At 39.9% G+C, this 57,671-nt stretch carries 36 protein-coding genes (1 of these 36 running past the window's edge); 24 read left to right on the top strand and 12 right to left on the bottom strand.

Features of this window, described 5'->3' with window-relative positions; genetic code table 11:
- Positions 1–322, top strand: the 3' portion of a protein-coding gene (locus L6471_RS00265) for a hypothetical protein (RefSeq protein ID WP_027453821.1). 50 nt of this gene lie to the left of the window's left edge; 322 of the gene's 372 nt are visible here — the last part of the coding sequence; its start codon lies off the left edge, out of view; the stop codon is at positions 320–322.
- Here the strand turns inward: L6471_RS00265 and thiD are convergent.
- The 5 genes from thiD to L6471_RS00290 all read right to left on the bottom strand — a co-directional run bounded on the left by thiD (position 319) and on the right by L6471_RS00290 (position 4,542).
- On the bottom strand, positions 319–1,140 hold the full coding sequence (gene thiD, locus L6471_RS00270) for a bifunctional hydroxymethylpyrimidine kinase/phosphomethylpyrimidine kinase (RefSeq protein WP_027453822.1): 822 nt from the start codon (positions 1,138–1,140) through the stop codon (positions 319–321). The two genes, L6471_RS00265 and thiD, sit on opposite strands and share 4 nt — an antisense overlap.
- A gap of 93 nt (positions 1,141–1,233) precedes the next feature.
- Entirely contained in the window at positions 1,234–1,728 is a 495-nt protein-coding gene (locus L6471_RS00275) for an outer membrane beta-barrel protein (RefSeq protein ID WP_006281638.1), read from the bottom strand.
- A gap of 3 nt (positions 1,729–1,731) precedes the next feature.
- Entirely contained in the window at positions 1,732–2,208 is a 477-nt protein-coding gene (locus L6471_RS00280) for a MarR family winged helix-turn-helix transcriptional regulator (RefSeq protein ID WP_173652251.1), read from the bottom strand.
- A gap of 74 nt (positions 2,209–2,282) precedes the next feature.
- Positions 2,283–3,218 carry a thioredoxin-disulfide reductase gene (trxB, locus tag L6471_RS00285; protein WP_006281636.1) on the bottom strand — a complete coding sequence of 312 codons (936 nt, stop codon included), beginning with the start codon at positions 3,216–3,218 and terminating at the stop codon, positions 2,283–2,285.
- A 109-nt stretch (positions 3,219–3,327) separates the two neighbouring features.
- Positions 3,328–4,542 carry an L-serine ammonia-lyase gene (locus L6471_RS00290; protein ID WP_074614794.1) on the bottom strand — a complete coding sequence of 405 codons (1,215 nt, stop codon included), beginning with the start codon at positions 4,540–4,542 and terminating at the stop codon, positions 3,328–3,330.
- Between the two features lie 245 nt (positions 4,543–4,787).
- Between L6471_RS00290 and L6471_RS00295 the strand changes: the two genes are divergently transcribed.
- From L6471_RS00295 to L6471_RS00305, 3 genes are all read left to right on the top strand, one after another.
- Positions 4,788–5,213, top strand: coding sequence for an Hsp20/alpha crystallin family protein (locus L6471_RS00295; protein WP_027453825.1), 426 nt, complete (start codon positions 4,788–4,790; stop codon positions 5,211–5,213).
- 354 nt (positions 5,214–5,567) lie between these two features.
- On the top strand, positions 5,568–8,321 hold the full coding sequence (locus L6471_RS00300; protein WP_237796978.1) for a sugar-binding domain-containing protein: 2,754 nt from the start codon (positions 5,568–5,570) through the stop codon (positions 8,319–8,321).
- A 277-nt stretch (positions 8,322–8,598) separates the two neighbouring features.
- Positions 8,599–8,820 (top strand): hypothetical protein, encoded by a 222-nt coding sequence (locus tag L6471_RS00305; RefSeq protein ID WP_237796979.1) that lies wholly within the window; start codon positions 8,599–8,601, stop codon positions 8,818–8,820.
- Positions 8,821–8,984: 164 nt separating this feature from the next.
- Here the strand turns inward: L6471_RS00305 and xyl3A are convergent, their stop codons facing one another.
- From xyl3A to L6471_RS00330, 5 genes are all read right to left on the bottom strand, one after another.
- On the bottom strand, positions 8,985–11,642 hold the full coding sequence (gene xyl3A / locus L6471_RS00310; protein ID WP_237796980.1) for a xylan 1,4-beta-xylosidase: 2,658 nt from the start codon (positions 11,640–11,642) through the stop codon (positions 8,985–8,987).
- A 218-nt stretch (positions 11,643–11,860) separates the two neighbouring features.
- The gene (locus L6471_RS00315; RefSeq protein WP_237796981.1) at positions 11,861–16,780 is read right to left on the bottom strand and encodes a beta strand repeat-containing protein; all 4,920 of its coding nucleotides are present in this window, start codon (positions 16,778–16,780) and stop codon (positions 11,861–11,863) included.
- A 405-nt stretch (positions 16,781–17,185) separates the two neighbouring features.
- Positions 17,186–18,556, bottom strand: coding sequence for a protoporphyrinogen oxidase (gene hemG / locus L6471_RS00320; RefSeq protein WP_027453830.1), 1,371 nt, complete (start codon positions 18,554–18,556; stop codon positions 17,186–17,188).
- On the bottom strand, positions 18,557–19,918 hold the full coding sequence (gene hemN / locus L6471_RS00325; RefSeq protein ID WP_027453831.1) for an oxygen-independent coproporphyrinogen III oxidase: 1,362 nt from the start codon (positions 19,916–19,918) through the stop codon (positions 18,557–18,559).
- A gap of 912 nt (positions 19,919–20,830) precedes the next feature.
- Positions 20,831–22,720: an alpha-glucuronidase gene (locus L6471_RS00330; RefSeq protein WP_237796982.1), complete on the bottom strand. Its 1,890-nt coding sequence runs from the start codon at positions 22,718–22,720 to the stop codon at positions 20,831–20,833.
- Between the two features lie 264 nt (positions 22,721–22,984).
- On the opposite strand from L6471_RS00330, the gene L6471_RS00335 reads away from it, so the two are divergent.
- From L6471_RS00335 to L6471_RS00350, 4 genes are all read left to right on the top strand, one after another.
- On the top strand, positions 22,985–24,169 hold the full coding sequence (locus tag L6471_RS00335) for an SGNH/GDSL hydrolase family protein (protein WP_237796983.1): 1,185 nt from the start codon (positions 22,985–22,987) through the stop codon (positions 24,167–24,169).
- Positions 24,170–24,171: 2 nt separating this feature from the next.
- Positions 24,172–25,569, top strand: coding sequence for an MFS transporter (locus tag L6471_RS00340; RefSeq protein WP_006281623.1), 1,398 nt, complete (start codon positions 24,172–24,174; stop codon positions 25,567–25,569).
- 31 nt (positions 25,570–25,600) lie between these two features.
- Positions 25,601–26,710: an endo-1,4-beta-xylanase gene (locus L6471_RS00345; RefSeq protein ID WP_404830151.1), complete on the top strand. Its 1,110-nt coding sequence runs from the start codon at positions 25,601–25,603 to the stop codon at positions 26,708–26,710.
- An 82-nt stretch (positions 26,711–26,792) separates the two neighbouring features.
- Entirely contained in the window at positions 26,793–27,752 is a 960-nt protein-coding gene (locus L6471_RS00350; RefSeq protein ID WP_237796984.1) for a glycoside hydrolase family 43 protein, read from the top strand.
- A gap of 146 nt (positions 27,753–27,898) precedes the next feature.
- On the opposite strand, the gene L6471_RS00355 is transcribed toward L6471_RS00350, so the two are convergent.
- Positions 27,899–32,005 carry a hybrid sensor histidine kinase/response regulator transcription factor gene (locus L6471_RS00355; protein ID WP_237796985.1) on the bottom strand — a complete coding sequence of 1,369 codons (4,107 nt, stop codon included), beginning with the start codon at positions 32,003–32,005 and terminating at the stop codon, positions 27,899–27,901.
- Between the two features lie 271 nt (positions 32,006–32,276).
- Here L6471_RS00355 and L6471_RS00360 point away from each other — a divergent pair, with 271 nt between their 5' ends.
- The 16 genes from L6471_RS00360 (at position 32,277) to L6471_RS00435 (ending at position 56,570) form a co-directional block, all read left to right on the top strand.
- Positions 32,277–34,628, top strand: a complete 2,352-nt coding sequence (locus L6471_RS00360; RefSeq protein ID WP_237796986.1) for a family 43 glycosylhydrolase — start codon at positions 32,277–32,279, stop codon at positions 34,626–34,628.
- Positions 34,629–35,231: 603 nt separating this feature from the next.
- Positions 35,232–38,366 carry a SusC/RagA family TonB-linked outer membrane protein gene (locus tag L6471_RS00365; RefSeq protein ID WP_094448656.1) on the top strand — a complete coding sequence of 1,045 codons (3,135 nt, stop codon included), beginning with the start codon at positions 35,232–35,234 and terminating at the stop codon, positions 38,364–38,366.
- 11 nt (positions 38,367–38,377) lie between these two features.
- On the top strand, positions 38,378–40,306 hold the full coding sequence (locus L6471_RS00370; RefSeq protein ID WP_173652146.1) for a RagB/SusD family nutrient uptake outer membrane protein: 1,929 nt from the start codon (positions 38,378–38,380) through the stop codon (positions 40,304–40,306).
- Between the two features lie 43 nt (positions 40,307–40,349).
- Positions 40,350–43,151 (top strand): SusC/RagA family TonB-linked outer membrane protein, encoded by a 2,802-nt coding sequence (locus tag L6471_RS00375; protein WP_237796987.1) that lies wholly within the window; start codon positions 40,350–40,352, stop codon positions 43,149–43,151.
- Between the two features lie 11 nt (positions 43,152–43,162).
- Entirely contained in the window at positions 43,163–44,944 is a 1,782-nt protein-coding gene (locus tag L6471_RS00380; protein ID WP_027453842.1) for a RagB/SusD family nutrient uptake outer membrane protein, read from the top strand.
- Positions 44,945–44,983: 39 nt separating this feature from the next.
- Positions 44,984–46,021: a DUF5627 domain-containing protein gene (locus L6471_RS00385; RefSeq protein WP_237796988.1), complete on the top strand. Its 1,038-nt coding sequence runs from the start codon at positions 44,984–44,986 to the stop codon at positions 46,019–46,021.
- An 8-nt stretch (positions 46,022–46,029) separates the two neighbouring features.
- Positions 46,030–47,712, top strand: coding sequence for an endo-1,4-beta-xylanase (locus tag L6471_RS00390; protein ID WP_237796989.1), 1,683 nt, complete (start codon positions 46,030–46,032; stop codon positions 47,710–47,712).
- Positions 47,713–48,399: 687 nt separating this feature from the next.
- Positions 48,400–48,972, top strand: coding sequence for an SH3 domain-containing protein (locus L6471_RS00395; protein ID WP_237796990.1), 573 nt, complete (start codon positions 48,400–48,402; stop codon positions 48,970–48,972).
- Positions 48,973–49,065: 93 nt separating this feature from the next.
- Complete coding sequence (locus tag L6471_RS00400; protein WP_237796991.1) at positions 49,066–50,313, top strand: RHS repeat-associated core domain-containing protein; 1,248 nt, start codon at positions 49,066–49,068, stop codon at positions 50,311–50,313.
- A gap of 184 nt (positions 50,314–50,497) precedes the next feature.
- Complete coding sequence (locus L6471_RS00405; protein ID WP_143031392.1) at positions 50,498–50,911, top strand: hypothetical protein; 414 nt, start codon at positions 50,498–50,500, stop codon at positions 50,909–50,911.
- A 29-nt stretch (positions 50,912–50,940) separates the two neighbouring features.
- On the top strand, positions 50,941–52,191 hold the full coding sequence (locus L6471_RS00410) for a hypothetical protein (protein WP_237796992.1): 1,251 nt from the start codon (positions 50,941–50,943) through the stop codon (positions 52,189–52,191).
- Positions 52,192–52,352: 161 nt separating this feature from the next.
- The gene (locus L6471_RS00415; protein WP_036929582.1) at positions 52,353–52,619 is read left to right on the top strand and encodes a hypothetical protein; all 267 of its coding nucleotides are present in this window, start codon (positions 52,353–52,355) and stop codon (positions 52,617–52,619) included.
- Positions 52,620–53,383: 764 nt separating this feature from the next.
- A complete protein-coding gene (locus tag L6471_RS00420) occupies positions 53,384–53,587 on the top strand; it encodes an RHS repeat-associated core domain-containing protein (RefSeq protein WP_081456325.1) in 204 nt (67 codons plus the stop codon).
- An 89-nt stretch (positions 53,588–53,676) separates the two neighbouring features.
- Positions 53,677–54,255 carry a hypothetical protein gene (locus L6471_RS00425; RefSeq protein ID WP_237796993.1) on the top strand — a complete coding sequence of 193 codons (579 nt, stop codon included), beginning with the start codon at positions 53,677–53,679 and terminating at the stop codon, positions 54,253–54,255.
- Between the two features lie 232 nt (positions 54,256–54,487).
- Positions 54,488–55,021: a hypothetical protein gene (locus L6471_RS00430; protein ID WP_237796994.1), complete on the top strand. Its 534-nt coding sequence runs from the start codon at positions 54,488–54,490 to the stop codon at positions 55,019–55,021.
- Between the two features lie 139 nt (positions 55,022–55,160).
- Positions 55,161–56,570 carry a WG repeat-containing protein gene (locus tag L6471_RS00435; RefSeq protein WP_237796995.1) on the top strand — a complete coding sequence of 470 codons (1,410 nt, stop codon included), beginning with the start codon at positions 55,161–55,163 and terminating at the stop codon, positions 56,568–56,570.
- Between the two features lie 196 nt (positions 56,571–56,766).
- On the opposite strand, the gene L6471_RS00440 is transcribed toward L6471_RS00435, so the two are convergent.
- Positions 56,767–57,384: a porin family protein gene (locus tag L6471_RS00440; RefSeq protein ID WP_237796996.1), complete on the bottom strand. Its 618-nt coding sequence runs from the start codon at positions 57,382–57,384 to the stop codon at positions 56,767–56,769.
- Positions 57,385–57,671: the final 287 nt, after the last annotated feature.

Here is a 57,671-nt window from a genome sequence, read left to right on the forward strand (position 1 = left end):
GCTCAAATTAAAAAATTCGGTCAATCGTGGGAAGCAGAAACTTATTCGACATGATTTGCGTGTAGATTATGAATTCAATATTTCAGACTTCAATGAGCCAGGGAAAGCTTTTGGTGAAGAAGAACTCATGCAAGCTATTGAACGTGGTGCGATTCAGATATTGGATGATGCAACTATTGAAGCAATGAAAGCAAAGCGTGCACGCGACAAAGCTCGTGACGAAGCGGCACGAGAGCAAGCTGCTATCGATAATGGTGAAGCTACTGACTGGAAAGAAGCTATGAAGGAATGGGAAAATTGGGAAAAATCAGAGAAAGCTTAATCTTGTTTATTTTCAGACCATAGATTCCAAAAGTGATGAACTGGTCCTTGTCCTAGACCGATCTCGAAATCGGCGCCATGGCGTATCGCTTGATTCATGTATTCTTTGGCTTTTCTTGCGCTATCTTCAAGTGATAAACCTTTGGCTAGCATGGATGCTAAAGCTGATGATAAAGTACAGCCTGTACCATGTGTGTTTTTTGTTCGTATACGAACTCCAGGGAGTTCGTATATTTTTTTTGTTTCTACATCATAGCATATATCTACAAGAACATCTGCATGGAGATGTCCTGCTTTCAACCACACACTTGTATGATACTTATTGGCGAGTTTTTTAGCAGCTATTGCAATATCCTCCTGTTGTTGAATTTTTTGTCCTAATAGGACTTCTGCTTCTGGAATATTTGGTGTTATCACTCTAACAAGAGGAAATAAATTCTGTGTCATTGATATTATAGCATTCTCATCCAATAATCTATGTCCAGAAGTTGATACCATTACAGGATCTAATACTATATTCGTACAAGGATGATCTTTTAACCATGCAGCCAACATGTTTACAACTTCTGCTGAATGTAGCATACCAATCTTAATCGCATTGATTTCGATATCTTCAGACACGCATTTTATCTGTTGATATATGATATCAGCAGGAATTGCTTGTACAGCTTGTACTCCTTGAGTATTTTGTATGGTAATGGCCGTTATAGCAGAAGTCGCATAACAACCACAAGCTGAAATCGTTTTGATATCCGCCTGTATTCCGGCCCCCCCTGAAGGGTCACTGCCAGCTATAGTTAAAACAGTTTGGTATTTCATGGATACAAAGGTACGTTTTTTTTGTGATATAAGGTGTAACTCGTGAGAGTTACACCTTATATTTTCTAACATACCTTATTGAACTTTGTAATCTTAATCGTTAGGATCGAGATAAATACCGATACCAATCTTTAAACCAACTTTAGAATAGTCACTATTTTTAAATGATGGGTTGTAATATACAGAAGGTTCGATAGTTACAGATTTGTTTATGAAGAAAGCATAACCAACTTCTGCACCTGGTTTGAAATCATCGAAGTGATTAGCATGTTCGTATGTTGCGTTAACACCCAGGAATAAACCGTTCTGGATAATATAATAACGTCCGCCAACACCAATGTTAAAGCTGTTAGCGCCTATTTCACTATCTCCGATATGCTGATAACCTATCTGTGCAAGAGCCATCAAGTTATCTCTGAAAAGGTAACCCGCTTTAGCTTCTACACCGAGTTTAAATTTGTCAGCGCCACTATAGCTCAAGTCGAGTCCTGTAAGTGAACCACCTACATAAAATTTTCCCTCCTCAAATTGTGCTTTAGCTACCATTACAGAAAGTAGCATCAGCGTCATACACAAAAACTTTTTCATTACTTATTCTTTTTTAGCTGATTCTATTTGTTGATACATGGAACAGATCATTTTGTCGAGTGTTGGTACCATACCCAGCATTTCCTCAGGTAAAAGATTACATTCGCCAAGTTTGTTGACCATGCATGAAGGTATTTTAGCAGCTTCTTCGCGCATAGCAAGTCCCTTCGGGGTAAGGAAAACGATTTGCTGTCGCTTGTCGCTTTCACTTCCACGTCGTGATACTAACTCAAGTTTCTCCATTCTTTTAATGAGTGGTGAAGTAGTATTGATACCCAACATTAAACGTTTGCCGATGTCATTAATCGGTTGTTCATCTTGTTCCCAAAGTACGAGCAAAACCAAGTACTGGGTATAAGTTATACCCAGTTTCTTGAGGTATGGCTCATATTCTTGTACAATCAATCGACTTGCCGTATAAAGGCGGAAGCATAATTGATTGCTTAATTTTAATGATTTATACTTATCCTCTTTAACCATATCCATGTCCTTTTTATACTTTTATATATTTATTCTTTTATTTATTGCGTGAATTACGAACTTAAACAGTGGAATTATCCTTTAGTTTGTAGATATCGATCAGCTTCGATAGCAGCTTTTGCACCAGCACCAGCAGCTACGATACCTTGGCGATAAATAGGGTCTGCGCAGTCACCTGCTGCAAATACGCCTTCGATATTAGTCTTAGGTGAATTACCTTGAGTAATAATGAATCCTTTTTCGTCCATATCGATAGCGCCTTTAAAGATTTCGGTGTTTGGGTTATGGCCAATTGCGAGAAAGAAACCATCGATAGGAAGATCATACTCTTTCTCGTCAGCTTCACCCTTACGATATACTAAATGTGCACCTTGAACACCATCGTCACCGAAAAGGCCAAGAGTATTTGTTTCGTAGAGAATTTCGATATTTTCTTTGTTAGATACGCGTTCCTTCATGATTTCTGTAGCACGAAGATAAGGCTTACGGACAATCATATACACTTTTTTGGCGAGTGAAGCCAAATACATAGCTTCTTCGCAAGCTGTATCACCACCACCTACTACTGCTACAGTACGTTTGCGATAAAAGAAACCATCGCACGTAGCGCAGGCAGAAACACCCTGACCACGATACTTCTCTTCATCAGGCAATCCAAGGTACTTCGCAGAAGCTCCAGTTGCAATAATACATGTATCAGCTGCGATAACATTACCACGATCGTCTGTAAACTGATATGGTTGACTGCTAAAATCAGCTTTTACAATAGCTCCGTCACGAATATCTGCACCGAAACGAGAAGCTTGATCGCGAAGATCCATCATCATCTGATTACCATCTACACCCTGTGGATAGCCTGGGAAATTCTCAACATCTGTTGTTGTTGTCAATTGGCCACCTGGTTGCATACCAGAATATAAAATTGGCTTTAGGTCTGCTCTACCAGCGTAAATAGCAGCTGTGTAACCAGCAGGACCGCTACCTATAATAATTGTTTTTGTTGCTTCCATAATTTTTTCTATTAAGTGTTTATATATATTTTGGTTGCAAATATACTATTTTTATTTTATTATCGCATGCGATGAAGCTTAATATTAACAGCTTTTATGAAACTTAGCATTAATCTTCTTGCCGATAGTTTTTGGCAAGTCCTCCGGCAGATGTTTCTTTGTAAAGCGAAGGTATGTCGTGGCCCGTTTGTTTCATAACCTCAATAACTCGATCAAAGGATACGCGGTGTTTACCATCGCCCATCATGGCGTAGAGCTGTGAATCTAATGCACGACAAGCTGCGAAAGCATTGCGTTCGATACATGGTATCTGAACGAGTCCACAAACCGGGTCGCATGTCATGCCTAGGTGATGTTCGAGTCCCATTTCTGCAGCATACTCTATTTGGGATGGACTTCCCCCAAAAAGCTGACATCCAGCGGCTGAAGCCATAGCGCATGCTACGCCTACTTCTCCCTGGCAACCGACATCTGCGCCCGAAATACTAGCATTCTGCTTGACCACGTTACCAAATAAGCCCGCAGTGGCCAAAGCATGCAATATTTTCTCATCATTGAAACCGTGGTGCTTAGCCAGAAAATAAAGAACTCCTGGAACGACACCACAGGCTCCACAAGTGGGAGCTGTTACGATAGTACCTCCTGCTGCATTTTCCTCACTCACGGCTAGGGTATAGGCATAGACCAATGAACGGCTTTGGATGGATGATCGATAGCTTGTGGCCCTAATATAATAATTAGACGCTTTGCGCTGCAAATTAAGTGGACCAGGGAGTCTTCCTTCGGTATCAATACCTCTTTCTATAGAATCTTGCATAGCTTTCCACACTTCTGTAAGGTAATCCCAAATTTTAGGTCCTTCACATTGCTCTACATATTCCCAATAGGTGCACCCTGTACGTTCGCACCATTTTTTTATCTCTGAGATTGTACTGAGCGGATAAATCTGAGGGGTAAGAAAAGGATCTTTCGACCCCTTTCCTTCTGACAGAGCACCACCACCGATACTATAAACAATCCAAGGAGTTGTGGCATTATCGTTTTCGTCGAAGGCCTTAAACTCCATACCGTTAGGATGGATCGTAAGGAATATATCTGGACGCCAAATAATCTTAACCGGTGCAATCTCTTGAAGTATCTCTTCGATAGCCTGGTCGGTCATATGTCCTTTTCCGGTTGCAGCCAGTGAGCCATATAGAGTAACTTCAAATCGGCTAGCTTTAGGATAACGCTTGGCAAAAACTTTTGCTGCACGTTGTGGCCCCATCGTGTGGGAAGAAGACGGACCTTTACCTATTCTAAATATTTCTTTGATGGATTCCATGTCTATGTTGTCCTATTCAATAATATATATGTGTAAAGTTACTCAAAAAGTTTGGTTCATTGGTAAAATTTATGATTATAATACGTGTTTTTTATTCTTTTTGCCAATATGGCGTACAAATTTGTCATTATGGCAGTGTTTTTATTGTGGAATAAGAATTGCAATAGGATTGTCGAGTTTGATACGCTATTTAAGCGAAACTCACATAAATAACGATAATAATAAAAATAAATAGGAGGAGAAAAATGATGTTTCCAGTAAATGCATATAATTGGTTAGATAGTGCTTATGATGCTATGGTAGAAAATGAAAAACGTATACAGCATCGTGCACAACAGCGTCGCAATTCTGTTGCACCTGTTAATGTGATTGCAAATCATCAGGGGTACGAGATGAAAATGGCTGTACCTGGTTTTTCAAAGGATGATTTTGATATTACTTTGACAGAAGAAGGCAATTTGCGTATCAAATCTGTCAAGAATTTCAAAGCTCATGAGAAAGAGCATTATTTGCGCCGCGAGTTTGGTTCTGGAAACTTTGAACAAACTTACGCCCTGCCAGAAGATGTTGATACCGAAAAAATCACAGCTCGTGTAGCTGATGGTATTTTGAGCGTGTCTCTGCCAAGAGCTCAACATCAGCAGGTAAATCGTGTCATTGATGTAGCTTAATAAGGCTTTGTTGATGAAAATTTTTACAGGAGATTAATTCATTCGTGATAAGTTTTGGTTTATATTGTTAGGTTAGTGTTATTATAAGAATAGGTTAGTATTATCAGATTAGGTTAATAATAGTAATTACGTTTTTCATAAGGTATGAATTGATGAGTATGTTAGTGATTGGATAATAATCATGTTAGATTAAATGTTTATTCATGCGATAAGGAGACTTAGGAAGAGCGATTCCGGAGTCCCCTTATTTTTTGATAAATAGCTTTGTATTTTGTCCCTTTTTTTGTATTCTTGTATGAAAGTGTTAACTTTGTAAAATAATAATAAATATAGAGTACATTTTAATCTAATCTTATGATGAGAAACAAATTATTCTCGCTTGTTTTTCTAGCAACTACCAGTTTGGTTTTTTCGTCTGCTCATGCTCAAGACCGTACCTCGTTGGCAGGGCATTGGCATTCTACGCTAGGTACTGTAAAGTTGCCCGGCTCGCTATTAACTAATCGTTTGGGGGATGACGTGGATGTTCATACCCGTTGGACAGGTTCCCTTTACGATTCAAGTTTCTATTTTAATCCATACATGGAGAAATATCGCCATCGTGGACAGATGAAATTTCCTTTCTTTCTTACTCCTGATAAGCACTATGTTGGAAATATTACTTATAGTAAATCTGTTTTTATACCGAAAAGTTGGAAACGGAAAAAGGTGATACTTGTTTTGGAGCGTCCTCATATAGAGACGACCTTACAGGTAAACGGACAAAAGGTGGGGCATGAAATGTCGCTCTCTGTACCGCATCGTTATGATATAACTAATATGGTGAAGTTTGGAGCAGAGAATCAGTTGGATATTGATGTCTATAATGGTATAGAAAATGTATGTGTAGGGCAAGATTCTCACTCCGTAACCGACCAGACACAAGGAAACTGGAACGGTATCGCCGGTGATATGTATCTGATGACGATGCCGAAGAAAGCTGAGATATATAGTTCTGAACGTCCTCTTCGTATTCGTGTAGATGCAGATATTCATACTGGTCATGTGAAGATAGCTGTTAACGAATTGACCTATCAGTTGCATATTGATCATCCACAGCTTTGGAGCGAGTTTACTCCAAAATTATATACTCATACTGTAGATTACCATGGTATGCAGATACCTGTGAAGTTCGGTTTTCGTCAGATTACTATCCAAGGTAGACAGTTTTACCTGAACGGCAATCCTATTTGGATACGTGGAACGGTAGAAAATTGTAATTTTCCACTTACCGGATATCCTCCAACTGATGTGGAATCTTGGATGACGATATTTAAGAAGTGCAAAGAATATGGTCTTAATATGATGCGCTTCCATAGTTATTGTCCTCCAGAGGCAGCTTTTATAGCAGCAGACAGTGTCGGTTTCTATTTACAGCCGGAGGGACCATCATGGCCAAATCATGGTGTGAAGTTACGTCGCAAAATGGCTATCGATCAGTATTTGATGGAAGAAACGAAGCGTATTATCGATGAATACGGTAATCATCCAAGTTTTGTCATGATGGCTGCAGGGAACGAGCCGGCTGGCGACTGGGTTAGCTGGTGTAATGATTGGGTTGATAGTATGAAGGTGTACGATAATCGTCGTGTATACTGTGGAGCCAGTGTCGGAGGCGGTTGGGCATGGGATAACCGAAGCGAGTATCATGTGAAAGGAGGAGCTCGAGGACTCAATTGGGACAAAAAAAGACCTCAGAGTGAAGATGATTATTATCAGGATATTCTGTACCCTCGTAACTTCAAGCCAACTACAGAACATCCGGAGAATACAGAACCTTACGTGTCACATGAACAGGGACAATGGTGTGTGTTCCCTGATCTGAAAGAACGTTCTCAATATGTTGGTGTCTATAAAGCTAAGAACTTTGATATCTTCGAAGATCTGTTACGTGATCATGGTATGGGTAACATGGCAGAGAAATTCTTGCATAGCAGTGGTAAGCTACAGACGCTGGCGTATAAATACGAATTGGAGCGTAATTTAAGAACGAAGGATTATGCTGGTTTTCAACTGTTGGGTCTCAATGACTATAGTGGTCAGGGTACAGCTTTGGTTGGTCCACTGAATGTTTTCTGGCGTGAAAAAGGTTATGTTGACGGTAAAACTTGGCGACAGTTCTGTTCTTCTGTAGTTCCACTTGCTAAATTCCCTAAATTTATATATACTAATGCTGAAACATTACAGGTGCCTGTAGAACTCTACAATGCGTCGGGTAAGGCTATCGAGCATGCTAGAAGTACTTATACGATATATCAGGGAGAAGAAATCGTTAGTCAGGGTGAACTTTCTAAGGTTAAGACATGGCCACAAGGAAAAAATATCGAATTAGGTCGTATCAACTACGATCTGTCTGACGTGAAGGGGCCTGCTCAACTTACCCTCAAGGTAGATATTGATGGCCATGAGAACCAGTGGGATTTTTGGGTGTATCCTGAACAGGTAGATATGAAGGTTCCCAAGGATATCCACATCACGGATACGCTTGATGCTCAAGCCGAAAAGATACTGGCTAAGGGTGGTAAAGTCTTGTTGTTGGCAGCAGGTAAAATAAAATATGGTAGTGATATAAAACAAACCTATCTTCCTGTATTCTGGAATACAAGTTGGTTTAAGATGCGTCCGCCTCATACCACGGGAGCTTATATCGATACCAAGCACCCTCTTTTTGATTATTTCCCAAGTGATGATTGGACAAATTTAAATTGGTGGGAACTGGTTAACCGTGCGCAGGTGATGAATTTCTCTGAATTACCAAAAGATTATCAAAGTCCGATACAACCTATTGATACCTGGCATATTAGTCGTAAGTTGGGTATGATGATAGAAGCACAGATAGGGAAAGGTCGTCTTCTGATGACAACAATGGACCTTCAGAATGATCTTGATCATCGCATCGTAGCGCGACAGATGCGTAAAGCGATACTCGACTATATGCATGGTGACAAGTTTAACCCTTCGATGCAGTTGAGTTGCGATGATATTCATTATTTTTACACCCATCAGTCTACAACGGTAAATATGTATACCCATGACTCACCTGATGAATTAAAGCCGAAAATTAAGTAAAGTAACATGAGTTTAGGGAAGTATGCAATAGGCGTACTTCCCTATAACTTTGACAGAAAACCGTCTCAAAATTGACTGATTTTTATTTTTTTGACAGAAAAACGAGTCTACGTAAACGTTTACGCATATTTTTTTGTCTTTTTTTGTTTGATTTACTTGGAACATATTAAAAAATAAATTATATTTGCATAGTTATATAAAAAATGTAGGCTTGTGAAGCCTACTCATTTTAGCGATAAGAATTATAAAAAACTTTAACTATTTAATTTTCAAAATTATGAGAACTTTTGCGGATATATCTGTTCTAATTGTATCGCTTTACTGTGTTACAGTATTGGTTAAGTATACATTGGGTTCTATGGGTATTATTCTAAAGGACAAAGATGCACGGAAAATTTTACTTAACGCAGGTATAATCATTGCAGGTATTGTAATTACAGCCCTTGCGGTGTTTACAGACAAATTTTCAGCTGTACAGGAATTAGTTGCCTCTCTATGAGGTGGGGCTAAGTAATATGTTCTAGTTAGGAAAAATATTATTTCATACCAAAGATATTTAAAGTCTGCAATCCTATATGGATTGCAGACTTTTTTGTTTTTGTAGACATAAAAAACCAGCATATACACTTATATGCTGGATAACCTTTGTGCAGTTTTTAAAAACTAATTTAACGTATAATGTATCTGTTTTAAATCTTCTTTTTTCGAACTGTTACCATAAAAGATGGTATATTTACCGGGTATTACCCGCATAGTATTGGTAGACGCGTCCCAGCATTCAAACTGATTTCGGTTTAGTTTGAGAATAGCCTTTTTTGTTTCCCCAGCTTTCAGTGTGATATGAGCAAAAGACCTCAGTGTTTTAGATGGTCCTTCTACGTCATCATCTCTGCGGAGATATACTTGAACTAGTTCTGTGCCCTCCCGTTTCCCCGTATTGGTTACCGGAATCTGAAGAGTTATGCTATTGTTCGTAAGTGTTTGCAGTTTAGCTGTTCCTATTTCGAACGAAGTATAGCTCAAACCATATCCGAAGGGATAGAGAGCATCTTCAAAATACCGATATGTACGGTTCTTCATGGAATAATCCTCAAAATCAGGTAACTGTTGGGTACTCTTATAGAAGGTTACCGGTAGTTTTCCCATAGGATTCACCTTACCCATAAGTATATCGGCAACAGCCGTACCTCCTTCTTGCCCAGGATACCACGCCTGAATAATAGCCTGACAACGTTGTGCTTCAGGTGTTAGAGCGATAGCAGAACCAGAGCAGTTTACTAAAATAATCTGTTTACCTGCTTCAGCTAAAGCTTTAATAAAGTCTCTCTGTACTTGTGGCATTTCAATATCAGTGCGATCTCCACCTTTAAATCCTGGAATATTCACCGGCATCTCTTCACCTTCCAGTGAAGGAGCAATACCACCCACAAAGATGACCTTATCTATACCCTTGAGTTGAGCGATATTAGCAGCATAATCGACAGGATGTTCTTCACCGATATTAATCTTAAGATTAGCCCCCCAGGTTTTTACGTAGGTAAAACGTACCTCTATCAAATACTGTTCGCCACTTTTTACCTGTAGCGGTGTGCGGGTAGGTGTAGTACGCCAAGTATGGAATTTTTGCATTTCTTTGCCATTTACATAGAGAGCGAAATCTCCGCAACCTTCTACGTTGATGACAACTTCACCATTTTTTTGAGGAGTGAAAGTCGTTTCGTATTTTGCAGAAAAGTCTTCTACTTTTACACCTGGGGCAAAATTGTGCATACCTGCTGTCGTTACAGCCAAAGGGGCATTATAATACTGAGTAGTTACAGGTTTGCCATTCATCTTCGTATTATTCCAAAAAGTACCCTTCAAACCGGTCTTATTTGCTACTTTACATTGATTGAACAGTGGTTTAACGACCATTTTATCTGTTAAGTCGCAGGCAGGAAGATATACTACATTTTTATATTGCTTGCGAATACCTTCGAGAATCGATACTGTATGGTTAGGTGTACCATTATAGTTGCCCCACATCATCGGTTTATTATCTGCATTTGGACCAATAACGGCGATACGTTCATTTTTTTTGAGTTGTAATGGCAAGATATTTCCCTTGTTCTGAAGTAATACAATACTCTGTCGTGCCATATCGAGAGCCAGTTGTGCATGAGCTTTGCATGACATGATGGAATAAGGTATCTTACTCCATTCCACAAGTTTAGAATCATCCATTTCGCCTAAATCGAAACGTCCTTCAAGTAGTCTTATGACATGTTTGTCGATTTCTTCTTCTGTGAGAAGGCCTCGTTTTACCGCTTCAGGTATTTTTGCATAGGTATAGCCATAGCCACATTCCACATCTGTACCTGCAAGTGTAGCTTGTCGTGAAGCATGTACAGCATCACTTGATGTCTTATGACTCTGCCAAATATCACTTACAGCACCGCAGTCGCTTACGACGAGATATTTGAAACCCCATTCTTCGCGGAGAATTTGTTGTAGCAAACGATTATTACTACAGCATGGTTCGTCATCGAGACGCTGATAGGCACACATTACCTCACGCACATGACCATCCTGTACTGTGGACTGGAAAGCTGGTAGATAGGTTTCATAGAGATCGCGTGGCGAGATGTTATTTAGGTTGGCTGTATGGCGAGTAGATTCTGGGCCACTATGTACGGCAAAGTGTTTGGCACAGGCCCACAGTTTTCGATATTTACTCGTTTCAGGTCCCTGCAACCCTTCGACTACGGCACATCCCATAACCGAAGTGAGATAAGGGTCCTCACCGTATGTCTCTTGTCCACGTCCCCATCTCGGGTCTCTAAAGATATTTACGTTTGGTGTCCAAACAGAGAGGCTATGAAATTTTTCATCTTCTCCACCATTATCCATACGATGATGATATTGTGCACGCATCTCATCGCTTGCAGCAGAAAAAACAGATTTGAGCAAAGTAGGATTAAAGGATGAGGCCATAGCTATGGGTTCTGGAAAATTGGTTACATTGCCCATATTGGCAGCACCATGTAATGCTTCGCTCCACCAGAAAAATTTTTTAATGCCAAGTCTTGGTATTGCAGGTGATTCATCCTGCATAAGTAATGCCTTTTCTTCTAAGGTAAGTCTATGGCAGAGATCTATGGCTCTTTCGTAGGCTGAAAGATTTGGATTCTGATAAGGTAATAGAGTTGAAGTCTTGTCCGATGTTCTGCTTGTAGTATGGGTATTTTGAGCAGACTTTTCAGCAGCGCAGATGAGTGAGTACGTAGCTGTAGAGGGTAAAGTTAATATTGCCACAACAGCGTATTTTGTGAATAGTTTCATAATAGGTTAGATTGTTAGAATTTCTTTCCAGTGGCAAATATACGTAAAATATGTTCTGACGACTTTGCTTTATGTTTCAAAAACTTTATATTATGTATTAATAGTCGTTGATAGACTTTTTTTGATCAGATTATTGTCCTATCAATCGGAACAAAAAACATATTGGGGACAATGTGCATTGCTGCGCATTGTCCCCGATGATGATTTAGAATATTATCTTATTTCGTCACGATTTTCTTGCCGTCGACGATGAATACCCCCTTTGTAGGCTTGATTACGCGGCGTCCACTCAGGTCGTAGTATTTTTCACTGTTGATGACATCAGTATTCACGGTGCTTATGCCTGTGGCTTCACCCTCAAATACGATGCTAAGGATATGGGCATGGTAAGGTGAAGTTGGTATCAATTCGATCCAGCACTTACCAGCAGCCAGTGTACCGGCATCCTTCACCCACGTAAAGTTCTTGCCATTGTGAAGTATGTAATGATCAGCATTCTGTATGTCTTCGTTGGTAAATGTTTTGTCCACGAGTGTACCCTTGAAGTGTTCGTTATCATAGTTCAACTCATCGGCATCGTTGCTGCTAATGACGATTTTCACCACGACTTCCTCATCATTGTCATTATAGATGAGATAAGGCATCTCTGCAGGTACCACGTTAATTGAGGATGTCAATTCAACCTGTTTGTTGCTTACGTTTTTTATCGAATAGATTGATACACCATTTATAGGTTCCTCTATTTGACGTTTGTCGGCATCCATGCGAGCCACGTAGCTCTTGGCAGGAATAGTGATGGTAATGCGTTTCAGGGCAACGTCTACCTTGGCAGCGTTTACGGCATCGATAAGTGTGGTTGTAGCGTTCTCAATCTCCGTCTGTGTAGCATTGACGTTGTCTTGTACTGCCTTGGCTGTGTTGATGGCCTCCAAGAGTATTGCGGCTGCATCAGGATTACTTTCTTTAATGCTGTTGTAGTATGAGTCAGCCTCTGTGATGGCTGTGTTCAGAGCCGTTAAGATGGTAATCATGCTCATGTCAGGCATGACAGGTTTTATGTAGTCGTATTGTACCAATCCAATCTTGGCTATTTTCTGGTTGACCTTTGTACCATTGTTATCAATTTGGATCACAGCCATATTGTTGAAGGTAACCTCTCCGCCAATGGCCGGGAAGTTCTCTGCAGTATTTGCATCAATCATACCTCCAGTCATCCAGAACCCTTCAGTATCCGTGTTAGTTACAGTGTTATAGACACCACCTCCCAGTCCGTTAGCATGGTTTCCTGTGATTTCACCACCATAAATAGTCAGTGTACCGTTGTTGAGTATAGCACCTCCGTTACCAGTGGTATTACCGCCGGTAATTTTTCCGTTACCTTCGTTGTTGTCCATGATGGCGAGTGTACCGTTGTTGATGATGACGCTACCATCAGCGACAGGGGTTGTCAGCGCACGGCTAATTGTAAATCCGTTTAGTTCGAGCACGACGGTCTTGCCTGTAGAAATGTTCAGCGCAGCATCCGTAGCTTCAGCCGTGATATTCTGTGAGAGCTTGACGATGCTACTGCTGTTCAGTGCAGCCTGTAGCTCACTCCAACTTGTAATTTCTCCGCCTTCCTTGCTCATGCTGATTCCCGCGTTTTCACTGTTGAGTTCGGTAATCTCTCCATTCTTCATGGTGACGTGCAAAGTTTCAGAAGTCATACCCGTTTCAGCAGGAAGAGCGACATTGAGCGTGTAGGAATATGATCCGTCTCCGTTATCTACTTTAGAAGCCGTTATAATGTCTCCAAACGGAACGTCAATCGCATATGTTCCACCCATAAAGGTAGCCTTGAACTCGTTTGGTTCGGTACCTTTGCTATAGCTGATGACACCCGTCTGAGTACCATAACCTGTCCATACATCGTCGCCAATGGCATTGTAAAGTTCCGTTAAGATGGCAAACTTGTTCATGTCAGGCATGACAGGTTTAACATAGTTGTATTGTGCCATTCCCACCTTGGCCGTCTTCACACTGACCGTTGTACCATTGTTATCAACCTGGATCACAGCCATATTGTTGAAGGTAACCTCTCCGCCAATGGCCGGGAAGTTCTCAGCCGTATTTGCATCAATCATACCTCCAGTCATCCAGAACCCTTCAGTATCCGTGTTAGTTACAGTGTTATAGACACCACCTCCCAGTCCGTTAGCATGGTTTCCTGTGATTTCACCACCATAAATAGTCAGTGTACCGTTATTGAGTATAGCACCTCCGTTACCAGTGGTATTACCGCCGGTAATTTTTCCGTTACCTTCGTTGTTGTCCATGATGGCGAGTGTACCGTTGTTGATGATGACGCTACCATCTGCGACAGGGGTTGTCAGCGCACGGCTAATTGTATATCCGTTTAGTTCGAGCACGACGGTCTTGCCTGTAGAAATGTTCAGCGCAGCATCCGTAGCTTCAGCCGTGATATTCTGTGAGAGCTTGACGATGCTACTGCTGTTCAGTGCAGCCTGTAGCTCACTCCAACTTGTAATTTCTCCGCCTTCCTTGCTCATGCTGATTCCCGCGTTTTCACTGTTGAGTTCGGTAATCTCTCCATTCTTCATGGTGACGTGCAAAGTTTCAGAAGTCATACCCGTTTCAGCAGGAAGAGCGACATTGAGCGTGTAGGAATATGATCCGTCTCCGTTATCTACTTTAGAAGCCGTTATAATGTCTCCAAACGGAACGTCAATCGCATATGTTCCACCCATAAAGGTAGCCTTGAACTCGTTTGGTTCGGTACCTTTGCTATAGCTGATGACACCCGTCTGTGTACCATAACCTGTCCATACATCGTCGCCAATGGCATTGTAAAGTTCCGTTAAGATGGCAAACTTGTTCATGTCAGGCATGACAGGTTTAACATAGTTGTATTGTGCCATTCCCGCCTTGGCCGTCTTCACACTGACCGTTGTACCATTGTTATCAACTTGGATCACAGCCATATTGTTGAAGGTAACCTCTCCGCCTATGGCCGAGAAGTTCTCTGCCGTATTTGCATCAATTATACCTCCAGTCATCCAGAACCCTTCAGTATCCGTATTTGTTACAGTGTTATAGACACCACCTCCCAGTCCGTTAGCATGGTTTCCTGTGATTTCACCACCATAAATAGTCAGTGTACCGTTATTGAGTATAGCACCTCCGTTACCAGTGGTATTACCGCCGGTAATTTTTCCGTTACCTTCGTTGTTGTCCATAATGGCGAGTGTACCGTTGTTGATGATGACGCTACCATCAGCGACAGGGGTTGTCAGCGCACGGCTAATTGTAAATCCGTTTAGTTCGAGCACGACCGTCTTGCCTGTAGAAATGTTCAGCGCAGCATCCGTAGCTTCAGCCGTGATATTCTGTGAGAGCTTGACGATGCTACTGTTGTTCAGTGCAGCCTGTAGCTCACTCCAACTTGTAATTTCTCCGCCTTCCTTGCTCATGCTGATTCCCGCGTTTTCACTGTTGAGTTCGGTAATCTCGCCATTCTTCATGGTGACGTGCAAAGTTTCAGAAGTCATACCCGTTTCAGCAGGAAGAGCGACATTGAGCGTGTAGGAATATGATCCGTCTCCGTTATCTACTTTAGAAGCCGATATAATGTCGTCAAATGGAACGTCAATCGCATATGTTCCACCCATAAAGGTAGCCTTGAACTCGTTCGGATCATTACCTCTGCTATAGCTGATGACACCCGTCTGTGTACCGTAGCCTGTCCATACATCGTCGCCAATGGCATTGTAAAGATCCAGTATAATATAGTAATCCGGCCTTAGTATAGTAAATGATGAGCTAGCCGTTCCGCTGTAGTTAGAACCTTCAACTGCTGTGACCTTAACGGATGCAGTGCCTAGGTTTACGTTGTTTTCATAAGTCACAGTGTAGTCAATACCAAGGTTTAGCGTCGTCTCGCCATCCTTAACAGTAATAACGGGCGAAATAGCTTCACCAGTATAAGTTTGCCCGGCAATAGGCTGAATCCAGGCATCCTGCAGATTTTTGGCATAGGTTACAGTCACCAGCACATTAGCATCGGGCATGGTGAAAGTCCATGAACCATCCGTCTGTTTAGTTGTGATGATTTCGTCTTGCAAGCTAGGCGCGTACTGGGCTTTTGCATTGGCCGCACTCCAAGAGGTATAGGCGCGAACGGTAACCTCCTTCGCAGAATAACCGTCATTCGGAGTAACGCGAATGTTCACCACGTCATCTTTATAAGCCTCTGTAACAGTTGACATTCCTACAGAGAATGTCACCACACCATGTTCGCTACTGGCGTCTGATAAGGTGATGTTATAAGGTTCATTGTCCGTGAATAAGATGTTGTCTAAATCAGAGTAATCAAGTGATGCTTTTCCTTTGTCATAAGTGTTCAGTTTACCAGAAGGCAGAATAGTTACCCCGGTACAGCCGGCAATGATGGATATCGAAGGAGCATTAAAGACCCCGATGTCGCTGGTTCCGGTATTCGTACCATATTTGTTTCCTGAGAATGAACAGTTGACGAGATGGACTTGGTTTCCCCCATTGATACCTATCGCACCGCCAAAATTAGCTGACGATGAGGTTGTGTAATTGTTGGTAAACGTACAGTTGCACATATAAAGGCTACCCCCATAGTTGTTGATAGCTCCACCAATTTCACTCGAATAGTTTCCTCTAAAAGTTGTTTTGTCGGCATAAAGGTAAGCACCGCCTCCATTTTCAATAGCACCGCCTCCTTGATTTCCTCCGTCAGTATGGTTATTGCTCACGGTGCATTCATCAAGCACCAATGTTCCATAATTACGGAAGGCACCACCACCTGCGTTGAGGTCAAAGTTCTCGATTGTAACATTTTTCAAGGCAAGTACAGCCGACCAATTAATATAAAACGCCCTGTTGCCAGAACCGGAGAGTGTTTTTCCATTACCATCGATGATCACTTTTTTCCCGTCGCCAATGGTTAGCATTTCAGTACAAGTAATGTCGCTTGTGAGTCTCACATGGTTACCTGCACTCAAAGCGGTTTTTAAATTTTGAAAGGTAGAGACGTCTGTATACGTCTGTGCCCATGCCCCTGTTCCTGCCGCTATGACAGCAAAGAGGAAAAGAAGTATTGTCTTTTTCATAAGCATTTATAAAGATGTATGATGTTATTCGAATAATTTATTTTGATACTAAAAATGTATATATTTCTTAGATATAGTTATTAAACACAGATAACAGATTGGAAATGATGTTTGTTGCCGTGCTTGTATGTGAACTTTTAGCAGTTTTTATGGTATAAATATATATAGTTTTCTTTAATTTACAATAAAATTTACTGAGTTTAACATTATTTTTTAACATCTCAGCTAGAAAAAGCATTCTTTAGCTAGGAATTCAGTTCTATAAGTTTGAAATAAAATTTTATTTTATAATTTCACCACATGTAGTCATGCGGTGAAATTTCTAAGATACAGTATTAGAGTAATATAGAATTTCCCATAAAAAAGGTTGGTCCTATAATTGGAGCCAACCTATTTATTACTTATTTATTCAATATTTTTGCTGACGTCGAAAGCCTGTTTGATGCGATCACCTATGCCGATGCCATCACGTAGATTACCAGCAATGGTGAGGCCGGGATAAGATTCTTGAGTGCTAATGATAGCACGTAAACGTTTGTCTGTAGATGTACTATATTGTGGTATCGCCTGTTTATGACGGAAGATTCGAATAACATCAGCCTTTTTATCTTTAGGATATTTCAACATGGTATGCAAACCGTAGTTTACGATGTGGATGAGTTCTTCATCGCTCTTTTCTACCATTTCCGGATGGCGAGCTCCACCTATGAAGTAAGCCATAGTTGCGCCTTCTTCCGGACTTCTATTGGTAAAGCAGGCTGAAGGGAAGAGAATGCCTAAAATATCTTGATGTTCTATAGAAGGAACTAATCCACCGAAGGCAGGCCAGTCATTACCATCTGTATTGCGAAGACCGACACCTATTTGTACAACAGGAGCATAGTAGAGGTCGCTAATATCGTGAATGGTTTGTTCATCGATAAAAGGCAGAACAGATGGTAAAGAATAGGCTCCACAAGTTGTTACTACTTGATTAGCGATAACGGTATGTTCCTGTCCTTCTATAGTATAGGTAGCTTGCCACAAGTCACCCTCTGGGGTTACCATGATATTATGTGCACTAGTTTGAATATGTTCTTCACCTATAGCTTTAGCTTCTGCTTCTATCAGTCGGCTGAAACCGCCATGAGCAGAGAAGACCTTCTTCGTAGCTTTTTTATCGCGTTCACTTTTATGCATTTTTGCTTTAGCGATAGAACCACGAATCCATGAGCCATAGTCTTGTTCCAATTGCCATAATTTAGGCAGAGCCAAACGGGCAGGTAACTGATATGGATTACCCGCATATACTCCCGACATAAATGGATCTACTGCATAATCGACATACGATTTTCCTAATCTACGTTCAGCCATGGCACCTACTGATTCGTTTGGATCAGTACCTTTTTTGCGCCAGGGTTCACCTAAAATGCGAAACTTATCGTACCAGGTAAAGAGTGGAGTTGCTAATGCTCCGAATAGTGTGTTAGGCAACTCATGAAATCGTTTGCCTTTCCAGATGAGTCTTCGCTTACTCGATTCTTTAGCTGTTTCCAGCGTGCAGCTTTCGCCTAACTGTTCAAAGAGTTCTGCTACTTCCGGATATTTTATTACGCCCGTATTTGGTCCGCTTTCAAAAGTGAATCCATCTATTTGCCAGCTGTGTATCTGTCCACCTATACGGTTTTCACGTTCGAGCACCAACACATTTTTATGTTTACGTGTTAGCTGGTATGCACAGGTCATGCCAGTTATTCCGGCACCTATGATAATTACATCGTATTGGGTTGTCATCATTTAAATTGGTTTCGAAAATTTTTTGTCAGTGTGTACCATGAGTGGATCAAGAGCAGCGGCCACGTTACGTACAAATGGATGACCTTCGGTAGTCATAGTAATACCTTCATGGCTCAAGTTCATGATACCGTCATCTGCCATCTCTTGCAGTTGGACGGCATCATAGTGCAGGGCTGCTTTAACCTGTTCAATAGTAATACCGAGATCCTTGGCTATATGAGCCCATTGTATGCGATAATTACACATTAGTCGTTCGATAACCTCTTTTACGATGCGCTGTTCTGGTGTAAGTTGATAGCCCTTAGCTGTAGACAACGTGTCGTTTTCGGTTGCTACGAGATATTCTTCTATGCTTTTGGTATTCTGTGCATAGAAAGAGTCGAGCTGACTGATACCAGTTACACCGAATGCGTATACCTGTCCTGTGGTACGACGAGTACAATAACCTTGGAAATTGCGGTATAGCTGACCGTTTTGCAGTGCTTGATAGAGCTCGTCTTCAGGTAGAACAAAGTGATCTAACCCGATACTTTGATACCCCGCTTCATGCAACATTTGGGCAGCCTTGTCGTACATCTGTTGTTTTACTTCAGGTTGCGGTAAGCCTATCTTCTCGAGAACTTGTTGGCGCTTGAAGACCCATGGCACATGACCATAGCTAAATGTTACCAAACGTTCAGGGCGAACTTCGATGGTCTTCTGTATGTCTTGTACAAACGTATCAGGTGTCTGATAAGGAAGACCATAGAGAAAGTCTGTATTAACTGTTGCACCATGTGCATGTAATATCGATACAATCTCAGGTATCGGCATCTGTGACGGTGTACGACCTACAGCTTTGAGTACCTTTTCGTCTGTATCCTGTACTCCGATACTGAATCGGGTAAAGTGACTGTTGCACAAAGCTTCCCAGTCTGCTGCAGAGAGATAACCAGGATGACATTCGATAGCAATCTCGGGTTTTTCTATTTTTGGAAAGAGCGATAGTATGTGCTCGTTAAGTTCCTGTAATATGCTAGTCGGTAGCACCGAAGGACTACCACCGCCATAATGAATCTGACTGATAGGGCGGGTAGGGTCTAGATGTTTAGCAACAAGGTCTATCTCATGATGCAAGGCATCGACATAGCGAGCTACTTGACTTTTGTCTTGTGGCATCATATATGAATTGCATCCACAATAATGACATAGTCTACGACAAAATGGAAAATGAAAATAAAAAGACAGTTTTTTACTGCCTACTTGATTTGAATCTTCTATTGCCTTCAGATAGCTAGTACTGTCCATCGGCTCAAAATAGTTGGCTGGTGGGTAGCTTGTATAACGAGGCACAGATACGTTATATTTATTTGCTGGTATCATTATCTATTTAATCTTTTACCTGTTTTTGTATGAATAGTGATGATGAGTTGATGTTCTAGCATACAACTCCAAATACGACTGCAAATTTACAACTTTCTTGGGTATACTACAATCCTTATTTATGAGGTTTTTATAAATTAAAGGTGATAGGGTTACAAATGTTAAGGGTTTTTAAAAGACGGTTCTTATTAGGTGTGTACGCACACATTTTCTTGATTAAAATCAAGAATTGAGCTGAAAAACAGCATTTTAAAGTAAAAAAGTTGTGGAATATAAAAAGTTGCCGTATCTTTGCAATATCAAAAATAAGTTATTAGGTTATTAGATTGTTTAGGTTTTTAGTTATTAGGTTATTATTAGGTTTAAAGATTGTGATTACAATTTGTAGCGACAAAGGATAACAAAGCATGCGAAACTTCGCATTTACTTTGAATTAATAAATCACAAGATAACAAAATGCTCGGAAGTGATTCCGGGCATTTTTTTTGTAATATAAGAATGGCTATGCTTATACAGGATAGTTCATAGATAGGTTTGCTTTATAATCGTGTGAAAGATTTATGAAAGCGCATGGGTAAGGTCTCTATCTCTATATGTTTACTCAATTTTATCAAGTTCTTTATTTAGATGCCGACTACGAGGTTGCAGCTCGATAGAAAATGACGGCTGGTATGGCTTTCTGAAGGTGAGATGATATATGAATAAGATATTAGCTAACTAATGAATAGTATCAAACGGGTGATACCATTTGATAGCAATGCGAAGAAACAGGAAAATCTTTGGATACTGGAGACTACAAATTCATGGACAGTATCAACAATATGTTCGATTATGAATTTCAGTCTCTTGCTTTTCAAGAAATTCCTGTTCCTCTTATCACACTTTTAAATGGCTTTATTCTTTTAAATTCCTTTATTCTATAGGCATTTTAGAGAAGGTTGCGAAGTACTTTAAACAGGTATTTCGCCAAAGTTCTGCATTCTGTTCTTGCAGGTGGAGTAGATTAGCGGTGTGCTGCCATCTAGCTTCGTCGATGTAAGGCTTCATCTGTTGCCACAAGTTTTCGTAATTCTGTACAGTTTTTACACCTTTATTATAATGTGCATTGAGCTCCTGCCACATGGTACGTCCACTCGGCATACGATAGTTCCAGGCTACATGGTGGAACCATAATAAATATTCTGGTGGACAGGTAGCGAGATTGTCGTACAGTGAACGATAAGGTTCAGGATATTGGGCAGTGGCATTGGTGCCCTTGCTGCTTCGTTCGAAGCCTAAGCCATGAGCATCAGCCTTATGATAGTATACCGGGCACCATTCGATAGGATAACTAGCGATAAATCCGTCTGGCTCCGGACCATAGTGATGGTCGAAGGCCATGATATGATGCAGACCTAATGGTTCCATATAGTCTACACATGCTTCGCGAGAGCTAAGCATCATATCTAGTACAGGGGCGACAAATTGATATTTGTCAGTATAAGTCTGTATCAGCCATTCTTCGCCAATAGTTTTAGAATTGAGTGATGCATCCCAAGCTAGTCGGCCGAAGGCATACCAGTTACTTTGGGCGAATGGATGACCACACCAGTTAATATGATCACCGATATTGGCCACACCGACTACACCTTTCAATCTGTTTACTGAAACAAAAGAGAAAAACTCTTGCCACATAGGAGCAAGATATACCAAATGCTTATCGTGACCTAAGTATTCTTGTGTAATCTGTAGTTCGACGGCCTGTGTTGTATGATGCATTTGGTCGAAGATGGGAGCATAGGGTTCACGTGGTTGAAAATCAAGCGGACCATTTTTGCTTTGTAGTATAACGTTTTCTCTGAAAGTACCGTCGAGATCTGCAAACTCGCTGACGGCTTGTTTTACACGGTCTTCACCTTTATGTTTAGATCCATATACAAAACTACGCCAGAATACAAGTCCACCATAAGGTTTCAGTGCATCGGCAAGCATATTGGCACCCTGTGCATGAGTGCGGCCATAGTCGAATGGTCCAGGTTGACCTTCTGAATTAGCCTTTACGCAGAATCCTCCAAAGTCTGGTATTAATTTATAGATTTCTTTAGCCTTCTTGTTCCACCAGTTTATCACACGTTTATTGAGTGGGTCTGCAGTATTGGTAGCACCGAGTGCTTTTGGAGTACCAAAATTGACCGATAGGTATACGCGTAAACCATAAGGACGAAGTATATTGGCAATGTGTGCTACACTGTCGAGATAGGTATGTGTAAGCATTTTAGGCGATGCGTTTACATTATCGAGTACAGTGCCGTTGATACCTACCGAAGCATTGGCGCGAGCATATTCTTTTAGACGTGTATCATATGCCTCACCTTTGATAGGAGAATTCCAAAAAATACTCTTTCCTGCATAACCTCGTTCGATACTTCCGTCGAGATTATCCCAGTGGTTAAGTATACGATACTTACTTTTAGGTGTACTCTTCAGTATTATACCCTTAGCCGTACCTCGCACAGTTTGCTCGCGCAACAAGGCATAGGCACCATAGAGTAGACCTGACTCTGTTGAGGCTTTCAAGGTCTTTCCATCGAAGGCATATCCTTCAGGAGCGACAATATTCTGGCTAACCAATTGCAGATTTATCGCTTGGCCTAGCCAGTAATTTCGCAGTTCACGACAAGCTGTATTCAGTATTTCTCCACCTTGGGGAGCGTTCACTTGTGCATGTGTCTGCTGATAGCGTAGCCAGAGTTGATGACCATCTTCTGCCGATGCACCAAGACATAATATCAAGGTAATAATAAGAACTAATGTCTTTTTCATTTTAGATTGTTTAAAGTGATAGTGCAAAGGTAGGGATAATTTTGTAAATTTTAGGTTATCTGTATATAGCGATATTTTGTTATTTGTATCTAAAACTTTGCAAAACGTTTCTTTTACACCTTTTTAAGGTATCAATGAAACAAATGATAAAGCAATAGAAACGTATCGCAAATGATTTTTGTAGAGAAATACTTATTTTTGCATCGATAAATAATTACAAGTGTTATCATATGATGACGCCAATGACGAAAAAACCTAAACAAAATGAATACACGTAGATTATTAGTTAAGTTGTTATTCTTAGCCTGTGCCTGTCCAGCTATAGCGCAAAACACAAGTTGGGTGGGCACGTGGGCTTCTGCCAGCGAATGGGCTGGGGGAAATGACCTGCCAAAAACATCTTTGGCCAATCGTACCATTCGACAGGTTATCCGTACTTCGATAGCAGGTAATACATTTCGTATGAAACTCTCTAACGAGTTTAGTGAAGTTCCTGTCGAAATTCGCCAAATTTATCTGTCCCTGGTTGATGACTCCTCGGCTATTCAGAAAAACACGAGTGTTGTGCTTCGAGTGAAAGGAAAACACAGCTTTACTATTGAAAAGGGTAAAGCCCTTTATACTGATGCCTTTAAGATGAATATTCCTAAACTCTCTAGAGTTGCGGTAACCATATGTTACGGCAATCAGGTGCCTGAACATATGACTTCACATCGTGGGTCTCGAACAACTTCTTATATCGCTCAGGGTATGGTTTCTCCAAAACAGACTTTTAAGACAGAGGAGAAACTTGACCATTGGTATACCATGGTAACACTTGAAACAAAGAGTGATAAGCAGGATGCTATTGCTATCTTGGGTAATAGTATTACCGATGGACGTGGTACAACAACTAATGCCCAGAACCGTTGGCCCGATAGAATGGCCGAAGCATTGAATGGTGAAACAGGTGTACTCAATCTCGGTATTGGCGGTAACTGTGTCGTAGAATATGGTATAAGTGAACCTGCATTGAAACGATTCGACCGAGATATTCTTTCTCAGCAGGGTATCAGTAGCGTGGTTATCTTTGAAGGTACTAATGATATAGGTATAAGTAACAAAAATTACGAACATGTTGCTGATACACTTATTGCTTCTTATCGAGTGCTTGCCTCGCGTGCTAAGGCAAAGGGACTTAAGGTATATGGAGCAACGATTACTCCTACTAAAGGTAACGGCTGGTATTCACTGTGGCATGAGGCTATCCGCCAAACAGTAAATGCATGGATTCGTCAGACAGATGTCTTTGATGGTGTTATCGATTTCGATAAGGCTGTACGTGATCCGAAGGATGAACAGCAGTTGCTGCCTGCTTATTCTGAAGACGGACTTCATTTGAATCCTGAAGGATATCGTGTTATGGGAGAATTTGCAGCATCTTTTTTTAAAAATCTTAAAAACAAATAATCATGAATAACCCAAGCGAAATGAATGGTTTTTACCATTTGAATTGGCTCCAGCGCATCGGTTTCGGATCGGGCGACTTAGCACAGAATTTGATCTTTCAGGTAACCTGTATGTATCTTCTGTTCTTCTATACCGATATCTATGGACTTGATGCTACCGACGTGAGCCTTATGTTTTTAATCGGTAATATTGCTAATGTGATCTGGGATCCTGTAGTAGGTACTCTTGTGGATAAAAGTAATCCTAAGCTAGGTAAATATCGGGCCTACCTTGTGTTTGTGGGTATCCCGTTGACGGGCTTCTCTATCCTTTGTTTCTATGATGGTTTTGCACCGTCACTACTTTATGCGTATTTTACGTATATTGGTATGACCTTATTGTATACCTTTATTAATGTACCTTATGGTGCACTCAATTCATCGCTTACTCGTGATACGAATGAGATAACAGTACTTACATCTGTTCGTATGTTTATGGCTAACTGTGGCGGCTTGGCTGTAGGTTCTGGTCTACCATTGCTCATTGCGTTCTTTGCTGTTTCAGAGGGTGATGCATTGCCAAAAGATCCACATGCATGGCTTATTACGATGTCGATATATGGTGTGGTGGGTCTTTTGTTGCTTTTCTTCTGTTTCTCACAGTGTAAGGAACGTGTGGTAATGGATGCTAAAGACAGTGAAGATGTTAAGGTAAGCGATTTAGTAACTGAGTTCGTACGCAACCGTCCACTTCGTGTTATCGCCTTTTTCTTTATCACAGCCTTCTCTATGATGAGTATTGGCAATGCAGCAGGTGCATACTTCATGAATAGTAATCTGCATGGCACTCCAGCCCAATTGTCTACTTTTATGGGCCTGGGTTCTATTCCAGCATTTATTTTTATGCCATTAGTGCCAGCTATTAAGCGTGCTATTGGAAAGAAAAATATGTTTTATGCTTTTCTTGGTGTTGCCATTGTTGGTATGGCTATCCTTTATTTTGTAGCCAAGATGGATCATCCAAGTATGATTCTTATCTATATTGCCCAATTTATCAAGAGTACGGGTGTTATTGTTGCTACGGGGTATATGTGGGCTTTGGTTCCAGAGGTTATTTCGTTTGGAGAATATACTAGTGGCAAGCGTATTGCTGGTATCGTCAATGCACTTACCGGTCTTTTCTTCAAAGCAGGTATGACCATCGGTAGTGTGGTCGCTCCTTTTGTACTCAACTATGTACATTATAATAAGGATAGTATTAACCAAACGCCGTTAGCTCAAGAGGGTATTCTCTGGTTGGTATGTGTTATCCCTGCAGCCCTACTTCTTTTGGCCATGTTTATCATTTCAAAGTATGAACTGACAGATGAGAAGATAGACGAAATCAATAGGGCGATAGAAATGAAAAATCAGCAAAACTAACCTATATATACATAAATTAATAGTAGAAAAAATGAGAAAGCTAACACAATTTTGCCTTGGCCTTATGTTGCTGCCAATAACAGCAGTTGCTCAAAATCAGCCTACGATGAAGGATGTCTTAGGTAAATACTTCTTGGTCGGAACAGCACTTAATAGTCATCAGATTTGGACACATGATCCCAAAATCGTTCATGCTATAACTGATAATTTTAATTCGGTTGTCGCTGAAAATTGTATGAAAGGTGAGATTATTCATCCAGAAGAGGATTATTATGATTGGCATGATGCTGACCAGTTGGTTAAATTTGCAGAACAGCATAAGATGACAGTTCATGGCCACTGTTTGGTTTGGCACTCACAGGCTCCAAAATGGATGTTTACCGATAAGGAAGGTAAAGAAGTAACCCGTGAGGTGCTCATCGACCGTATGTATCATCACATTACTAATGTCGTTAAGCGATATAAAGGTAAAATCAAGGGTTGGGATGTCGTTAACGAGGCTATCCTTGATAATGGTGAATATCGTCAGTCTCCTTATTATAAGATCATTGGTCCTGATTTTATCAAGCTCGCATTTATTTTTGCTCATCAGGCAGATCCTGATGCAGAATTGTATTATAATGACTATTCGATGTCTATTCCTGCTAAGCGTGATGCTGTAGTCAAACTGGTTAAGGAGTTGAAAGCTGCAGGTTGTCGTATTGATGCTGTAGGTATGCAGAGCCATAACGGTTTTAACTATCCTAATCTTGAGGATTATGAAAATTCTATCAAGGCTTTCATTGCTGCAGGTGTAGATGTTCAGTTTACAGAACTCGATGTCAATATGCTACCTAATCCTAAGAGCTTTGGTGGTGCAGAGATTAGCCAGAACTATAAGTACAATAAGGAACTTAATCCATATGTAAATGGGTTGACTAAAGCTGCTCAGAAGACTTTCGATCAGCAGTATCTGTCATTCTTTAAGATTTATCGTAAGTATGTAGATCATATTAAGCGTGTAACGCTTTGGGGTGTGGACGACGGAAGCAGCTGGCTGAATGGTTGGCCTGTGCCTGGTCGTACCAACTATGGTCTGCTTATCGACCGCAACTACAAGGTAAAACCTGTGGTTAAAGAAATTATCAAACTTTATGAGTAAAGCATGGTTGCTCTTTGAATAGGGTGATATTGCTATACTCAAAGAGCATTCCGATTTGTTAATTATAAATATTTATAAGCAAATGAAGGCAAAATACGTGTTTCCAAGTGATTATATGGCAGACCCTGCTGCCAACGTGTTTGATGGTAAACTCTATATCTATCCTAGTCACGACTATGATAGTGGTGAGTGTTTTGATGATGATGGTGGTCATTTCCAGATGAAAGACTATCATGTACTCTGTATTGATGGTGATCCAATGGAACAGGATGCCAAGGACTGTGGTAAACAGTTTGGTATCGAGGATATCCCATGGGTAGAGAAGCAGTTGTGGGATAACGACTGTGTAGAGAAGGATGGTAAATACTATCTTATCTATAGTGCCAAGGATTATACCGGTGTGTTTCATCTTGGTGTGGCTGTAGCCGATAAACCTGAGGGACCATTTGTGCCAGAAGCAGATCCTATTCGTGGTTCGTATAGTATCGACCCATGCGTTTTCAAGGATGATGATGGTGAAATTTATGTGTATTTTGGTGGTATCTGGGGTGGTCAGCTCCAATGGTACAAGGATAATAAGATGCTAAAGGCTGAACACTTGCCTGAGGGTAAGGAAGATCCACTTCCTTCTAGAGTTGCTCGTATGACCGGTGATGTTAAGCAGTTTGCTGAGGCTCCACGTGCTGTCGTTATCGTAGACGAGACAGGTAAACCTTTACCAGCAGACGATCCTCACCGTTTCTTCGAGGCTTCATGGATGCACAAATATAATGGAAAGTATTATTTTAGTTATAGTACTGGAGATACACATTTACTCTGCTACGCTGTAGGCGATAATCCTTATGGTCCATTTACTTACCAGGGTGTTATTCTTGAACCAGTTGTAGGTTGGACTACTCATCATTCTATTGTAGAATATAAAGGCAAGTGGTATCTTTTCCATCACGACTGTGTACCTTCTAATGACACTACTTGGTTACGTTCTTTGAAGGTAGCTGAGTTGGAATATGACGCTGAAGGTCATATCAAGACAGTAAAATAAAGATTCATATTTCTTTCTGAAAGTTTTTTGAAACCTAAAATATAATAAGCAAATCTTTAATAATAATATAAACGCAAGCGTGCGAATATGAGCGTAAAATGGGGGACTCTTCACGGAGCCCCCCATTATTTTTTCCTGTTTATTCTTTATTTCTGATGTTCTCGGATATAGTCTCTAGGACTCATACCGTACATACTCTTAAACATAGTAGAGAATGACGCCAAATTACTGAATCCACAGGCATACATCACTTCAGTTACGTTATGGCCAGGTTCTCTTAGAAGTCTAGCAGCCTGACGGATACGTGTATTGCGGATAAATCCGTGTGGAGTTTGGTTAGTGAGTTCTTTCATCTTGCGATAGAGATGAACTCGACTTAAACCTACTTTTTCGGCCAGCATATCAACATTCAAGTCACTGTTAGTAAGGTTCTTGTTAATTTCCTCGACAATCATCTCTATGAGACGATCATCGGCAGAGTTGAGCTTTAACTGTTTTAGTTTTTCTTCTTGAGTCTCTTGTCCGCCCAGTTTGTTCATGAGAGTACGACGCTGACGAATCAGGTTGAAAACTTGACTCTTTAACAAGTCGATATTAAAAGGTTTTACCATGTAGGCATCAGCACCAGTATCGATACCCTTCAATTTATCTTCATCGCTATTCTTGGCAGTAAGCAGAATGATAGGGATAGCATTCGTATTGGTATTATCACGCAGACGTTTGCAGAGGGTAATACCATCCATTACAGGCATCATGACATCACTGATGATAAGTTGAGGCTGCTGACGAATAGCTGCAGAAAGTGCGTCTTTTCCGTTGGCAAAAGTGCTTACATCAAATTCCCTGCGAAACTGTTCTTTCAGATAAGTAGCGATTTCAAAATCATCTTCGACGACAAATATCGATATTTTCTGTACTTCATTTTCTTGTTTAGTATTGTTGTCTGATTCGATAGGTTTTGTCGTATTTGATTTTTCATTTGCAGAAGCGTTTGTATCAGTTGTGGAGTTGCTGGTTGGCAGAATGATATTGGCATCATCGTCCATTTTGTTGGCATGAACGGCTACTTGTATTGCAGGAATATCCCAAATCGTATTTATATTATCGGTATTCTCTAATACTTCTGCGCTTTCATACGTTTCGCTTTCTGTATCTTGAGTATCATTAATCAGTTCAGCTTCGCTCAAATGTTCTTTGCCAAGTGGCAACGTGATGTTAAATTCGCATCCTTTGCCGTCTGCATTGTTATGAACGCTGATGGTTCCATAATGCAATTCTACGAGTGATCGGGTAAGATCGAGACCTATACCTGTACCAATCTTGCGGTCATTGCTTTTTACATTAGCCTGGTAGAAGCGATCGAAGATATGTTTAATCTGATCATCAGGAATTCGTTCACCATTGTCATAGAAGGCAATCTCTGCCTCCTTATCGTTGTGGGTAAGTCTAATTTCAATCTTACCGCCAGCATAGGTATATTTAAAGGCATTTGAGATGATATTAACCAAAACCTTATCAAAATTGTTGCGGTCTATCCACATATATAGCTGTTCTGAATCGTGCTCAAAACTAAAGTCGATATTCTGCATCTTAGCTTGTTCGATAAAGAGCGCATATACATCAGAGATAAACTTCACCATATCCGTTTTGCGCATATTCATAGCCATGAGTCCGCGGTCAATTTTACGTAAGTCCATAATCTGGTTAATCAGATGGAGAATACGTACCGCATTTTTTTGAATAGTGCGATAAGTAGCATGGCGTGATGGGTCAGTATCACTCTGTAATAATTGTTGCAGAGGACTGATAATCAGTGTCATAGGAGTTCGTATATCGTGACTGATATTAATAAAACTCTTGAGGCGAGACTCGTTAAGTTCTTCTTGATGCTTGTTTTCTTCGATAAGTTTCTCCTCATGTAGTTTACGTTGACGGTACTTGTGATATACTTTCAAGAGACAGAGTAGAATGATCAGATAACCGAAATAGGCCCAGTTACTGCGATACCAAGGGGCATTTACCTCGATGGTAAATTCTCGAATCGGTGTAGATTTGTCGTTAAGACAAGCTTTCACACGGATATGATAAGTTCCTGGAGAAAGATGATTAAAGGCGAGTTCATTGCTACCATGGCTTAATTCTACCCAATCTTCGTTGTTGATACTGTAGAGATATACAATGTTATCTGGTTCATCGTAGGTGAGAGTGGATAGGTGAATGGCGAAAGAATTGTCTTCGTAGTTAAATTCAAATTCCGTGTCATCAGGATTCACGCTTTGCTCGTTGTTACCGATAGAGATGGTAGAAACCTTGATCGTAGCATTCCATGGTTGTTGCTTAATACTATCTACGTGAAACCAGGTAACTCCGCCTGAACCACCAAGATAGATGGTCTTACGATCAGGTGTGATATATGATGCCTGATTAGAGAACTCGTTGCCCTGCAGTACTTTATCAGAGTAATAGTATTTGGTTTTGCCAGTCTTCGGATGCATACAACAGAGACCATGGTCGGTTGTAATCCATAAGTTGCCATGATAGTCTTGTTCCATGCTGGCTACACCATTATCAGGGAGTCCATCGTCGATGGTAAGTACTTTTTTCTTACGAGTTTTCAGATTATAGATATATAGACCTACATTAGTACCCATGTATACATTTCCGTCTTTGTCTTCGCGTATAAAGCGAGAGAAGATGTCATAATCAGGACAGTTGGTACCTAGGGCAGAAGTCCAACTTTTCTTCTTTTTGTCGTATATAGCCAAACCAGTAGAGGTAGCTGTATATACATATTGGTTATTATGTGATACAGCCAGACCACTGATATAATCATTTATCAGACAGTTGAGCTGTTTATTTTCCTTAGCTCTAATGTTTGATTTGAATTGTTTTTTCTGCTTAGTGTCAGGGTTGTAGCATATTAGTCCCTGTCCGCTTGTCCCTATCCATATATTACCTTCTTGATCGCTATCTAAGCCGAAAATGCTGATATTATCACCAATATTTAGGTTGACAGCATGCCAGATGCCACCTTCGTCGATATAGCCCAATCCTTGTTGATAACTACCAATCCAGATACGATGTTTCGCATCTTCATGCATGATAATGATCGTGCCTGGCACATTGGTGTAATGCTTGATAAGATGCATCTGTGAATCGAGTTGGTATAGATGATCCTTATCTGTCCCTACCCATACGTGGTGTTTGCTATCTACAAGTATAGCGCTTATACAGTTGAAACCGATAACATTTTTAGGACCAAGTTTCTGGCCCATATAGCAGAATTCGTTGGGACGGCAAGGCGACATAAATACACCTTTCTGGAAAAGACCGAGCCAGATATTATGGTTATGATCTTCTAGGATAGAGTATACTTTAGTTTGGTTTAGATAGATATCTTTACAATAATAGGGATTCGATAAGAGTAAATCGTGTTTAGGCTGATAGATATAGACTCCGGCACCATCGGTACCGATGAAGATTTCACCTTTTTGGTTCACATTCAGGTCGGATATTGGCAGATTACCTACAGCCTTTACCTGATGGAAATCATGTTCATTTGGTCTTTTTAGCCATAAGCCTTGATCATGAAGCGAAACCCAAACATTGCCTAATTTGTCACATATGACATCGCTCAGGGCCGATCTCTGGTTAGAAGACTTAAAATATTGTTGTTTTATTTGGTTATTTCGAATAACAAAGAGCCCCTTTGTAGTTGTAGCTACCCAGAGGTTTTTCTGATTATCTTCAGCAAAGTGGAGGGGATAATTCAGTCTTTTGTCGTGATTGATAATTTCAGCTTTGTCATTGTCAAGCAATTGCATAATGCCAAAGCCTGAAGAAGCAGCGATAACTTTACCGTTGCTGAGTTGTAAAATATCTGTAATGTATGTATGTATCGGTTTACCAAAGCGATCGTAGAGTTCATAGGTTATGAATTTGCCATCTTTATAGCGTTGTACGGTAGTGTTGCCACCGATATAAAGATTGCCTTCTCGATCTTGATCGATACAGTTGATATAGTTACTTTCTATACCACTATCGTTAATACCTTTTTTGAAAGTTTTAAATTGGTATCCGTCGTAACGCATCAAACCATTACGGGTAGCAATCCAAATAAATCCGTCGCGATCCTGAAATATCTCATTCACGTAACTATTACATAACATATCATCTGTTGTGAAAATTCGTCCAACTTGGGCATGGAGCGCCAAGCTCATCCAGAGTAGTATAGTTGATACTAGGTATTTCATGTTAGTTAGGTTTTTTTTAAGTCCTTTTACTCATGAGGTTTATTTATGTTGCAAATATAAGCTTTATTTTCGAGAAAGTACCATTTTTTGCTGTTTTTCTGCGCTTATGTAACGTAATACAAAGTTTTTGTTACTTCAAAAAAAATATTCTAAAGTATTAGACACATTATACAAAATAAGTTTCGTAGAATAGTTTTATTTTTGCAGTGTTAATGTTTAATGAGATGTATCTTCTGTTCTCATGCGATTATCAATCTTTTGATTTGTTATTATGAAAAATAAAAACCGTATTCTGAAGTATCTTATGTTAGCCTTGGGGCTATTACCTTCATCGGCTATGGCACAAGCTGATCCTAATTTTTATATTTACCTCTGTTTTGGCCAGTCGAATATGGAGGGTAATGCCAAAATTCAGCCTCAAGATTTGCTATCTATAGATTCTCGCTTTCAGATGATGGCAGCTGTAGACAATCCTGCGATGAATCGCAAAATGGGGGAATGGTCGGTAGCAGTCCCTCCGTTGTGTCGTCCGAATACGGGTTTGACTCCTGTTGATTATTTTGGTCGTACTCTTGTAAAATATCTTCCTAATAATATTAAGGTTGGTGTTATTCATGTTGCTATCGGAGGTTGTAAGATAGAAGCATACATGACTGATTCTATTGGGAATTATGTCAAGACGGCTCCCGACTGGATGGTACCAATGCTTGCTGCTTATGATAATAATCCTTATCAGCGTATCGTTACGCTGGCCCGTAAAGCGCAAAAGCAGGGTGTAATTAAAGGTATCCTTCTGCATCAAGGAGAAAGTAATTGTGGACAGGAGGATTGGCCGGTTAAGGTAAAATCTGTATATGATCATCTTTTGAAGGACTTGTCTCTAAAAGCAGAAGATGTGCCTTTGTTAGCAGGTGAGGTGGTACGAGCTAATGGAGGAGGACGATGTATCTCGATGAATCCGATTATCAATCGTTTGCCTGAAGTTATTCCGACAGCCCATGTCATTTCTTCCGAAGGATGTTCTAATGCAAGTGATTCTCTACACTTTGATGCAGCCGGTTATCGTATGTTAGGTAAACGGTACGCGTATGAGATGCTTCACCTGATGGGGCATGATGTGGTTGTCAAGAATCCGATGCTATGGGCAGATGTTCCTGATCCTGATGTAATTCGTGTCGGTGAATACTATTATTTAGTAAGCACAACGATGCATCTTATGCCAGGTGCACCTGTGATGCGTTCTAAAGATTTTCAAAACTGGGAAACCGTAAGCTTTGATAAGTTGACTGATTCTCCAAAATATAATATGGAGAAAGGTACGGTGTATGGTCGAGGTCAATGGGCTACTTCTCTGAAATATCATAAAGGTAAATTCTATGCACTCTTTGCTCCTAATGATAATCCTGGTGGTGATACCTATTTATATAGTGCAGATAAAGCCGAAGGAGAATGGAAATTGGTGAGTCGTATGAAGCATTTCCATGATGCATCGCTTTTTTTCGATGATGATGATCGTGTATATGTGGTTTATGGTACCGGTCAAATCTGTGAATTGAAGAGTGATTTAAGTGGTGTTATTCCAGGTACAGATCGTATTCTCTTTAAGCGTGAAGCTGATGAAACGGGACTCCTTGAAGGAAGTCGAATGGTAAAGCATGACGGCAAGTATTATCTTACCATGATATCTTGGCCTGCTGGTAAGGCTCGCCATCAGGTATGCTATCGTATGGACAGTCTGAATGGACCTTTGGAGAAAAAAACAATACTACTTAGTTCTTTTGGCGGATTCCCATACGTAGGGCAGGGTACTATCGTAGATGGTACTGATGGTAACTGGTATGGTATTATATTTCAGGATCGTGGTGGAGTAGGACGTGTTCTTACATGTATGCCATGTCGATGGATAGATGGTTGGCCAATGCTTGGCGATGAGAATGGTCATGTACCTACTTATATGGTAAAGCCTGTGCTTGGTGAAGCTGTTAAAACCATTTATGCTTCAGATGAATTTGAAGGTTCTGAGCTGAACAAAGCGTGGCAGTGGAATCATAACCCTATTGATCATGCCTGGAAGGTTGGTAATGGTAAACTTACGCTCAAAGTGGCTCGCATAGCTCATTCTATTTATGATGCACCAAATACTATAAGTCAGCGTACTATGGGTCCTAAGAGTAGTGTATCTGTGCAAGTTGATGTGAAGCATTTGAAGAAAGGTGATTATGCCGGTCTGGCTGTCTTCAATGATGATGGTGCTTTACTTCAGATAGAAAAGACGGCTTTGGGTTATCGCTTGAGTCAGAAAACTACTTCTGTACAGTTGGGCCAGAAAGATAAGGAGATTCAGGATTATAAAGAAGAAAGTCATGGTCAACTTGAATTTGTTAAGGATAACATATGGTTGAAGATTAATGCAGATTTCCGACCTGGTAAGGATATTGCGACATTTGAGTATAGTTTGGATGGTAAGACGTGGAAGACAATTGGTCTACCTTTCAAGATGGGGTATGATTATCGTCGCTTCTTTATGGGTGCCCGTTTTGCCTTATTCAACTATGGCACAAAGGTCAAGGGCGGTAAAGCTGAATTTAAGCATTTCTGTTATAACGTAAAGGATATGCGATAAATATATATGTTTTGTTTATATTAGTAGGGTAACTTAGAAAATCTTATATTAAAACCGACTTGTGGCGTCTCTGATTCTTTTATGAGTTAGGGACGTCTTTTTTTTCTGAATTTAGTTGATATGAACCGTCTGTGGTTTTTGCTTATTTAGAGTTGATATACCAGAATGTATCAGATATGTAAATTTTGAAGCATGTTATATCTGATAGATAATCAACATATTTATCTCTTTACTTTTGGTTGATTTGAAAACGCTTGGCAGAAACATAGTGTTTGTGCTGTGAAAACATAGTGTTTATACGATGGAAACATAGTGTTTAGACTGTAATAACATCATGTTAGTCAGTTCAAGTGTATGTCTTTACCCATTATTAGCTATGTTTTTTCACAGACACACATACCTGTTATTGTGTTTTTTTACCATCAATAGTGTTACATATGATAAAGTTTATGTAACGTAGCCAAAAGTATTTAACATATTTTGCACAAAAATACGTCATGCAAACACTTTGGAACATAGTACAAAATACACTTAACCTTATTATACTATTTTTGCGCTAATTATTAATGTGTTTTAATAAATGAACCTAAACTTAATAATCGAATGAAGAAAGTAAACAGACTTCTGCAGACTACTCTTTTCTCTGCAGTTCTTGTGTCAGCACCTTTACAGGTTATGGCACAACAGACTACAGTGAAGGGTTCCGTGTCTGATTCGAAAGGTGAACCGTTGATTGGTGTTACTGTCATGATGAAGGGACATACTAACATTGCAACAGTCACCGACATGGATGGTAACTTCGTTCTTTCTGTTCCTAACCCTAAAGCAGTGCTTGAATTCTCTTACGTAGGTATGCAGAATGCAAAGGTAGAACTGAAAGGTCGTCAGACCATCAAGTTAACAATGCACGACGATGAGCATACTATGGATGAGGTCATCGTAGTAGGTTATGGCCAGCAGAAAAAAGCTTCTGTTGTCGGCTCTATTACTCAGACGAGTGGTAAGACATTGGAGCGTGCGGGTGGTGTTAGCTCTATTGGTGCTGCTTTGACAGGTAACCTTCCTGGTGTAGTAACGATGAGTAGTACAGGTATGCCAGGTGAAGAAGATCCAAAAATCGTTATCCGTGGTGTTTCTTCTTGGAACAATTCAGAACCTTTAGTCTTGGTAGATGGTATCGAACGACCAATGAATAGCGTGGACATCAGTTCTGTACAGAATGTATCTGTATTGAAGGATGCTTCTGCTACTGCTGTTTACGGTGTGCGTGGTGCTAATGGTGTTATCCTTATTACTACTAAACGTGGTCAAGAGGGTAGAGCTAAGATTGAAGTAGGTATGAACATGACGCTTAAAACTGCTTCAAAGTTACCTGGTACTCTCCATAGTGCCGATGCGCTTACTATTCGTAATCAGGCTGCTCAGCAGGAATTGGGTCTAAAGCCTGAATCTTGGGGCAAGGTGCTTCCTCTCGATTTTATCGATAATTATCGTAATGGTGTAGATCCTGAGCGTTATCCAGATGTAGACTGGCAGAGTGAAGTGTTTAAATCTACTGCTATGGCTTACAATCCACACATTAATGTAAGTGGTGGTACTAAGTATGTTAAGTATTTTGCAGCTGTAGATTATTTGCATGAAGGTGACCTCTTTAGAGAGTGGGATAACAATCGTGGTTATCAGGCTGGTTATGGTTATAACCGTATCAATGTTCGTAGTAACCTCGATTTTAAGTTGACTAAGACCACTCAGTTAGCGATGAATCTTTCTGGTAGCCATGGTGTACGTAAGGGTCCTTGGGGTACAGCTACAGGTTCTTTCGGTGAGTCTCAGTTATGGCAGGCTGCTTATAGTGCTCCTCGCGATGCATTCCAGCCTCGTTATAGCGATGGTACTTGGGGTTATTATCCTGCCGATTCTCAGGGTGCTCCTAACTCTATCCTTAACTTGGCTCTCTCTGGTGTGGAAAAGCATACGACTACTCGTATCAATACAGACTTCACTTTGAATCAGGATTTGAGTTTCATTACGAAGGGCTTGCGTTTCTCTGCACAAATAGCTTGGGATAACGTTTTCCAGGAGGATGGTCGTGGTATCAATGACTTGTATCACAATGCTCAGATGAAGTGGATTAACCCAGAAACAGGAGCTGTATCTTATAAGGAACAGCAGAATGGTTTGACCAACTTCGATTTCCAGGAGGGTATTCTTTGGACTACTGCGGGTGGTGCTGTCAGCAACTGGTTAACACAGCGTAACCTGAATTATAAGGGTCAGTTGTTTTATGCTAACAAGTTTGGCAAGCACGATGTGTCTGCCATGGGTGTATTCGAGCGTTCAGAGCGTTCTGTAGGTAGTGAGTTTACTCATTATCGTGAAAACTGGGCTTTCCGTACTACCTATAATTATGACAGCCGTTATTTCTTGGAGTTGAATGCAGCTTATAATGGTTCAGAGCAATATGGTCCTGACTATCGTTTTGATTTCTTCAAGTCTGGTGCTGCTGGTTATACCATTAGCGAGGAAAAATTCTTCAAGCCATTGCGCAAGGTGGTTGATATGTTGAAATTCCGCTATAGCTATGGTGAGGTCGGTGATGATGGTGCAAACCTCGGCCGCTGGTTGTATGCTACACAGTGGCAAATCCAAGGCGGTGATCCTGGTCATGGTAAGGCTCAGTTGAGTATCGATGATACAGAGAGTCATTATCAGGTATATAAAGAGGCTAAACTCGGTAACCCTAATATTCACTGGGAGAAATCTACGAAGCAAAACTTTGGTATCGATTATGGCTTCTTCGGTGGTTTGGTTACAGGTAATATCGACTTCTTCGTTGATAATCGTAAAGACGTATTGATTCCTGGTAATAGACGTGCTATCCCAACTTACTTCGGTGCAAGTGCTCCTGCAGCTAACTTGGGTAAGGTGCGTTGTACTGGTTATGAAATCGAACTTCGTCTAAACAAGAACTTTGGTGCTCATCATGTCTACGGAAACTTCAGTATGACTCATGCTACCAATAAGGTTCTTAGTTACGATGATCCTAAGCTCTATCCAGCATACAAGAAGACTCAGGGCTTTGCTATCGGACAGGATCATGCTAACCTTACCAGTGGCTTTGCCAAGACTTGGGACGATGTTATCGGTATTACACAGTATAATACCAACGATAATCAGAAGATGCCAGGTCAGTATGATGTACTCGACTATAATGCTGATGGTGTTATCGATGATAATGACTCTGCACCTTATGGTTATACAGGTACTCCACAGAATACTTATAATGCGATGATTGGTTGGACCTGGAAAGGTTTCGACGTTTACGTACAGTTCTATGGTGTAACCAATGTTAGTCGTTATGTAGGTTTCAACTCATTAAATAAGAACCTGAATACAGTATTTGATGAAGGTTCATTCTGGACCAAGTACAATCAGGATGCTGATGCACCAATGCCACGTCTGAACTCTACACCAAGTTTCTACGAAGGTACACGCTTCCACTACGATGGTAGTTTCGTTCGTCTTAAGAATGCACAGATCAGCTATACCTTCACCCAGCCATGGGTAAAGAATTTGGGTCTTACTAGTATTCAGCTCTATCTGAACGGTAACAACCTCTGGGTATGGAGCCGTATGCCAGATGACCGTGAAAGCAACTACGCAGGTACTGGTCTTGCTTCTCAGGGTGCTTATCCTACAGTTAAGCGTTTCAACCTGGGACTTAAAATTAACTTGTAATAATACGAATAATGAAAAAGTTAAACCAATATATCGTTGTCATGTACAGCTCTCTGCTTGTAACAGCAGGTATGACCAGTTGTACATCCTATCTTGATAAAGCTCCAGATAGTGATATCTCAGAAACTGAAGCTTTCAAGGACTTCACTAACTTTGAGGGATTTACCGAAGAACTTTATAACTGTATCCCTGAGTTTGAGAAGGGTTACTGGACAAACTCTTGGAACTGGGGTGAAGATGAAATCCAGAATGTAGGTATCGACTACCACATGGTATATAAGATTGACCAGGGTGACTTCTGGGGATGGCAGAGCAGCCATGATGGTTGGCAGAGTGGTTTCATGGATCGTAATTCTTTCGATACGAATGGTGACCGTTTTGCTCATTCTCTCGTTCCTGGTTGCTGGTATGGTATCCGTAAAGCTAACCTCGGTTTGGCTAATATTGACTACTTTGTAGGTACCGAAGAAGAGAAAAATCTCTTGTTGGGTCAGCTTTATTTCTTCCGTGGCTGGTTCCATTTCCAGTTGATGAAATACTTTGGCGGCATGCCTTATATCGATCGAGTTTTGCCTGCTGATGAGGAATTCCATGAGCCACGTTTGGCTTATAATGTGTGTGCTGATAAAGCTGCTGCAGATTTCCGCAAGGCTGCTGATCTGCTCCCTATTGACTGGGATAATACTAAGGTAGGTTCTAACAGTAAGGGTAAAAACCAGTTGCGTGTTACCAAGATTGCAGCTTTGGCTTATTTAGGCAAAGACTTGCTTTATGCAGGTAGCCCATTGATGAATAAGACCGTTACGGGTAATGCATCATATAATAAGGAGTATTGTCAGAAGGCAGCTGATGCTTTTGGTGAATTGCTCGCTTTGGTAGAAAGTGGTGCTACTCAGTTTGGTCTGCTTAATTTTAAGGAGTATAGCAATAACTTCTATACCATGGGTCAAGATGGTAAGGTTCCTGGTCAGAGTGTAGACGGTACCGTGACAGAGGCGATCTTCCGTGGTCCTGATTATGGCGACTTCAACGGTACAAACTGGGGTTTGAGTAAGCAGTTCTTTGCTTGTAATGCCGATATGAATGATGGTGGTGTACTTACTTTGCCAACAGCCAACTATGTTAACTATTATGGTATGGCTAATGGTCTTCCACTTGATGACCCAGAATCTGGTTTTGATAAGACTCATCCTTGGAAGGGTCGTGACCCACGTTTCTACAATGATATCCGTTTTGACGGTGAGAAGCTGATTAAGGGTGATATTTCTCAGGAATCAGATGCAGCTTCTAAGGCTGCTATCGCTGCAAATCCAATGAATTCTATTCGTTATGCAGACTTGCAGACTGGTGGTCGTTGGAGAAACGAAGAAAAGGGTAGCCGTACAGGTTATTTGCTTTATAAGTTTATCGACAATAGCTGTAACAAGGTAGACCAGGGTTATGGTTGGGCTCAGCATTTCAATATCCATTTACCATGGATGCGCTTGAGCGATGTATACCTTATGTATGCCGAGGCAGTAGCTGAAGCTACCGGTAATCCTAATGCTTCTGATAAGGCTCCTCTTACTGCTATCCAGGCTGTCAATAAAGTTCGTGAGCGTGCTGGTGTTGCAGATCTGGCTGCCAAGAATACAGCTACATTAGACAAGTTTATGAGTGAACTTCGTCGTGAGCGTGCAGTAGAACTCTCTTGGGAGGGTCACCGCTTCAACGACCTTCGTCGCTGGTTGCTCCTTGATAAGGCTCCTTATAATATCAAGACTTCTCAAGAGTTCGAACGCGTAAAATGTGATCCAGAACATCCAGAGAACAACGAAGTATCAGGATTCAAGGAGAAGACTATCCTTGTACGTAACTTCACAGAGAAGCATTACTGGTTACCACTTAAGATCAGTGATTGCAGCATTTATCCAGAGTTCAAACAGAACCCAGGATGGTAAATCAAACTTTATCTAACAATACAACTTCAATATTACAATACTAATGAAGCAACCTAAAAAATATACGAAATCTGTTATGGCTTTTTCACTGGCAGCTATAGCTTCAGTTTCAGCTAACGCTCAGACCGTTGCTGATACTGCTGAGGTTAAAGTAGCTTTCGGTTCCAAAGCTAAATCAGAACTGCTGGGTGGTATTTCTGCTGTTGATATGAAAGATCTGACCCAGAAAAACTATAATACGTATAGTCTGGATGCTCTTCAGGCTTATGCCGGTGGCTATAACGGACAGCTCTGGAATATGGGCGAAGCACTGATACTGGTAGACGGTGTTCCTCGTGATGCCAATAATGTAAACCCTTCTGAGATAGATCAGATAACTTTCCTGAAGTCAGCTTCTGCTGTCGTCCTCTATGGCTCTCGCGCAGCTAAGGGTGCTGTACTTATTACTACAAAGCGTGGACATGCTGATGGCTTGAAGGTAAGTGTACGTGGTAACGTCAGCTTGTTTACTCCTAAGGAGTATCCTACTTTCCTTGGTGCAGCTCAGTATATGAGTCTTTATAATGAGTCTTTGGTTAATGATGGTGATAAACCAGCGTTTACCGATACAGATATCTACAACTTTGCTTCTGGCCGAAATCCTTATCGTTATCATAGCAATGATTTCTTCTCTAAGGATTATCTGAAAAAGAGTTATACTCGTTACGAGGGTCAGGCTGAATTCGAAGGTGGTGGCAAGTATGCTCACTTCTATGCTCAGGTAGGTTTTTATCATCAGGGCGACCTAATCAACTTTGGTGAGGGTAAAGACAATCATACTAACCGTTTGAACTTCCGTGGTAATATCGACCTACGTCTGAACGATTGGATTACGGGTTGGGTTAACTCTTCTGCAAGTTTCTATGATCTCCGTGGCGACCGTTCTAATTATTGGTCAAAGTCAGCAACATTGCGTCCTACATCTAAGAATGCACTGTCACCATTGCTCCCTATCAGCATGATGAATCCTGATGTTGTTGACATGATGAAGATGATTCGTAACAGTAGTAATGTTATCGACGGACAGTATCTTATTGGAGGTACGCTAACTGACCAGTCTAACCCATTTGCTGATATGTATGCTGCTGGTTATAATACTTATACAAGCCGTCAGTTGCAGTTTGATGCTGGTATTAAGTTCGATCTCAATAAGGTACTCAAGGGCTTGAGCTTTACTACTCAGGTAGCTATCGACTATAACACGAGCTACAATGCTAGTATCCAGAATGAATATGCTTACTATATTCCTACATGGTCTAATCAGAATGGTTACGATGAGATCATCTCTTTGGAAAAGAAAATGATTGATAAGTTTACGGCTAATCAGAACGTGAGCGACAGTCATGATAAGCAGACTATCTTCTTCTCTGGTCAGTTCGATTGGGCTCGTCAGTTCAACCAGCATGCTGTAGGTGCTACTTTGTTGGCTCATGCTTATCAGCTCAGCAATGATGGAGAATATCACCATACCAGCAATGCTAACTTAGGCTTGAACTTGAATTATAACTATGCTCATCGCTATTATGCTGATTTAAGTATGGCTGCTGTACACTCAGCCAAGTTGGCTGAAGGTCATCGTGGTGCAATCTCTCCAGTAGGAACATTGGGTTGGCGCTTAAGCGAGGAAAAATTCATGGAAGGAACTAAGGGCTGGTTAGACGATTTGAAATTGACGGCTTCTTATGGTGTAGTGAATGAAGACCTCGATCTCGAAAAATACTATATGTATGATGATATCTTCACCGCAACAGGTACATGGTGGGGATGGTCTGAGAGTGCTAATGCCATGCAGACATCTGATTCTCAGCGTGGTGAGAATGTAGATCTCGGCTTTATCAAGCGTAAAGAGTTCCGCTTCGGTCTCGATGCTAGCTTTGGTAAAGGTCTGGTTAAGCTTAATGCTAACTACTTCAATGTGAAGTTTGATGGTTTGGTTATTACTCCAGAAGCTAACTTCCCAAGTTACTATCATACATACTGGCCAGTTTCTACCTTCTTGCCTAACTATAACTACAACATCCAGAATCGTAGTGGTTTCGACTTTACTGTAGACTTCCACAAAAATCTTGGTGAAGTTGACTTGCAGGCAGGTGTAACAGGCATGTATGTTACTAATAAGAATAGTCGTGTAAGTGAGTTGGTAGAATACGATTGGCAGAAATCAGAGGGAGCTCGTATCGATGCTATCCGTGGCTATCAGTGCTTAGGCTTCTTCGCTGATGAAGCTGATATTGCAGCAAATGCTACTGTTAACGACAAGACCAAGCCTGGTGACTTAAAATATAAAGACCAGAATAAAGATGGTAAGATTGACAGCAAAGACCGTGTGGTATTAGGTCACTGGAATCCAGACTTCTATCTTGGCTTCCACTTCACAGCTAAGTATAAAGGCTTTACATTCTTCATGAACTGGACAGGCGACTTTGGCGGTATGGGTCTGAAGAACAACGAATATGCATGGTGCTATGGCGAGCGCAAGTACAGTGATATGGCACTCGGTCGTTGGACTCCAGAAACAGCAAACTCTGCTACTTACCCACGTCTTACAGCTTCTAATAACGACTTGAGTTTCGTTGATTCAGACTTCTGGACATACAAGACAAGTGCACTTCGTCTGAACAAGGTACAGTTCACCTATGATTTCCCTGCCAATATGTTTGCTGGTAAGTGGATCAATGGCTTGAGTGTGTATGTTAGTGGTAATAGCCTGCTTACTATCGCTAAAGAGCGTAAGTATATGGAAACTAGCGTAGGCTCAGCACCTCAGACACGTTCATACAACTTAGGTGTAAAAGTTAATTTCTAATGCGAAAAACAATGAAAACAAATAAACTAAAATATCTCTGCATTCTTGGAGCTGTCACCCTGGGCTTAAGCTCTTGCGATGATATGTTTTCTCCAGCTATCGAGAATAACCTCGGTTTAGATTATATGAACCAGAATGCTTCTTACGCAGAGGGTGTGCTCGGTAATGGTTATACACGTATACCATGCGGAAGCTTCCCTTTTAATGAGGTGGCTACAGACGATGCAGTCAGCAATGATAATACCAACAACTGGCGTAAGATTACGTCAGGTACTTGGGCTGCTGACAATAATCCTGCTGAACGTTGGCGTGATTGTCGTTCAGGTATTATGTATATGAATCTCTTCTTGAGCCGCGTAGACCAAGTGCGTTGGGCAGAAGATAAGGTGGCTTCTAAATTGTATGCAGCACGTGAACGTGGTGAGGCTTATGCACTTCGTGCCATGTTTATGTACTACTTGCTCCAAGCTCATGGTGGTTATGATGCAAAGGGTACTCTTCTTGGTGTACCTATTGTAACTACTCCTGAGGATGTCAATTCACAGTTTAATATGCCTCGTGCAACATTTGCAGAATGTATGAAGGCATTCTATGCGGACTGTGATAGCGCTTTAGCTTTGTTGCCTATGCGTTATAGCGATATCTCTTCTGTTAACGAAATACCAGCTTTGTATAAGCAGATGGGTGCTGACGTGAGCACACTTAACCGTGTCTTCGGTGGTAAGTTTAATGGTCGTATGGATGGTACTATCGTTAAGGCTTTCCGCAGTAAGGCTGCTCTTCTTGCAGCAAGTCCTGCTTATGCTGACCAAAGTGGCACTGATTACAAAGCAGCTGCTGACTATGCTGCTGAGGTTCTCGATGCTAATGGTGGTCTTGCAGGTATGGATCCAACAGGTTGGCACTGGTTCTCTAATACAGCTGAAATCAATGGATTGAAGGATGGTATCAATCCTAAGGAAATACTTTGGCGTGGTCAGAAATCTAGCAACAACGACTGGGAAAAAGATAATTATCCACCTTCTTTGCAGGGTAAAGGTCGTATCAACCCAACTCAGAACTTCGTAGATGCTTTCCCTATGGCTAACGGTTATGCTATTACTGATGCCAAGAGTGGTTTCGATCCTGCTCATCCATATGATGGCCGTGACCCTCGTTTGGCAGCATTTGTAGTTCTCGATTCTTCTAAAGTTGGTTCTGGTGATAAGGAAATCTATACACATGTAGGTGGTCTTTATGATGGCATCGACTATGAACAGGGTACTTCTACACGTACCGGTTACTATATGCGTAAGTTGCTCCGCCAGGATATCAACCTTGAGCCTAATGTGAATACTAAGCAGGATCATTATACTCCACGTATCCGCTACACAGAGATCTTCTTGAACTATGCTGAGGCTGCTAACGAAGCTTTTGGTCCAGAGGGCAAGGGTGGTCATGGTTATAGTGCTTATGATATCATCAAGGCACTTCACGATCGTGCTGGTGTAGGTAATGATTATCTCGAGAGTATCAAGGGCAATAAAGAGGCTATGCGACAGCTTATACGCAACGAGCGTCGTATCGAACTTTCTTTTGAAGGTTTCCGCTTCTGGGATCTTCGTCGCTGGAAGGCTCCTATCAATGAACCTGCTATGGGTATCCGTAAGGTTATCAATGCTGACGGTTCAGCTACCTATAATAAGGTAGAAGTAGAGAAGAGAAACTTTGCTGACTATATGTATTATGGTCCAATTCCTTACACTGAGTGCTTGAAGTTTAGTGAGCTTACACAGAATAAGGATTGGAAGTAATTCTCTGATACAATAATTGATTTTAATAAGATAACAAAGATGAAAAAGATCTTTTTTGCAATATTATCTCTCTGTTCACTCGTTCTTGCTTCTTCTTGCAAGAACGGTGATGTAGAGTTCGCCGATTTTGATTACCAGTCTGTGTATTTTGCTAAGCAGACACCAATTCGTACCATTACTTTAGGCGAGGACGATGCATTCCCTAATGAACTTGATAATGCACACATGTGCCAGCTTCAAGTGGTGCTCGGTGGTGTTTGGTCTAACAAAGTCGATCGTCATGTGAAAATAGCTGTTGATAACAGTTTGGTAGATAATCTCAAATTTAATCAGATTGAAGGTGAAAAATTTGTGAATACAGGTAAACCTGTTGTAGCAATGCCTTCTGATTACTATTCTCTAGAGACAACAGATGTCGTTATTCCTGCAGGTAAGGTTCGTGGTGTTGTTAATGTAAAACTGAACGATGCTTTCTTCAACGATTTGAAGTCTGCTTATGTTACTTACGTTATTCCTGTTCGTATTCTTGAGGCAGGTAATGATACCATTTTAGAAAATAAGAACTATACCCTTTATGCAGTAGAATATAAGAATCCGTATTCTGGCATTTGGCTCAATACCGCTGACAATACGTCTAAGAGCATGCTTACCTGTTATGATATGAATTCAGTAAACTATGCACATAGCGAGACGGTTACAACTGCAGAGTTTAATGCTAATGGTGAACCTGTTTACAAAGATGGTAAACTTCAGACTGTATCTAAGACACTTGATGGCAATGCTATTCTGACGATTGGTGCTGATGGTAACATAACCTTCTCTACTAATAGTGCTGACTGCAAAATCAAGGGCACCGGTAAGTTTGTCAAAAATGGTTCAAAAGTTGACCATAGCGTGGCTTGGGGTGACAGAGAACGTGATCTTATCGAAGTAAATTTTGATGTTATTTACAGCTATGAAGATTATGATGAAGCCACTCAGAAGAAAGTAACTCGTGAAGTAACTAAGAACTACAACGAGAAACTAGTTCTGATTTCTCGTGGCAATCACTTGCGTGAATTCACAACAACCAAATAATCATTACAATGAAAGTATTAAATTCTTTATTATACGTTGCAGCAGGACTCTCTCTTACAGCTTGTGCAGACCAGGATATTCCTGGTTTCACAACGGATGAGCCTGCTGAGGTTATCGCTCAAGACGAAATCAATTCATATGGTACGTTGAAGAGCTATGTTAACCGTGATAAATATCCTCAGTTTGTAATGGCCGGTGCCGTTAATGCAGAACAGTTTAACCAAGTAGGTCAGCTTTATTCGCTGGCTAAAGCTAACTATGATGAAGTGGTAACAGGTAATGCGTTTAAGTATGCTTCTGTTGTTGGTTCAGATGGTACCTTGAATACTGCTACGGTAGAGTCTTTTGTGAATAATGCTACAAATGCAGGTCTTACTGTTTTCGGTCATACTCTCTGTTGGCACTCTCAGCAGCAGGTAGCTTATCTGAATAGCCTTATAACAGACCCTAATGCTACTAAGCATGTGCTTTATATCCACATGGGCGAACCTAAAGCCAACAACTGGGATCGTGAGCTATATGTTAATCCTACTACTGAATTACAGAGCGGCAAAACTTACACCTTAAAGTTGCGTGTAAAAACTTCTGCTGCTTGTGATGTAACGGTATGGCCTCAGGGTGATGCTACTCAGTATTGGCCAACTCCTTCATTCAAGTCTACTACAGAGTGGACTACTGTTGCGCAGGCTTTCGAGGCTAAGAGTGCTTTGAAGCAACTTCGTTTCGAGTTGGGTACTCTTGGTGGTGATATTTGGATGGATGATGTACAACTACTCGATCCAGATGGAAATAACTTGATAGCCAATGGTACTTTTGAGGAAAATGCAGACGGTTGGACCAAGCCTTCTTGGCATGAATACGAAATCAAGACGGTAGCCGACCCAGACCAAGAAGGTGGTGGCGGTGGTATGACCGAAGAAGTGAAGAAAGATACTCTTACTTGGGCACTCAATAACTTTATCTCTGGCATGATGAAGGCTTGTAATGGTAAAGTTAAGGCTTGGGATGTCGTAAATGAGCCTATGAGTGATGCCGCTCCTGCAGAACTTAAGACCGCTGGTCGTGATGGTGATCCTAAGAAGTGTTTCTTCTGGCAAGATCATCTTGGTAAAGATTATGCCCGTTTAGCTGTGAAGTTGGCTCGTAAGGCTGCCAGCGATTCGGTACAGTTGAAACTGTTTATCAACGATTATAATCTTGAAGCTGCTTATAATAAGAATGCTAAACTTCAGGGTCTTATCGATATGATAAAATATTGGGAAAGCGATGGTGTTACCAAAATTGATGGTATAGGTAGTCAGATGCACGTTACTTATAGCATGAATCCTAAAACTCAGGCTGCTAACGAGGAAGCTTATGTAAACCATCTGAAGATGATGGCAGCAACAGGTAAGTTGGTGCGTATCTCTGAGCTCGACATGGGTATCGCAGATGCAGAAGGTAATACCATTAATACTGCTGACGTTACTGAAGAACAGCAACAGTTGATGGCTCAATACTACAAGTTTATTGTATCGAAGTACTTTGAAATCATTCCTGTTAACCAGCAGTATGGTATTTGTAACTGGGGTCTTCAGGATAGTCCTAAAGGTAGTGGCTGGAGAGCTGATGAACCTATCGGTCTTTGGGATGCAAATTGGGTACGTAAACCTGCTTATGTAGGCTTCTGTGAAGGTTTGAAACAGGAGTAAGAAGAATCTTATTATTATCAATAAATTCTTTATAAAAGTTTCGCTAGTGATTACAATTATCACTAGCGAAATTTTTGTTACGACAAATGTAATAATGAAAAACATGAAAAAGAAAGTCTATCGACTTTTGTGGTATTAAAATAAAAAGTTGTGTGTTTAAAGAGTTGAAGATCTATTTATAAAAAGTTAGCCGTATATACCAAATATGATTTCGTTGGTTTCCAACACAAATTAAAGTCGAATATGACGTGTCTTTTACGAACAGGCTTTCGAAATGATGTATATACTAGTCAAATACAATAATTGGCATGTGTTACTACTCCTACTGTAGGGGACTAAATATTCTGTAACTATTTAATGATAAAAGAGGTTAAAAAAATAAACAATGTATCTAGTTTATATATAATTTTGCAAGAAAATTAATCACTTATTTTTATATAACTGATTAAGTCGTATAACTTAATTCAATTATGGCCAAATGAAGTGTTGAGACGTGCAAGAGATCTTATACGTAACACACTTGATTTAAAAGGAAACATACCTTTAAATGTAATTATATCTGGTCGATAAATAAATTTATTTTTTATGATGAAGAGATTGTTATTGTTTTGGGGCTTTCAATGGATCTGCTTTTTTTGTCATGCCCAGGCCGATTATATTGGCTATGTGAATAGTATTTACTGCAAAATGTATAAACAGCATAAGGAAAAAGGAATAAAAACCATTAGTGTTGGAGGGAATATTTATGCTTTAAAAGACCTCTGTTTCGATAAGAGCAAAGATGATTTTTTTTCCATGATAAAAAGCAAGGAAACATATTCTTTTGGATATAATCTTAGTTCAATTTTGGAATTAAAGTTTAACGATGGCAGTTCTCTCTACTATGAATTATGGTCTGATTATGCAGGAGAAAACGAAAACACGTACGATTATGAAATAGTACAAATATATGATACTGAGGGCGAAAGTCTTGCTGCTAAGGGGGATTATCTGAAATGCGGAGCTGGTATCAATGATCCTGACGGCTACGTGAATGTCAGAAGTAAAAAAAGTGCGAAGTCTAAAGTTGTAACTCAAATTACGAAAGACCAGATATTCTTATATACACCTTCATCCAAAAGCAATTGGTGGAAGGTATATCTGAAAGATGGTGGAAAATGTGTCGGCTATGTTTACAAGGACAAAATTCTTCCTTATCGAAAATGTAGCACCAAGATAAAGGAAAAGATAGAACACGAGATGAACTGCGAGGCATATTGAATAACAACATCGAGGATGGACAAATCAGAGCCATCCTCGATGTTCTAAAATTTTTGTGTTCTCACGGACAATTTAGGGAGCATCCTCTGCGTTATGGATGAGAACGGCACGAAGGTCTTCGATGCCTCCTACGATGTGTGGGGCAGACAGACTGTTACGCTAAATACCATAGGCTTGCACCGTGGCTACACGGGACACGAGATGCTCATGGAGTTTGACATCATCAACATGAACGGGCGGCTGTATGACCCTGTCCTCGGCCGCTTCTTCAGCCCTGACAACTATGTTCAGATGCCGGACAACAGCCAGAACTTCAACCGCTACAGCTATTGTTTGAATAATCCGCTGAAATACACGGATCCGAGTGGGGATTTTTGGAACCTTATCATAGGTGCTGCTATTGGAGGAGTCTTCAATTGGGCGTCACATGGATTCCAGCTTAATGCGAAGGGACTCGGCTACTTCGCCACTGGTGCAGTTGCCGGAGCTGTCGGTGCAGGATTAGCATCAGGAGTGAACGTTGCCATGGCAGGAGGTAATTTCTGGACTGGAGCAGCAGGATTAGCCAAAGGAATAGCTTCTACAGGATTCCTTGCTGGTGCTGCTTCGGGTGCAAGCGCTGGGTTTGCTGGTGGCTTTATTTACGGTGCAGGTAATTCATGGGTTGATGGACACAGTTTTGGGAAAGGTCTTCTCGCTGGCTTAGGTTCTGGAAGCTTAGGAGCTTTGGAAGGTGGTATTGCTGGAGGCCTAATTGGTGGACTTGATGCTTTAGATAAAGGCACAAACTTCTGGACTGGCAAGGCGAGTTTTAATACAACAGGTGCTATGGCCTGTACAGAAGGTGCTCCGTCTGATTTCAAAATTGGCGATATAATTGATGTCAAATATAAGGGAATGTTTGAGGGACAATATGTTTATGAAAGTAAGCAACTTGGAACATATGCAAGTGGTAATTATGCAGGTTTTACACTTCCCGATCAAGGTATTGTGGTAGGCGATGGAGTTTTTTCCAGTGGGAAAAAAGGAGGATTGGCTATGTTGCAGCATGAATTTGGTCATGTCCTTCAATACAGGAAAGTTGGTGCCATTGATTATTATGATGTCATTGCTAAAGAAAGCTTATTAAATTGCGGATATGACAAATTGTTTGGTACAAATACACATAGTACATATTGGACGGAGACTTGGGCTAACTATTTATCTAAGAATTACTTTGGCGCTGAATGGCTTGGAGTTGAAACACTTTCACGAAAGAATTGGCAGTTCTATTATCCCTCAAAGGATCCTAGCAGATTGCTTAAATTTATAAAATTTGGTTGGAAAGGTCTCCGTATTTGACGATGTAATAGGATTTAGCCCAAATTGGTCAGAAATAATTAATAGAAACTATTCTTTTAATCTCAAATAGACCGATTTGGGCTTATTAAGCCAGAAAATTATGAATAAAATAATAAAGAAAATTAATAAACAACAATCTTTCGTATTTCTTGTTTTTTGTACATGTATGCTCACTTCCTGCGTTATGGACAGAATAACTTCATTTGGTATAAGGAATAGTTCAAATGATACTCTTTATATCGAACTTTCAGAGTCAGATTCTCTTGGTGATTTAATATATTGGTGCGAGGATTCGAATGATTTGATGCCTCCAACTTGGCCTACAGACACAACCGAGATATATATCAATAACAAAAAAGTAGTCATAGATAATCGTTTCTATGCATTGCCAGACTCAACCGTGCTCGTAAGTCCATACTCATTTGACACTAAAGATACCTGTTACATATATGCTATAAAAAAGCAGATAATTGAACGTTATACATTAGATAAAATCCGTGAGAGAAAACTCTATGACCGACAGGTTGTAACCAAGAAAGATTTCCATGATCGCCTCTTCGAGTACAGGCCTGTAGGTATGTCATCAAATTCACATTAGGCAGCCTTTTGGAATGTACAAGTATCAATGTGGCAAAGATGCCTCAGATTTTGGCGTACTTAGGTAATCGTAATACGAAGAATGATAGATATATGGCTATTGTCATTAGAGATAGCGGCACGGTGAAATATTATCTTGCCTTCACGGACAATTTAGGGAGCATCCTTTCCGTTACGGATGAAAATGGTACAAAGGTTTTCGATGCCTCCTACGATGCGTGGGGCAAGCAGACGGTAACGCTCAATACCATAGGCTTGCGTTTGAACAATCCGCTGAAATACACGGATCCGAGTGGGGATTTTTGGAACCTTATCATAGGTGCTGCTATTGGAGGAGTCTTCAATTGGGCGTCACATGGATTCCGGCTTAATGCGAAGGGACTCGGCTACTTCGCCACTGGTGCAGTTGCCGGAGCTGTCGGTGCAGGATTAGCATCAGGAGTGAACGTTGCCATGGCAGGAGGTAACTTCTGGACTGGAGCTGCAGGATTGGCGAAAGGAGCCATGGCCTATCAAGGATGTAAGCCAAAAGAATTTAAAATCGGAGATAAGATTAAAGCAAAATACGTCGGAAGATTCGAAGGTCAAAGAGTTTTTGAAAGTAAGTATCTAGGTTCACTATCAAGTGGTGAATATGCAGCTTTCACACTACCTGACATAGGCATATTCGCTGGTGAGGGCGTATTCTCTAGTAGCCAAATAAATGGACTCGTAATGATGCAACACGAGTTCGGCCATGTCCTCCAGTATCGAAAAGTAGGAATAGATTTTTATTATGAAGTCATTGCTAAAGAAAGTGCGATGAATTGTAATAACTTTTTTAATATATTGCACATGAAAAAAATATCGATAGTGGTAAAAATAGTTTTGATGTTATTGATTTTAGATATATTTAGTTCTTGTATTATGGACAGAAAAACCACCCTCTATATAAAGAACTGTACAAAAGACACCTTATTAATAGAGTTATCGGAGGCAGACACTCTTGTTAACTGGCAATTTTGGGGTAAGCAAGCTGCGGATGTCGTTTCGCCGAATGATACAGACGAGGTAGATATTGCATTTAATAAAGCTATCATCGGCAGTTTTGCGTTACCAGATTCAACTATCTATATTGACCCATATATATATAGTCACTATGACACTTGTTACCTTTATACCATTAAGTGGAATATAGCAAAAAAATATTCAATGGATGAAATCCGTGCAAAAAAGCTCTATGACAGACGGACTGTAACCAAGAAGAACTTCCATAACCGTTTATTCGAATACAAAAAATGAATACTTTAAAGTTATCTATAATTACTTGTTTTTCAATACTATATTCTCTCACATCTTTTGCAGAGGTAAAATCGAATGTCAGCATTGAAATAGGAAGCTTCGACTCTATACCATCAGTGATAGATGGTGGATGTTGTGTCTTTTATAAGTATCCAAACAAAATGCGAAATAAAAGCTACATAATGGTGAATGACCTTGCAACCACGGCCTACATGGTGATTAATCGTCGTCTAGAAGAGTTTACTCTTGTATCCAATCGGAAAGACGTATTTTGGTACAAGAATAAAAGGTTTACTTTAAAAGTGACAATCAACCATACACAAAGCAAAGGTGATAGTGAATTCTATAATGTGAAAGGCATTCTTATTGTGGAAGATCGTAACAAGAATCAACGGAAACTAGCTTTTTGCGGGAATTGTAGCTGGTAGTTTATACTTTGTAGCATTTGATGTAATTGATGTCTTACCCATAAGTAGTAATGAATAGCAGGTGTGTGGGGATTAGCATTCGCAAGTCCCTACACATTATGTCCTAAGACTCTGTTGGCAATTGGGTGTCTCGCTGACTATTGCTTCTTATATACCTACAACAGTAATAACCAGCTGTCATTATTAGTGCTATATTTTATAGCTATTACAGAATATTATCCCTTAATAAGATTACTAAGTATAGAATCTTTTTTGATTCGTTCGTCGAAGTTATCGGACACTGCACCCACGAATATACCTTGTGTGAGCATGCCGTCAATTTGGTAGTCATTTTCCATTCACTGCTACATTTTTTTTAGTGCCTGCTTTTGTGTAGCGGTTTCTGTAGCAGAAAATGACAGAATGATGATTATCAAAATATGGTTTGGCTGTCAAGCGAATGTGGATAAAAACAAGGATAAAGTGACGTATTGTCTGACGTCCTCTTGAAACCTATTTGTGGACCAGCCTGGGCTTGAACCTGGGACCTCCAGATTATGATGTGTATCCATTGACAGCAGCGCAGAACCTGTACCACCTTTGTGGTCTCGAATATGAAAGTTACCTATTGAGTACTAAAAAAGTTAAAAAAAATAAACAATGTATCTAGTTTATATATAATTTTGTAAGAAAATTAATCACTTATTTTTATATATCTGATTAAATCGTATAACTTAATTCTATTATGGCCAAATGAATTATCATGAAAACAAAAAGATGGAAATATAAATTCTGGTAATCGTGGTGATTTTAAGGAGAGGTATAACGGCAAAGAACTTGACCGTTCGAAAGGTCTTGATACTTATGACTATTTAGCTCGCATGTATGACCCTTCATTGGGCAGATTCATGTCTGTAGATCCGCTCTGTTGGAAATATTATAGTATAAGTCCGTATGTGTATTGTCATCAACCCATGGTGGAACAATAGGTGAGGCCATAGCAATAATGCGAACTGCGAAAGAATGCCGCACAGTTAGTCCAACTTCAACCAAACCATATTAACAAACGAAATTGGTTATGTATAGAATCTTATTTATATTATTTTTTATCATATTATGTGGATGCCAAAATGATAAGGATGGATTGTCAAATCCCGTAGTGATCAATAGTATTGACAGCATATGTGTTTTATGTGAACCTATAAGGAGTGGTCCTTTTGAACATGTTTGGCTTGATGAACACTATCTGACAGACGAAAGGAATCCGAGGTTCGAACAATGGATTTATGGCGATAGTATTGCTAAATACTGTAATGTTGAGGAACTGACAGAATTGGCAACAAAACATAAATCTATGGCAGTGCGTTTTGTTGCATTTAAAATGTTATTGAAGAAAGATTCCCATAGAGCAATAAAAATTGTGATTGATGATGTTGATAGCAACGATAGTATCATCGCAACTCATCTGGATGAAGGCTTTCCTCGACTATTATCTGGGTTAAGAGTAGGCTACGTACAAGGAGATAGAAAGATATATAATATTTCCGTTGCAGACTCTTTGGCAGTCGTTGACGCCGTACTTAAGTCGAAAAACAAATCGAAATTTTATTTCTATTCTTCGATGGAACTAAGAGATAAAATTAGAAGTAGCCAGTAGACCCCACCTTTGTGGTCTCGAATGTAAAAGTTACATCAGATGTGTCTACGTTCTCTATTGAAGAAGTTATCGATAATGGGAAATGGCTGTCATATAAAAATGGAAAACTAATAGAGAAACATTCTTCTAATTGGCAACCTGGCTCAATAGATCCTGATGCGAATGATAAATTTAAAAACTTCTTAAAGAAATTACGAGAAATGCTATTTAATACACCTAAAATTTACAAAAGATGAAAAAAGTTTTATTTATATTTATTGGAATAGTAATAGGGGCAATTTGCACAACTTTTGTTTTCATGTTTAATTATAAGAAGGATATTTCTTGTACAAATAGAACTTCTTTAATAGAAGATAGTTTAAAGCAACAAATTGTAAAATATGGTAATCATGATGCCTATGATGAATTATCTACATTGTGTTTGCCTGATGATGAATTATGTCTGCCAACCCAAAAGCAATATGATATTTTATTCTATGATTTGCTTATGGCAGAGAAATATGATGATATGTATGCATGTTATGAGGTTTATCGTTTATTATTCGGATATAAAGAAAACAACATGTTCGCTAATAGTAAAAATACTGAGATAAAAGAATTGGCACTTTATTATCTTAGAAAAGGATCAGATTTAGGCCATTATAATTGTGCAGATATAATATATAATCTTCTCAAAGATAATAAACTTCCTCGCCAAGATTGGAAACCAATGCAATATTATAAGGAAAGAGCTGATTCTTTGCGTTCTGTAATGCTGTCTCAATAGACTTCTAATTAGTTAACATTCAGTTAATTATGTTGGTTTGTAAATTTCTCGATAAAATTTCGTTCTGTTGGATATAGTGCTTATCAAATCTAACTATATATGTTTTCTAGTATAATGCATTAAGTCCTTGAAACATAATATGAGTACATTAAATAAAAAACTAACTTCGTTCTTCAAAAATGGACATTGGGGAATTGTAAATGCAGAAGGACGGATTATAATCCCTGCTTGCTATGATGCAATTCTCGGTTTCGATTATAATGAGAGCGCACACCTTTTTTTATTTTCAGTAAAGAAAGGTAAATTATGGGGTGTCATAGATCAAAATTCTGCAGTAATTATTCCTTTTTCTTATCAAAAGATAGGGGTTTTCAGTAAAAATATGTGTTCTGTTTGTAGAGATAAGAAATGGAATATCATTAACCAAAAAGGTGAATTACTACTGGAAAGATGGTATAAAGAGATTATACGGTTGAATCATAATTGTTATGTTTTGTACAATGGGATACAATACCGTCTATTTAACATTTCCAATAGAAAAAATAAAAAGATTTGTTATGATGAAAATGGCATATATTCATATGATGGGAAAACGTTGTTATTTCCTTTTGTAAAAAGTGGTGTGGTATTTGTAAAAGGTGGAGTACAAAATCTTTCATATTCATTGACTAATGACCCAGATTACAAGTTAAAACCACAAATATCTAATATTAAAAGGATAGTTTTTGCAGAAGGGGTTATTAAAATAAATGCAGGATGGGCCGGTTTGTTGTTAGAAGAATCTGAACACAATAAAAAGATTGCTATAAGTCTTCCTTCAACGGTTTCGATTATTAATAATGAAGAGTTTGAGAAAATGGATAGTAGTATTAGTTATATCTATATTCCTAGAAGGAAAGCTCACACTTTGAAATCTATATTATCTCATCAATTACTTAAGCATGTCAGAATTAATAGGATTTTTTGTAATTCTTGTATAGATTTCTTGCACTATCCAAGCGAGACTTTTTTTACTTTTTGGTTACCATCAGGTCGTGGCTTTAAAAGTTATTTTTGTCTCATAATATATTTGATTGGTATTGTATTTTTTTTAATTCATGGCTATCATGCTTACTATAATACATTTCTGCTTAATCATCTTAATTTGTTAGTTATATTTTTAGTTGTGGCATTCTCATGGCTTGTTGGTGTAAAAATTATGAAAACGAAAGGTTATCGCAAAGTATCTACCAAAGCAAATTTTCCATTTTGCAATATCATTATTAACTGGTATATTTTCCTTTCAATAATTTTGATCATTCTTTTTAATTCCATTTTTATAATAAATAAATATTGTTGTAAACAATATGAATTGGCTGTAGGAAATATTATGTCTTTATCTATAACTTCCAGAAATGCCCGTATTATGCACTTAAAGATTGGTCCTTCTGAAGGTTCTGCAATTTACTATTATGTCGGTGATGACTCCTTTGATGGTATAAATACTTGTAAAGTTTATTATAGTAAAGGCTTGTTTGGTTGGTTAGTTGTTGATTGTATAACGCATTGACGTGTCATTGTCAAGGATCATTTGGGTAATCATCGAATCGTCCAGACCGAAAAAGGCAAGGAGTATGATTCGATGTATGGTCTTGAAATGTATGATTATGGTGCACGACTATATAACGGACAGAGTATAAGTAAAAAATATTATGATTGCCTCCTAACCTTGTTTGATTAGGAGGCGTTAAAATCATATCTAAGTTTTAGAAGTTATACCCCAAAGAAATCATTAAGTTCTTATTTTTGAGAGAAATATTGTCGTAATCCTTTAATAGGTTTACGAAACCCCATTCATATGCCATGCCTACGTAGTAATGCTGGCTGAAAGTTACACCTGCACCAATTTTAAGACCTGCATCGAAACGATTGGTATCGTCATCAAAGTAATCTCCGCTTGCAGTTTGATTGCCACTAGACAAGGTTCCTGAACCGCCTAGGCCGTAAGCTAAGTATGGACCTGCTTCGAGTGAAATATTGACTTCATCAGAGGCTTTGATACGATAAGAGGCCAGAACTGGAACTTCAAGATAAAGTGGTTTACCTTCTGCTGAACTTTGGTTTGTTGCATCTGTGCTGAAGCCTTTTTGTGAGAAGAATAAGCCTGGCTGGATGTAGAAATTCTCTGCTACAGGGATATCTGCTATAGCACCTATGTGGAATCCTACTCGACTACCTAGATTTATACTTGCGTTAGTTTGAGAACCACTTGTAGTAATGTTGGCAATGTTCAAACCTGCGCGGATACCAAATGTTACATTGTTTTGTGCTGAAGCATTTAATGTCAGAACAGCTGTGAGAGCTGCTAAAAAGATTTTTTTCATTTTAGTGTGTATTTAATAAGTTTTATTACGATACTAAATGGTTATATTCGTATGCAAATGTATAAAAAAAATCCCGAATTATACTCAATCTATCTTACAATTCTTACATCTTCCTAAAAATCTTTCAAAAGAAGCCTTTGAATGTAATTTGAGAAGCTATTTACAGAAAAATCGAATATCTGTCGTTGGTGTATAATGTAAGTTATTATTATTATGTTGATGGAAATGTTTTTTTACAAGCACTGTTCTTTTTTGTTTTTCACCAGGTAGAATTTTTATTCTTGCTT

Source organism: Segatella bryantii, assembly GCF_022024215.1.
Lineage (GTDB): Bacteria > Bacteroidota > Bacteroidia > Bacteroidales > Bacteroidaceae > Prevotella > Prevotella bryantii.

Excerpts from the sequence above, each read along its gene's own strand:
- L6471_RS00415 (WP_036929582.1), top strand. The coding sequence starts at position 52,353 with ATGCGAAATAAAAGCTACATAATGGTGAATGACCTTGCAACCACGGCC.
- L6471_RS00390 (WP_237796989.1), top strand. The coding sequence starts at position 46,030 with ATGAAAGTATTAAATTCTTTATTATACGTTGCAGCAGGACTCTCTCTT.
- hemG (WP_027453830.1), bottom strand. The coding sequence starts at position 18,556 with ATGATGACAACCCAATACGATGTAATTATCATAGGTGCCGGAATAACT.
- L6471_RS00275 (WP_006281638.1), bottom strand. The coding sequence starts at position 1,728 with ATGAAAAAGTTTTTGTGTATGACGCTGATGCTACTTTCTGTAATGGTA.
- L6471_RS00385 (WP_237796988.1), top strand. The coding sequence starts at position 44,984 with ATGAAAAAGATCTTTTTTGCAATATTATCTCTCTGTTCACTCGTTCTT.
- L6471_RS00355 (WP_237796985.1), bottom strand. The coding sequence starts at position 32,005 with ATGAAATACCTAGTATCAACTATACTACTCTGGATGAGCTTGGCGCTC.
- L6471_RS00370 (WP_173652146.1), top strand. The coding sequence starts at position 38,378 with ATGAAAAAGTTAAACCAATATATCGTTGTCATGTACAGCTCTCTGCTT.
- L6471_RS00290 (WP_074614794.1), bottom strand. The coding sequence starts at position 4,542 with ATGGAATCCATCAAAGAAATATTTAGAATAGGTAAAGGTCCGTCTTCT.
- L6471_RS00375 (WP_237796987.1), top strand. The coding sequence starts at position 40,350 with ATGAAGCAACCTAAAAAATATACGAAATCTGTTATGGCTTTTTCACTG.
- L6471_RS00365 (WP_094448656.1), top strand. The coding sequence starts at position 35,232 with ATGAAGAAAGTAAACAGACTTCTGCAGACTACTCTTTTCTCTGCAGTT.
- L6471_RS00350 (WP_237796984.1), top strand. The coding sequence starts at position 26,793 with ATGAAGGCAAAATACGTGTTTCCAAGTGATTATATGGCAGACCCTGCT.
- L6471_RS00345 (WP_404830151.1), top strand. The coding sequence starts at position 25,601 with ATGAGAAAGCTAACACAATTTTGCCTTGGCCTTATGTTGCTGCCAATA.
- L6471_RS00360 (WP_237796986.1), top strand. The coding sequence starts at position 32,277 with ATGAAAAATAAAAACCGTATTCTGAAGTATCTTATGTTAGCCTTGGGG.
- L6471_RS00335 (WP_237796983.1), top strand. The coding sequence starts at position 22,985 with ATGAATACACGTAGATTATTAGTTAAGTTGTTATTCTTAGCCTGTGCC.
- L6471_RS00405 (WP_143031392.1), top strand. The coding sequence starts at position 50,498 with ATGGACAGAATAACTTCATTTGGTATAAGGAATAGTTCAAATGATACT.
- L6471_RS00280 (WP_173652251.1), bottom strand. The coding sequence starts at position 2,208 with ATGGTTAAAGAGGATAAGTATAAATCATTAAAATTAAGCAATCAATTA.
- L6471_RS00435 (WP_237796995.1), top strand. The coding sequence starts at position 55,161 with ATGAGTACATTAAATAAAAAACTAACTTCGTTCTTCAAAAATGGACAT.
- L6471_RS00425 (WP_237796993.1), top strand. The coding sequence starts at position 53,677 with ATGTATAGAATCTTATTTATATTATTTTTTATCATATTATGTGGATGC.
- L6471_RS00300 (WP_237796978.1), top strand. The coding sequence starts at position 5,568 with ATGATGAGAAACAAATTATTCTCGCTTGTTTTTCTAGCAACTACCAGT.
- L6471_RS00395 (WP_237796990.1), top strand. The coding sequence starts at position 48,400 with ATGTATAAACAGCATAAGGAAAAAGGAATAAAAACCATTAGTGTTGGA.
- L6471_RS00305 (WP_237796979.1), top strand. The coding sequence starts at position 8,599 with ATGAGAACTTTTGCGGATATATCTGTTCTAATTGTATCGCTTTACTGT.
- L6471_RS00330 (WP_237796982.1), bottom strand. The coding sequence starts at position 22,720 with ATGAAAAAGACATTAGTTCTTATTATTACCTTGATATTATGTCTTGGT.
- L6471_RS00440 (WP_237796996.1), bottom strand. The coding sequence starts at position 57,384 with ATGAAAAAAATCTTTTTAGCAGCTCTCACAGCTGTTCTGACATTAAAT.
- trxB (WP_006281636.1), bottom strand. The coding sequence starts at position 3,218 with ATGGAAGCAACAAAAACAATTATTATAGGTAGCGGTCCTGCTGGTTAC.
- L6471_RS00430 (WP_237796994.1), top strand. The coding sequence starts at position 54,488 with ATGAAAAAAGTTTTATTTATATTTATTGGAATAGTAATAGGGGCAATT.
- L6471_RS00295 (WP_027453825.1), top strand. The coding sequence starts at position 4,788 with ATGATGTTTCCAGTAAATGCATATAATTGGTTAGATAGTGCTTATGAT.
- xyl3A (WP_237796980.1), bottom strand. The coding sequence starts at position 11,642 with ATGAAACTATTCACAAAATACGCTGTTGTGGCAATATTAACTTTACCC.
- L6471_RS00380 (WP_027453842.1), top strand. The coding sequence starts at position 43,163 with ATGAAAACAAATAAACTAAAATATCTCTGCATTCTTGGAGCTGTCACC.
- L6471_RS00315 (WP_237796981.1), bottom strand. The coding sequence starts at position 16,780 with ATGAAAAAGACAATACTTCTTTTCCTCTTTGCTGTCATAGCGGCAGGA.
- hemN (WP_027453831.1), bottom strand. The coding sequence starts at position 19,918 with ATGATACCAGCAAATAAATATAACGTATCTGTGCCTCGTTATACAAGC.
- L6471_RS00340 (WP_006281623.1), top strand. The coding sequence starts at position 24,172 with ATGAATAACCCAAGCGAAATGAATGGTTTTTACCATTTGAATTGGCTC.
- L6471_RS00400 (WP_237796991.1), top strand. The coding sequence starts at position 49,066 with ATGGATGAGAACGGCACGAAGGTCTTCGATGCCTCCTACGATGTGTGG.
- thiD (WP_027453822.1), bottom strand. The coding sequence starts at position 1,140 with ATGAAATACCAAACTGTTTTAACTATAGCTGGCAGTGACCCTTCAGGG.